At 65.2% G+C, this 57,671-nt stretch carries 45 protein-coding genes (2 of these 45 cut by a window edge); 12 read left to right on the forward strand and 33 right to left on the reverse strand.

Annotated features, from left to right (window positions below; translation table 11 throughout):
• The 11 genes from CLU93_RS16590 to CLU93_RS16640 form a co-directional block, all read right to left on the reverse strand.
• A protein-coding gene (locus CLU93_RS16590; protein ID WP_099762346.1) for an efflux RND transporter permease subunit crosses the window boundary here: on the reverse strand, positions 1-1,956 show its 5' portion. 1,161 nt of this gene lie to the left of the window's left edge; the window shows 1,956 of its 3,117 coding nt (coding positions 1-1,956); it begins with the start codon at positions 1,954-1,956; its stop codon lies off the left edge, out of view.
• A 9-nt stretch (positions 1,957-1,965) separates the two neighbouring features.
• Positions 1,966-3,129 carry an efflux RND transporter periplasmic adaptor subunit gene (locus CLU93_RS16595; RefSeq protein ID WP_099764426.1) on the reverse strand — a complete coding sequence of 388 codons (1,164 nt, stop codon included), beginning with the start codon at positions 3,127-3,129 and terminating at the stop codon, positions 1,966-1,968.
• A gap of 13 nt (positions 3,130-3,142) precedes the next feature.
• Positions 3,143-4,564, reverse strand: a complete 1,422-nt coding sequence (locus tag CLU93_RS16600; RefSeq protein ID WP_257224991.1) for an efflux transporter outer membrane subunit — start codon at positions 4,562-4,564, stop codon at positions 3,143-3,145.
• The gene (locus tag CLU93_RS16605) at positions 4,561-5,289 is read right to left on the reverse strand and encodes a CerR family C-terminal domain-containing protein (RefSeq protein ID WP_099762347.1); all 729 of its coding nucleotides are present in this window, start codon (positions 5,287-5,289) and stop codon (positions 4,561-4,563) included. The genes CLU93_RS16600 and CLU93_RS16605 overlap by 4 nt, the downstream gene beginning before the upstream one ends.
• 262 nt (positions 5,290-5,551) lie before the next feature.
• Positions 5,552-6,913 carry a hybrid sensor histidine kinase/response regulator gene (locus CLU93_RS16610; protein WP_099762348.1) on the reverse strand — a complete coding sequence of 454 codons (1,362 nt, stop codon included), beginning with the start codon at positions 6,911-6,913 and terminating at the stop codon, positions 5,552-5,554.
• A gap of 142 nt (positions 6,914-7,055) precedes the next feature.
• Complete coding sequence (locus CLU93_RS16615; protein ID WP_099762349.1) at positions 7,056-7,790, reverse strand: 2OG-Fe dioxygenase family protein; 735 nt, start codon at positions 7,788-7,790, stop codon at positions 7,056-7,058.
• A gap of 105 nt (positions 7,791-7,895) precedes the next feature.
• Positions 7,896-9,932, reverse strand: coding sequence for a TonB-dependent receptor (locus tag CLU93_RS16620; protein WP_099762350.1), 2,037 nt, complete (start codon positions 9,930-9,932; stop codon positions 7,896-7,898).
• A 22-nt stretch (positions 9,933-9,954) separates the two neighbouring features.
• Positions 9,955-10,443 (reverse strand): DUF6702 family protein, encoded by a 489-nt coding sequence (locus CLU93_RS16625; protein WP_099762351.1) that lies wholly within the window; start codon positions 10,441-10,443, stop codon positions 9,955-9,957.
• Positions 10,440-12,809 carry a M1 family metallopeptidase gene (locus tag CLU93_RS16630; RefSeq protein ID WP_099762352.1) on the reverse strand — a complete coding sequence of 790 codons (2,370 nt, stop codon included), beginning with the start codon at positions 12,807-12,809 and terminating at the stop codon, positions 10,440-10,442. Before CLU93_RS16630 ends, CLU93_RS16625 begins: the two co-directional genes overlap by 4 nt.
• 165 nt (positions 12,810-12,974) lie before the next feature.
• Positions 12,975-13,436, reverse strand: coding sequence for a MarR family winged helix-turn-helix transcriptional regulator (locus CLU93_RS16635; RefSeq protein ID WP_099762353.1), 462 nt, complete (start codon positions 13,434-13,436; stop codon positions 12,975-12,977).
• A 57-nt stretch (positions 13,437-13,493) separates the two neighbouring features.
• Positions 13,494-14,360 carry an aldo/keto reductase family oxidoreductase gene (locus tag CLU93_RS16640; RefSeq protein ID WP_099762354.1) on the reverse strand — a complete coding sequence of 289 codons (867 nt, stop codon included), beginning with the start codon at positions 14,358-14,360 and terminating at the stop codon, positions 13,494-13,496.
• Positions 14,361-14,479: 119 nt separating this feature from the next.
• Here CLU93_RS16640 and CLU93_RS16645 point away from each other — a divergent pair, with 119 nt between their 5' ends.
• Positions 14,480-15,418 (forward strand): LysR family transcriptional regulator, encoded by a 939-nt coding sequence (locus CLU93_RS16645; protein WP_207781039.1) that lies wholly within the window; start codon positions 14,480-14,482, stop codon positions 15,416-15,418.
• Here the strand turns inward: CLU93_RS16645 and CLU93_RS16650 are convergent.
• A complete protein-coding gene (locus CLU93_RS16650; protein ID WP_099762356.1) occupies positions 15,403-16,224 on the reverse strand; it encodes a sugar phosphate isomerase/epimerase family protein in 822 nt (273 codons plus the stop codon). The genes CLU93_RS16645 and CLU93_RS16650 overlap by 16 nt on opposite strands.
• Entirely contained in the window at positions 16,224-17,063 is an 840-nt protein-coding gene (locus CLU93_RS16655; RefSeq protein WP_099762357.1) for a phytanoyl-CoA dioxygenase family protein, read from the reverse strand. The genes CLU93_RS16650 and CLU93_RS16655 overlap by 1 nt, the downstream gene beginning before the upstream one ends.
• Positions 17,064-17,173: 110 nt before the next feature.
• On the opposite strand from CLU93_RS16655, the gene CLU93_RS16660 reads away from it, so the two are divergent.
• Positions 17,174-18,133 (forward strand): LysR family transcriptional regulator, encoded by a 960-nt coding sequence (locus tag CLU93_RS16660; protein ID WP_257224992.1) that lies wholly within the window; start codon positions 17,174-17,176, stop codon positions 18,131-18,133.
• Here the strand turns inward: CLU93_RS16660 and CLU93_RS16665 are convergent.
• Positions 18,126-19,196, reverse strand: a complete 1,071-nt coding sequence (locus tag CLU93_RS16665) for a hypothetical protein (RefSeq protein ID WP_099762359.1) — start codon at positions 19,194-19,196, stop codon at positions 18,126-18,128. The two genes, CLU93_RS16660 and CLU93_RS16665, sit on opposite strands and share 8 nt — an antisense overlap.
• Positions 19,197-19,501: 305 nt before the next feature.
• Here CLU93_RS16665 and CLU93_RS16670 point away from each other — a divergent pair, with 305 nt between their 5' ends.
• Entirely contained in the window at positions 19,502-19,921 is a 420-nt protein-coding gene (locus CLU93_RS16670) for a hypothetical protein (RefSeq protein ID WP_099762360.1), read from the forward strand.
• A gap of 104 nt (positions 19,922-20,025) precedes the next feature.
• Here the strand turns inward: CLU93_RS16670 and CLU93_RS16675 are convergent, their stop codons facing one another.
• On the reverse strand, positions 20,026-21,540 hold the full coding sequence (locus CLU93_RS16675; RefSeq protein ID WP_099762361.1) for a hypothetical protein: 1,515 nt from the start codon (positions 21,538-21,540) through the stop codon (positions 20,026-20,028).
• Positions 21,537-22,418 carry a hypothetical protein gene (locus CLU93_RS16680; RefSeq protein ID WP_099762362.1) on the reverse strand — a complete coding sequence of 294 codons (882 nt, stop codon included), beginning with the start codon at positions 22,416-22,418 and terminating at the stop codon, positions 21,537-21,539. Before CLU93_RS16680 ends, CLU93_RS16675 begins: the two co-directional genes overlap by 4 nt.
• Before the next feature lie 167 nt (positions 22,419-22,585).
• Here CLU93_RS16680 and CLU93_RS16685 point away from each other — a divergent pair, with 167 nt between their 5' ends.
• Positions 22,586-23,515, forward strand: a complete 930-nt coding sequence (locus tag CLU93_RS16685) for a hypothetical protein (RefSeq protein ID WP_143451755.1) — start codon at positions 22,586-22,588, stop codon at positions 23,513-23,515.
• A 176-nt stretch (positions 23,516-23,691) separates the two neighbouring features.
• Positions 23,692-24,021 (forward strand): hypothetical protein, encoded by a 330-nt coding sequence (locus CLU93_RS16690; protein WP_099762364.1) that lies wholly within the window; start codon positions 23,692-23,694, stop codon positions 24,019-24,021.
• Positions 24,022-24,055: 34 nt separating this feature from the next.
• Here CLU93_RS16690 and CLU93_RS16695 read toward each other — a convergent pair whose 3' ends face one another.
• From CLU93_RS16695 to CLU93_RS16715, 5 genes are all read right to left on the reverse strand, one after another.
• Positions 24,056-26,176: a sensor domain-containing diguanylate cyclase gene (locus tag CLU93_RS16695; RefSeq protein WP_257224993.1), complete on the reverse strand. Its 2,121-nt coding sequence runs from the start codon at positions 26,174-26,176 to the stop codon at positions 24,056-24,058.
• Positions 26,177-26,287: 111 nt separating this feature from the next.
• The gene (locus tag CLU93_RS16700; protein ID WP_099762365.1) at positions 26,288-27,988 is read right to left on the reverse strand and encodes a methyl-accepting chemotaxis protein; all 1,701 of its coding nucleotides are present in this window, start codon (positions 27,986-27,988) and stop codon (positions 26,288-26,290) included.
• Between the two features lie 125 nt (positions 27,989-28,113).
• On the reverse strand, positions 28,114-29,922 hold the full coding sequence (locus CLU93_RS16705) for an ABC transporter ATP-binding protein (RefSeq protein WP_099762366.1): 1,809 nt from the start codon (positions 29,920-29,922) through the stop codon (positions 28,114-28,116).
• Complete coding sequence (locus tag CLU93_RS16710; protein ID WP_099762367.1) at positions 29,912-31,663, reverse strand: ATP-binding cassette domain-containing protein; 1,752 nt, start codon at positions 31,661-31,663, stop codon at positions 29,912-29,914. The genes CLU93_RS16705 and CLU93_RS16710 overlap by 11 nt, the downstream gene beginning before the upstream one ends.
• Positions 31,664-31,953: 290 nt before the next feature.
• Positions 31,954-32,859, reverse strand: a complete 906-nt coding sequence (locus tag CLU93_RS16715) for a phasin family protein (RefSeq protein ID WP_099762368.1) — start codon at positions 32,857-32,859, stop codon at positions 31,954-31,956.
• A 380-nt stretch (positions 32,860-33,239) separates the two neighbouring features.
• Between CLU93_RS16715 and CLU93_RS16720 the strand changes: the two genes are divergently transcribed.
• The 6 genes from CLU93_RS16720 (at position 33,240) to CLU93_RS16745 (ending at position 41,044) form a co-directional block, all read left to right on the forward strand.
• Positions 33,240-34,514, forward strand: a complete 1,275-nt coding sequence (locus CLU93_RS16720) for an amidohydrolase family protein (protein ID WP_099762369.1) — start codon at positions 33,240-33,242, stop codon at positions 34,512-34,514.
• A 36-nt stretch (positions 34,515-34,550) separates the two neighbouring features.
• Positions 34,551-35,069 (forward strand): GNAT family N-acetyltransferase, encoded by a 519-nt coding sequence (locus CLU93_RS16725; RefSeq protein WP_099762370.1) that lies wholly within the window; start codon positions 34,551-34,553, stop codon positions 35,067-35,069.
• Positions 35,066-35,611 (forward strand): GNAT family N-acetyltransferase, encoded by a 546-nt coding sequence (locus CLU93_RS16730; protein ID WP_257224994.1) that lies wholly within the window; start codon positions 35,066-35,068, stop codon positions 35,609-35,611. Before CLU93_RS16725 ends, CLU93_RS16730 begins: the two co-directional genes overlap by 4 nt.
• A gap of 134 nt (positions 35,612-35,745) precedes the next feature.
• Positions 35,746-37,221 (forward strand): xylulokinase, encoded by a 1,476-nt coding sequence (gene xylB / locus CLU93_RS16735; protein WP_099762371.1) that lies wholly within the window; start codon positions 35,746-35,748, stop codon positions 37,219-37,221.
• A gap of 226 nt (positions 37,222-37,447) precedes the next feature.
• On the forward strand, positions 37,448-39,061 hold the full coding sequence (locus tag CLU93_RS16740) for a methyl-accepting chemotaxis protein (protein WP_099762372.1): 1,614 nt from the start codon (positions 37,448-37,450) through the stop codon (positions 39,059-39,061).
• Between the two features lie 168 nt (positions 39,062-39,229).
• On the forward strand, positions 39,230-41,044 hold the full coding sequence (locus tag CLU93_RS16745; protein ID WP_099762373.1) for a putative bifunctional diguanylate cyclase/phosphodiesterase: 1,815 nt from the start codon (positions 39,230-39,232) through the stop codon (positions 41,042-41,044).
• On the opposite strand, the gene CLU93_RS16750 is transcribed toward CLU93_RS16745, so the two are convergent.
• From CLU93_RS16750 to CLU93_RS16800, 11 genes are all read right to left on the reverse strand, one after another.
• The gene (locus tag CLU93_RS16750; protein WP_099762374.1) at positions 41,035-43,485 is read right to left on the reverse strand and encodes a TonB-dependent siderophore receptor; all 2,451 of its coding nucleotides are present in this window, start codon (positions 43,483-43,485) and stop codon (positions 41,035-41,037) included. The two genes, CLU93_RS16745 and CLU93_RS16750, sit on opposite strands and share 10 nt — an antisense overlap.
• Before the next feature lie 79 nt (positions 43,486-43,564).
• On the reverse strand, positions 43,565-44,548 hold the full coding sequence (locus CLU93_RS16755; protein ID WP_099762375.1) for a FecR domain-containing protein: 984 nt from the start codon (positions 44,546-44,548) through the stop codon (positions 43,565-43,567).
• Positions 44,515-45,042: a sigma-70 family RNA polymerase sigma factor gene (locus CLU93_RS16760; RefSeq protein ID WP_306594791.1), complete on the reverse strand. Its 528-nt coding sequence runs from the start codon at positions 45,040-45,042 to the stop codon at positions 44,515-44,517. The genes CLU93_RS16755 and CLU93_RS16760 overlap by 34 nt, the downstream gene beginning before the upstream one ends.
• Before the next feature lie 5 nt (positions 45,043-45,047).
• Positions 45,048-45,401, reverse strand: coding sequence for a DUF3325 domain-containing protein (locus CLU93_RS16765; protein ID WP_099762376.1), 354 nt, complete (start codon positions 45,399-45,401; stop codon positions 45,048-45,050).
• A complete protein-coding gene (locus CLU93_RS16770; protein WP_099762377.1) occupies positions 45,401-47,023 on the reverse strand; it encodes a PepSY-associated TM helix domain-containing protein in 1,623 nt (540 codons plus the stop codon). The genes CLU93_RS16765 and CLU93_RS16770 overlap by 1 nt, the downstream gene beginning before the upstream one ends.
• Positions 47,020-47,355, reverse strand: a complete 336-nt coding sequence (locus tag CLU93_RS16775; RefSeq protein ID WP_099762378.1) for a DUF3649 domain-containing protein — start codon at positions 47,353-47,355, stop codon at positions 47,020-47,022. Before CLU93_RS16775 ends, CLU93_RS16770 begins: the two co-directional genes overlap by 4 nt.
• A 2-nt stretch (positions 47,356-47,357) precedes the next feature.
• Positions 47,358-48,104 carry a DUF4198 domain-containing protein gene (locus CLU93_RS16780; RefSeq protein ID WP_257224995.1) on the reverse strand — a complete coding sequence of 249 codons (747 nt, stop codon included), beginning with the start codon at positions 48,102-48,104 and terminating at the stop codon, positions 47,358-47,360.
• A gap of 74 nt (positions 48,105-48,178) precedes the next feature.
• Complete coding sequence (locus CLU93_RS16785; RefSeq protein ID WP_099762379.1) at positions 48,179-50,440, reverse strand: TonB-dependent siderophore receptor; 2,262 nt, start codon at positions 50,438-50,440, stop codon at positions 48,179-48,181.
• A gap of 272 nt (positions 50,441-50,712) precedes the next feature.
• Positions 50,713-53,109, reverse strand: coding sequence for a TonB-dependent siderophore receptor (locus CLU93_RS16790; protein WP_099762380.1), 2,397 nt, complete (start codon positions 53,107-53,109; stop codon positions 50,713-50,715).
• A 91-nt stretch (positions 53,110-53,200) separates the two neighbouring features.
• On the reverse strand, positions 53,201-54,280 hold the full coding sequence (locus tag CLU93_RS16795) for a FecR family protein (protein ID WP_257224996.1): 1,080 nt from the start codon (positions 54,278-54,280) through the stop codon (positions 53,201-53,203).
• 8 nt (positions 54,281-54,288) lie between these two features.
• The gene (locus CLU93_RS16800) at positions 54,289-54,774 is read right to left on the reverse strand and encodes a sigma-70 family RNA polymerase sigma factor (protein WP_180287870.1); all 486 of its coding nucleotides are present in this window, start codon (positions 54,772-54,774) and stop codon (positions 54,289-54,291) included.
• Positions 54,775-54,942: 168 nt separating this feature from the next.
• On the opposite strand from CLU93_RS16800, the gene CLU93_RS16805 reads away from it, so the two are divergent.
• Positions 54,943-56,574, forward strand: a complete 1,632-nt coding sequence (locus CLU93_RS16805; RefSeq protein WP_099762382.1) for an alpha-D-glucose phosphate-specific phosphoglucomutase — start codon at positions 54,943-54,945, stop codon at positions 56,572-56,574.
• Positions 56,575-56,625: 51 nt separating this feature from the next.
• Here the strand turns inward: CLU93_RS16805 and CLU93_RS16810 are convergent, their stop codons facing one another.
• Positions 56,626-57,671: the 3' portion of a POT-type proton-dependent oligopeptide transporter gene (locus CLU93_RS16810; protein WP_165829528.1), read on the reverse strand. 493 nt of this gene lie beyond the right edge of the window; the window shows 1,046 of its 1,539 coding nt (coding positions 494-1,539); the start codon falls outside the window, past its right edge — the gene reads right to left on this strand; its stop codon occupies positions 56,626-56,628.

Here is a 57,671-nt window from a genome sequence, read left to right on the forward strand (position 1 = left end):
CCCCACCGTGAAGCGGGCGCCGGGGATCGTATCGAGCTTGTGGCGCAACTGCGTTTCCAGGCCCGCCATCGATTCCTTGCGTTCGGTGCGGTGCACGGTGGTCAGGGTCAGCACGGCGCGGCGCGCCTCGGCCGCCGCGCCGGGGGCGAAGGCGTCGCCGCTGGAGCCGCCGCCAATCGAACTGAAGACGCCCTTGATGCCAGGCGTCTGCATGGCCGCGTCGCGCGCCATGGCTGCCACGGCCTGCGTTTCGGCCAGGGTGGAACCGGGCGGCAGTTCCAGGTTGATCTGCGTCTGTGCGCGGTCGGCGGCCGGCACGAAGCCCGTCGGCAGCAGCGGTACCAGCAGGATGGCGCCGACAAAGAACAGGGCCGCAGCGATGGCCGTGACGCCGCGGTGGTTCAGGCACCAGCGCATCACGTGCAGGTAGCGCGTCATCAGCCAGCCATCCTGTTCTTCCTTGTGCGGCAGCGGTTTCAATATGTAGGCGGCCATCATCGGCGTGAGCAGGCGCGCCACCACCAGGGAAGCCAGCACGGCCAGCACGGCTGTCCAGCCGAACTGCTTGAAGAACAGGCCGGGAATGCCGCTCATGAAGGCCGTCGGCAGGAATACGGCCACCAGCGCGAAGGTAGTGGCGATCACCGCCATGCCGATTTCGTCGGCCGCTTCCATGGCCGCTTGCATGGGCGACTTGCCCATGCGCAGATGGCGCTCGATGTTCTCGATTTCCACGATGGCGTCGTCGACCAGCACGCCGACGACCAGCGCCAGCGACAGCAGGGTGACGGTATTGAGCGTGTAGCCGAACCAGTAGATGCCGAGGAAAGCCGGCATCACCGACAGGGGCAGGGCGGCCGCGGCCACCAGCGTGGCGCGCCAGTCGCGCAGGAACCACCACACCACCAGCACGGCCAGCAGCGCGCCTTCGTACAGCAGTTCCATCGAGCCTTCGAAGTTTTCCTCGACGGGGAAGGCATTGTCGATCGACTGCTGCAGCACCACGTTGGGGTTTTCCTTCTGCAGGTCGGCGATGGCGTCGCGTGCGCCCTTGGCGACGGCCACTTCGCTGGCGCCCTTGGTGCGGAACACCTCGAAAGCGACGACCGTCTTGCCATCCTGCTCGGCCAGCGCGCGCGGTTCGGCGATGGTGTCGCGCACCGTGGCCACCTGGTCCAGGCGCACATGGCGTCCATCCGGCAGCGGCACTTCCACGCGCGACAGTTCATCGGCCGTCTTGACGGTGGCGATGGTGCGCACCGACTGCTCGGCGCCGCTGATGTCGCCCCGGCCACCTGGCGCTTCGCGCTGCACCAGACGCAGCTGGCGCGAGACGTCGAGGGCCGACACTTTCAATGCGGCCATGCGTGCCTCGTCGAGCTCCACCTGGATCTCGCGGTAGACGCCGCCCACGCGGGTAACAGCGCCCACGCCGGGCACTGTCAATAGGCGCTTGGCCACCGTGTTGTCGACGAACCAGGACAGGTCGGGTGAGTCGAGCGGATTATCGACACCGGGTTTCGCCGTGGCGATAAAGGTCAGCACCACGCGTCCGGCGGTGGACGCCTTGGTGACGGTGGGGTCGCGCAGCTCGGCCGGCATGTCCGCCTTGACGCGGGCGACGGCGTCGCGCACATCGTTGACGGCTTCGGCGATCTGCTTTTCCAGGATGAATTCGACGGTCACCGTAACGACGCCATCGAGCACCTTGGTGTAGATGTTTTTCACGCCTTGCAAGGTGGCGACGGAGTCTTCGATCTTGCGCGCCACTTCCGTTTCCAGCTGGGCCGGCGCGGCGCCGGGCAGCACCGCGCTGACGGTGACGATAGGCAGTTCGATGTCAGGGAAATCCTGCACCGGATTGGCTTTGTAGGCCAGCAGGCCGGCCAGGGTCAGCAGCGCGAACAGCATGATGGCCGGGATCGGGTTCTTGATCGAGAGGGAGGAAAAGTTCATGGCCTCTCCTTACTTTTTCGCTGCCGGTGCAGCCACCGGCGTCTGAGCCGGGGTTTTTACATTACGCACCAAATCGCCGTCATTGAGGAAGCCGGCGCCGCTGACGACAATCGTCGTGTCGGCCGTGATGCCGCCTACAATCTCGATGCGGTCGCTCAGGCGCCGTCCGGCCTGCACCTTGATCTGGCTGACCCGCTGGTCGGCATTCAGACGGAAGACATAGCTGAAGCCATCGCGCACGGCAATGGCCTGCTGCGGCACCGTCAGCGCGCCCGAGGTACCCAGTTCAAATTCGCCGCTGGCGTACATGCCGGCCTTGAACGGCGCATTGTTGCCGCTGCTGGCCGGCAGGTCCACATACACGAGGGCGGAACGCGTCTGCGGATCGACGGTAGGGGCGATCATGCGCACCTTGCCCGTCAAAACGCTGCCATTGGCTGCCTTCACTTGCGCCAGGGTGCCCGGTTTCAGGTTCAGCAGCTCGGTAGCCGTCACTTCGGCGCGCCATTCGAGGCGGCCCTGGCGGATCATGCGGAACAGCTCCGTACCGGCACCCACCACCGACCCGACGGTGGCCGAGCGCGAAGAGATGATGCCGCTGTCCGGCGCCACCACCTGCGTGTATTTCAGGCGCAGCTGCTGCGACGCCAGCTGCGCCTTGGCGGACGCAATGCGCGCGTTGGCCGTCTGTTCGGCCGTCAGGTACTGGCTGATCTGCTGCGCGCTGATGGCGCCCGTGCTTTGCAGCGAGCGGGCGCGCTGGGCGTTGGCGGCGGCTTCCGCCGCATTCGCTTCCGCTTCCAGCACGGCAGCCTTCGCCTGCGCCACGTCGGCATTGACCGTGTCGTTCGAGAACACGGCCAGCACCTGGCCGGCGCGCACCACGTCGCCGACATTCACGCGTACGTCGGTGAGGCGCAAGCCGTTCGATTCGCTGCCGATGACGGCTTCCTGCCAGGCGGCTACGTTGCCGTTGGCCTTCAGCTTGATGGGCAGGCTGGCCGTTTGCGGCCTGGCCGTGGTGACGGTCAGCGCAGGCTTTGGTGCCGCGTTCTTGTCCTTGGCATCGTCGGCCGCCGTGGAGGAAGGGGAGTACAGGGCCACGCCGGCGCCCAGCACCACGCAAAGGGCGGCCAGCGCGAGCGCCATCGGTTTCAAGGTCATTTTTTTCATGTTGTCGTATCCGTCAGGGGGCATTGTTGGCGATGGCGTTGGCGCTGCTGCTGTTCCAGCCGCCACCGGCGGCGCGGTACAGCGCTACCCAGGCGGCACTGCGTTCGCGCTCCAGGTTGACCACCGTGTTTTCGGCGGCCAGGCGCGTGCGGCGCGCGTCTTCCAGTTCGATCAGGCTGGCCAGGCCATTCTTGTAACGGTCTTCGGTGGCGACGAACGACACGCGGTAGCCTTCCAGGGCCGTTTTCGCGTGGCCGCTGCGCTCGTCCGTGCTGGCCAGGTTGACCAATGCTTCTTCCACTTCGCGCACGGCCTGGCGCACGCCGGCGCGGTACTTCACCACCGCTTCGTCATAGCGCGCCGTGGCCGCATCGACCTGGGCGCGGCGGGTGCCGCCGTCGAAGATGGGCAGGCTGACGGCCAGCGGACCGATGCTCCAGGTGCTGGCCGTGATGCTGGTGCCGCCAGCGCGGATATTGCCCTTGCCGATGGAGCCGGCCAGGCTCAGACGCGGGTAGCGCTGCGCCTGGGCGCCGCGTACTTCGAAGCTGGCGGCCGCCACTTCGCGTTCGGCGCTGTAAATGTCGGGACGCTGGCCCAGGGTTTGCGCCGGCAGTTGCGCAATCGCCACGGGCGAGGGCGCAACAAAGGGGCTGGCCGCCAGCTTCTGGCGCAGCGTCTCTTCCGGCAGGGCCGACAGGGCCACCAGCGCCTTGATGTTCACGTCGCAGGCGGCGCGCTGTTCGATGGCGCGGCTGGCGCCTTCGGCGGCGCTGGCGCGGGCCAGGGCGGCGTTGGCGGGCGGCTGGAAGCCGGCGCCGGCGCTCAGTTCCGTCAGGCGTGCCGAGTCGCGGCGCGAGACGGCATCCTGTTCGGCCACGGCCTGCAGTTGCTGGCAGGTGCGCAAGGCGTAGTACTGGTTCGCCACTTCGGCGGCGACCGAGACGCGGGCCTCATGCCAACCGGCCCGGGCGCTGTCGTAGCGCTCCTGCGCCGCATCGCGCGTGGCACGATTGGCGCCAAACACATCGATTTCCCACGACGCTTGCAAGGCCGCCTGCGAGGTGGTGCCGCCGGGCTGCGCCGATTGCTGGCTGGTGCGCACCACGCTGCCCGTCGCATCGAGCTTGGGCGCCAGCGCGGCGCCGCTGGCGATGCTGTCCGCGCGCGCCTGCACGATGCGCGTGCCGGCGGCGGCGATGGTCGGGCTGACCTGCTGCGCATCGGTGATCAATTCCACCAGCAGGCGATCGCCCTGGCCCTGCCACCAGCTGGCCAGGTCCGTCAGTTTGCCGTTATGCGGCAGCGGCGCCTGCCATTGCGCGGGTGCGCTGGCGGCCACGGCTGCGGGCGGCCCCTGCAGGGCGCAGCCGCCCAGCGCCAGCACGATGCTGGCGGCCAGGGCGCGTTGAACGGTGCATCGAATAGTCGTCATGCTGGTCCTTCTGCTTGTCGTTGAGCGGTGGGGGGAGAGGGAGGCGTGGCCAGGCGCCGGCGCTCCACGTCGGCCATGGCCAGCGCGTAGTCGGTCATGCGCGCCAGCCAGGTGTCGATGGCGTGCGGCGATTCCAGCAATTGCGGACGCAAGGTTTGCAGCACTTCGGTGCCCACCATGTGCTGCAGGGCCAGCGAAGCGATGGAAAACGCCAGGCGGTGCATGTCGTCGCTGTTGTCGGGCGCGCCCAGGTGGCGTGCCAGCACGCGCGTCAGTGCCTCGTGCTCGGGGCGGATGTTCTGGTCGATCTCGCGTGCCCACAGACCCGTCGGTTCGAGCATTTCGCGGCACCACAGGCGCATGCAGTCGCGCGCGATCTCGCCCTGCTGCATGGGCGCGAGCAATTGCGCATAAAAGCCTTCCAGGCTTTGGCGCAGGGTGAAATGGGGCTGCTCGTACAGGGCGATATTGTCTTGCGGGTCCGACGATTGCTGCGCGAAGGCGGCGCGGTACAGGCCCGCCTTGTCGCCAAAATAGTAGCGGATGGCGGCTGCGTTGGTGCCGGCCGCCTGCGCCAGTTCGCGCGTGGAGGTCTTGGCGTAGCCTTGTTCGGCAAACAGGCGGATGGCGCTATGCAGCAGCCGCTCGCGCGACTGTTCGCCATCGGAACGGGGCTTGCGTCCGTCGTCGGCAGCTGATGTAGGGGAAATGTATTTTTCAATCATGCCGGAGATTTAATCATATATCTCAAGCGATTGATATAACTAAGCCGGTTGATTTAGTTAAGGAATGATGAAGATGCGTGGAAAACGCAGGCAAAAAAAAGCCCGCGTACTAGCGCGGGCTGAATCCAATGTTCAGGGAACGAATTGGAGGAGACAGTTCCACTATAGCGCTGAAAATGGTGCGGTGCAATACCGTAGAACTACGGTATCGATCTACGTTAGATGGCAAAGTATCCAGAATCTATGCTGCGGCGCACCCGAATCAGGGCTTGCTGCGCAGGGCCAGCGTAAACGTGCTGCCGGAGCCGTAGTCGCTATTGAAGAACAGCGCTCCGCCGATGGCGTTGGCCAGGTTCTGGCACAGGTACAGGCCCAGTCCCGCGCCTTCCACGTGGCGCGTGGAGGTGGAATCGAGCTGCGAGAAGGCCTGGAACAGCTTGGCCTGGTCTTCTTCCTTGATGCCGGCGCCACTGTCGGCGATGCTCATTTCCGTCACCAGTCCGCCGTCTTCTTCGCGCTGGGACAGGCTGATGCGCACCGTGCCCTGTTCCGTGAATTTGATGGCGTTGTTGAGCAGATTGATGAGGATTTGCGTCAGCGCGCGGCGGTCCGTGTCGATGATGGCGGGCGGCTGGCCCGCTTCGCCCAGTGCCATTTCCAGCGCCAGGCCCTTTTGCTGGGCCAGGGGGCGCAAGGTGTCGGCCACTTCGGCCATCAGCTCCTGGCAGTGCACGGGCTCGATCGACAGGGTCAGCTTGCCCGCTTCGATCTTGGCCACGTCGAGGATGTCGTTGATCAAGGAGAGCAGGTGGCGCGCGCTGGCGCGGATGGTATTGAGTTGTTTGTCCTGGTCGGACGTCAGGGGGCCGGGCAGTTTCATCAGCAGTGCGCCGGTAAAGCCGATGATGGCGTTGAGCGGCGTGCGCAGTTCATGCGACATATTCGCGATGAAGGCGGACTTCATGCGGCTCGCCTCGGCCAGTTCCAGGTTTTTCAGGGCGATTTCGCGGTTGATGGTTTCCAGTTCGGCCGCATGGTGCGCCAGGCGCATGTTCAATTCGATCACCTGGCGTTCACGCGCCTGCAGTTCGCCGTTGACCTGCACTGCCTGTTCATACGTGGAAATGAGCAAATCGAGGATTTGCTGGCGCTCCGCATTGATGAAGTGCTTCTGGTCGCCCAGGTACAGGGCGATGCCGATTTCCACATTCTGGTTCTTGCGCAGCTTCTGGTTCATCAGCATGTGGCTGATGCGGTTGAGCAGGTAGTCTTCCGCATACGGCTTGCGGATGAAATTGTCGGCGCCGCATTCGATGCCGCGGATGATGTCCTTCGGGTCGTTGAGCGAGGTGACGAGGATCACGGGAATGTCGCGCAGGGTCGGATCGGACTTGATGGCGCGGCACAGGTCGTAGCCATTCATTTCAGGCATGACGATATCGGACAGCACCAGGTGCGGCTTGCGCTCGCGGATGGCGGCCAGGGCCAGCTGGCCATTCGCCGCCACGCGCGCGTTGTAGTGCAGCGACTGGATCAGGCGGCGCAATCGCTCCGCCTGGGTCGGGCTGTCCTCGACGATCAGGATCTCGATTTCGTCAGGCTTGATTTGGTTGTTGGAGTCCACAGACCTCTCCTAGAATTTCAGTGTGGTGATGCTGGGCGCGGTGAGCGCGCAATATCGACATCGTACGACTATATCGGATTTAGGTCTGCAAAAGTAACTTCCAGGTAACTATTTTGGCCACAGGGAATGCTGTGGCCGCCTGTCAGTTTTCGCCCTGGAACTGGCCTGCGCGATACGTCAGCACCAGCGTATCGCGGTGGCCATGCTCGCCAATGGGCTGGATCGGTGTCGATTCGTGGATCACCGCCGCATCGTCGAGCAGCAGCAGCGACCATGGCTCGGTCAAGGTAAAACGCTTGCCGTTGGGACCATTGGCTTCGAAGATGCGCGTCTCGCCGCCCTTCACCTGTTCCCGCCCGATCAACAGGACGGCGACGAAATCGACGCCGTCGCGGTGCGCGCCTTCCGGCGTGGGGCGGCCGATGCCATCGGTCGTATCGATGCGGAACTGGTGCGCCTCGATGAACCACGGCTGGCTGCCCTTCACCTGCGAGCAGGCGTCACCCAGCGCGCGGATCAGCTGTTGCCAGGCTGGCTGCGCGACGATGGCCGGCTCGACCGGCTCGAACAGGCGGTGCATGCCGCCATGCAGGGCGTTGTATTCCACCGGTTGCCAGTGCGGTCGGTGCGCCGTCTGCGTCAGGCGCGCTCCATCCTGCACGAAGCACGAGTGGCGCCGGCGGCGATAGCGGCCGCCATCCTTCAGGTAATTGTCCAGCGCCAGGGTATTCCAGCTCGGTTCGAGCGCGCGCAGCGCGGCCAGCGGGCAGCCGGCCAGCGCGGCCACATCCTGCGGGCGCAGGACGGCATAGCCGTCATCGCGCAAGGCGTCCTTGACGTGGGACGGGTCGGTAAAGATCGGTGCGGAAGTGCTCATGGCGGTGCGGGCCGGAACGCGGCCTGTCTCAGTTTATCCAGCCTGGCATTCTACGACTTCGCGGCGACTCGTGTGTTACGTCCGCCAGGAATTATGCTTGCCGAGTTAAAAATTCTTTACCAGGGTCAGGCGCAGCGAGCGCGATTCCACCGGATGGAAGTGGATATCGTCGACCGGCTGCGCCTCGCCGGGCAGGCGCGAGGCATAGTAGTAATCGATGGCCGAGTCGCGCCGGTTGGCCAGGTTGTAGCCTTCGAGCTCCACGCGCAAGGTCTTGTCGATCTGGTAGGCGAGGCGCCCGTTCAAGCCCACGCTGGCCGCGGAGCGCACGCTGTTGTCTTCCGTCAGGGGGCGCGGGCCGAAGTAGCGCAGGCGCAAAGAGCCTGACCATGGCCCGCGCGGCGTCAGCGTCATGGCCAGCTGGGCCACGCCTTCGATGGCGCCGGGAATGAAGTCGCCGGCCGGGTCGCTGCCGCGCGAGCGCGCCCGCGCATACGCCAGGTCCAGGTCCAGCGACAGCCAGCTGGCCGCCTTGTAGTAGCTGGAAAACTCGATGCCGTAGCGGCGGCTGGGGCGGCCCGCCTCGGTGGCGCCGGCGTCGCCGATGAACAGCAGCTCGGAATCGAAGTCCAGGCGGTACAGCGACAGCGAAGTTTGCAGGCCGGCGATGGCGGCGCTGCGCAGGCCCAGTTCCAGGGCGCGCGAGCGCACCAGGGGCGTGACCTTGTCGGCCGCCTCGCCCGTCTTCGGGTCGAGCGTGATCGTCGTGCCGCGCGCGTCGTTGCTGTGAAAGCCATTTCCGATGTTGATATACGCTTCCGTGTCGCGCCATGGCCCTGCGATCACGCTCAGGCTGGGGCTGAACAAATGGTCGCTGGCCGTGCCCGAATTGGCGGCGCGGTCGCTGCGCACGTCGAAGCGGTAGGCGTCCGCGCGCAGGCCGGCCACTGTGCGCAGCGACCGCGACCAGCGCGTGCTGTTTTCGCCATACACGCCGATACTGGTTTCGACGATATGGTCTTGCCGCGTGGTCGACACGATCTGGCGCTGGCGCGTGTGGTACAGGCCATTGTGGATATTGTCGTTCTGTAGCTGCACGCCGATGGTGGTGTCGCTGCTGCCCCTGTCCGTGTGGCGGTGCCAGGTGTGGCTGGCATCGAGGCCGGCCGTCACGCGCCGGTCGGGCTGGGCGAACTGGTCGCCGTTGACCGGATCTTCCATCGCATACGTGAAATTCGAGAACAGGGCCAGGCGGTTGGCGATCACATACGCGCTGACCCTGGACGATATGTCGTCCGTCGTCTGGCGCCAGGCGCCCGACAGGCTGTAGCGCTGCGCCTTGCCGCCGTCGCTGGCATCGATGGCGTCGAAGCGGCCCAAGGTACCGTCCTGCACGGCGCGCAGCGGAATCTGGTCGGTGGCATGCCAGCTGGCGTCGTACGCCATGGCCGTGACGTTGAAGCCATTGTTGGCATAGCCTTGACTGTAGCGCAGCACGCCATTGAGTTTGCGGTAGCGGTCCGGCTGCGTGAACGGGCCATCGTTATGCTGCGCTTCGAGCGCGTACAGCAGGCTGCCGTCGCCCGCATCAAACGAATCGGCCAGCAGGGCGCGGCGAAAGCCGTTTTGTCCGATCCCCGCGCTGGCGATGCCCTGCGTCAGGCGGTTCGCATAGATGATGGAGGCCGCTCCCGCCGAGGAAAAATCTCCTTGCGCCGCCGCATACGGGCCCTTTTTGTAATCGAGGCGCATGGCCAGTTCGGGGATCAGGAAGTTCAGGTCCGTCCAGCCCTGGCCGTGGCCATGGCTGCGCTGGTTGACGGGCATCTCGTCGACGCTGGTGCGCAAGTCCGTGCCGTGATCGAGGTTGAAGCCGCGCAGGTAGAACTGGTTGGCCTTGCCCTCGCCGCTATGCTGGCTGACGATCAGCCCCGGCACGGCTTCGAGCAATTCGCCGGGCCGGTAGCTGGTGCGCGCGTCGAGCTGTTGTTGCGTGACGCTGCCCGCGTTGGCCGAATCGGCCACGCCCAGCTGGTTCAGGCGCGAACCGTCGACCAGCACGCGCTGGAAGATGTCGTCGGCGTGGGCGGCGGTGGCGGAAAACAGGGCGGCGAGGAAGAGGGGAAGAGAGCGTGGCGTCATGGGTGTATGGGGGAAGCGGGGATTAGCGGATCGGCAGTTCCGTGTTCTGGTGGTCGAATATCAGCGTCTGGATGGTGCCGCTATCCTGCACGTTGAGGGTATTGCGCTGGCTGGGCAGGAAGTCGGTCAGCAACTGGTTATGGATGCGCGTGGCCGGCGCCAGGCGCGTGTGCTCGATCTCCTGGAAGATCACCACGTTGTCGGCATTGACCTTCATGCCGACCCAGTTCAGGCGCAATCGCTTGCCGTCCGGCGCCACGAGATAAAACTGTTTTTCCACATAGCGGCGCAGGGCCGCTTCGCTGTCTTCCTGGCCCAGGTCGAAGCGGCGCTGGTACAGATTTGTCAGCAGCGCCTCGACGTCATGGCCCGTGTAGGTGTGCACCACTTCCGTGCTGCCGCTGGCCGCGTTGTAGCTGATGTCGGCGATCCCCATGTGGAAATTGTGGGCGCCGGCGGCCATGCTGGCGCAGGCCAGCATGGCGGCAACCAGTGCGCGCCAGCGCGTCACGCCTCGTCGCCCTTCGCCGAGCCGCTGCCTTTCAATGGTGTATGAAAGTCGCGCATCAGGTTATCCTTGGGCGATTTTTCGCTCTTGAACAGTTCCAGGCGCGATGGCGTGATCTTTCTCGGCCAGGCATTGTTGCTGGTGTCGATGTCGGCCGTTTCCCAGTACGGGTCCTGCACCAGGCCCACCATCGGTTCATCGGTGATGACGACCTTGGTGATTTTTTTCGGCGAGTAGCGCCACACTTCGGCCGGCACGCGCTCGACGTATTTTTTGCCGCTTTTCAGTTCGATTTCCAGGATCAGGGGCATGACCATGCCGCCCAGGTTCGACAGGTCGACCAGGTACAAGTGCTTGCCCTGTTTCAGCAAGTCCTTTTCCCACGGTTCCAGAGCGGCCAGCGCTTCGGCGTAGGCGTTGCGGTCCTTGTTGGTCACCGTGAAGTCGTCGTGCTGGTTGTAGAAATCCTTCAGTTCCGGATGCGCATCGACGCGGCGCGGCATGCCCTTGTTGGCGCGGCTCGTGACCGATTCCGGCTGGGCGTCCTTCTGCGCCTTTTTCCAGGCTTTTTCCGTTTCCGGATTTTTGGAACTCACGCCGTATTCGCTGATGCCGTCGATGCTGATGTCGACCGGATCGGTGGTATAAAACCAGCCGCGCCAGAACCAGTCCAGGTCCGTGCCGGAGGCGTCTTCCATGGTGCGGAAAAAATCGGCCGGCGTGGGGCGCTTGAATTTCCAGCGCTGCGCATATTCCTTGAACGCGTAGTCGAACAGTTCGCGTCCGAGGATGGTTTCGCGCAGGATGTTCAGGCCCGCCGCCGGCTTGGCGTAGGCGTTGTTACCGAACTGCAGCAAGGATTCTGAATTGGTCATGATGGGTACCTGGTCGCGGCTACGCATGTAGTCGACGATTTCACGCGGTTCGCCGCGTGAGGCCGGGTAGTTCTCTTCCCACGCCTGCTGCGCCAGGTACTGCACGAAGGTGTTGAGGCCTTCGTCCATCCAGGTCCATTGGCGCTCGTCCGAGTTGATGATCATCGGATAGTAGTTGTGGCCCACTTCGTGGATGATGACGCCGATCAGCCCATATTTCGTGCGCTTCGAATAGGTCAGCTCGCCCGTCTTTTTGTCTTTCACCGGACGGGGACCGTTGAACGAGATCATCGGATACTCCATGCCGCCCACGGGGCCGTTGACGGAAATGGCCGTCGGGTACGGGTAGTCGATGCTGTACTTGTTGTACTGTTCGATCGTGTGCACGATGGCTTGCGTGCTGTATTTTTCCCACAGCGGATTGCCCTCTTTCGGATAGTAGGACATGGCCATCACATCGCTGCCGCCCTTCTTGTAGCCTTGCGCATCCCAGATGAACTTGCGGCTCGATGCCCAGGCGAAGTCGCGCACGTTGGCCGCCTTGAAGTGCCAGGTCTTTTGCGCGCGGCTCAGCGTTTTCTCGGCCGCTTCCGCCTCTTTTTGCGTGACGATGACGACGGGCTTGTCGCTGCCGCGGGCCTGTTCCAAACGCTCGCGCTGCGCGGAAGACAGCACGTCCTGCGGGTTTTGCAGCGCGCCCGTGGCGGCGACGATATGGTCGGCAGGCACCGTCAGCTGCACGTCGTAGTCGCCAAATTCCAGCGTGAATTCTCCCGAGCCGAGGAACTGCTTGTGCTGCCAGCCAGCCGCGTCGTAATAGGCCGCCATGCGCGGGAACCACTGCGCCACTTCGAACAGGGCGTTCTTGTCGTCGAAGACTTCATAGCCGGCGCGCCCGCCCAGCACCTTCTGTTCATTGATGCGGTAATCCCAGTCGATCTGGAAGACAAAGTCCTGGCCCGGTTTCAAGGGCTGTGGCAGGTCGATGCGCATCATGGTGCGGTTGATAACGTACTTCAGCGGCTGGCCGTCCGCGCCTTTTAACGCGCGGATATGGAAGCCGCCCTGGAAGTCGCCGCGCGCGAGGATGCCGCGCAAGCCTTCGAACTTCATCGTCTCGTCGCCCGCCGTTTTGGCCCACGCCTGGCGCGACGGTGCCGTGGCCATGCGGCGCGCGTCGGAATCGGGCTTGTAGATATTCTGGTCCAGCTGCAGCCACAGGTAGCCGAGCGTGTCGGGCGACTGGTTATGGTAGGTGATGCTGCCGCTGCCGGCGATCTCGCGCTTGGCTTCATCGAGGGTGGCGCGGATGGTGTAGTCGGCGCGCTGCTGCCAGTAAGCGTGGCCCGGCGCGCCGGAGGCGGTGCGGTAGGTATTCGGGGTGGGCAGCACTTCTTCGAGCTGGCGGAACTTGTCGTCGAATGGTTCGGCGGCGAAAGCCGACACGGTAAAGCACAGAGCCAACGAGGCTACGGAGCCGAAAGGTATGCGCATGGTCACCCTGATGTTGTTGTAAGGAAATAGTGGCAACTATTCTATACGCAGGGTGGGGCCATCCTTGTATCGATTTGTAATAAAGAAAGGCAGATTTTGCGCCAGCTTTTGCCTGGCGCTGCCAGGGCGATGCTTTACCTTATTTTGCTCGGAAAAGCAGCGTTTTTACTCACTTTTCATCAGGCTGTCGCGCAACTGGTTCAGTTGTTGTTTCATGTCCACAACCTGCTCCACGCTGCAGTGGCTGGCCGTCAGGATGGCTTCGGGCAGCAGGGCCGCTTCATGGCGCAACTGGTCGCCCTGTGCGGTCAGGGAAATGATGACCTGGCGCTCGTCGCTGGCGGCGCGCGTGCGCGTCAACAGGCCCGACTGCTCCATGCGTTTGAGCAAGGGCGTCAGAGTGGCCGAATCGAGGAACAGGCGCTCGCCCACTTCCGACACCGTCAAGCCGTCGCGCTCCCACAGCACCATCATCACCAGGTATTGCGAATAGGTGAGGCCGAGTTTACGCAGCAGCTTGCGGTACAGCTTGTTCATGGCGAGTGAGGTCGAGTACAGCGCAAAGCACAGCTGGCTGTCCAGGCGCGGCACCTGGTGCAGCGGGTTGGGGGAAGTGGTGGTATCCATGGGCACAGTATATATAGTGCACTACTTAGTTGCAAGCGACCTCACCGCCTGGCGCTGCTACATGGTGTTCAAAGCTGCCAGTGCCTGCGCGTCGAGCCTGAGCGCGCCCGCCGCGACGTTCTCGCGCAGATGCGCCACCGACGAGGTGCCGGGAATGACCAGCATATTCGGCGCGCGCTGCAGCAGCCAGGCCAGCGCCACCTGCATCGGCGTCGCTTGCATGGCGGCCGCCACCTGGTTCAGGGTATCGGACTGCAGCGGCGAAAAGCCGCCCAGGGGGAAGAAGGGCACATAGGCGATGCCTTGCGCGGCCAAGGTGTCGATCAGCGCATCGTCCGCGCGGTGCGCCAGGTTGTAGTGGTTCTGCACGCAGGCGATGGGGCTGAGCCGCTGTGCCTCGGCCACCTGGCCGGCATCGACATTGGACAGGCCGATATGGCGCACCAGGCCTTCGCGCTGCAACTGCACCAATGCGGCCAGCGGCTCGGCAAGCGACGAGCCGTCCGGGCCGGCCATGCCCGGTGCGCGCAGGTTGACCACGTCGAGCACGTCCAGGCCCAGGTTGCGCAGGTTGTCGTGCACGGCGTCGCGCAATTGTTGTGGCGATGCGGCCGGCAGCCAGGACTGGTCGGCGCCGCGCACGAAGCCGATCTTGGTGACGATGCTCAAGCCGTCGCGGTAGGGATGCAGCGCTTCGCGGATGATCTGGTTGGTGACGTGCGGACCGTAAAAATCCGACGTGTCGATATGGTTGACGCCCAGTTCGATGGCCTCGCGCAGCACGGCGACGGCGGCGGCGCGGTCCTTCGGCGGCCCCCAGACGTGCGGGCCGGCCAGTTGCATGGCGCCGTAGCCGAGGCGGTTGAATGCGATGTCGCAGCGGGCGGGCGTGAATTGGTCGCTGGCGGGGGAATATGCGTGCATGGTAGCTCCTGTGTGGTGGTCGAGTAGGGAGCAGCCATCGTAAGGCCGATTGCGCTGTATGATAATCGGGTCAATCCGGCACAGGCTGTACTCATTTACGCACAATAAAAGCTTTCCTCATGCATGCAGACATCCCTTCCATGGCCGACTTGTCCGCCTTTGCCCTGGTGGCCCGGCACCAGGGTTTTCGCCAGGCCGCGCGCGCCAGCGGACAATCCGCGTCCGCCTTGAGCGAGGCGCTGCGGCGGCTGGAGCAGCAACTGGGCATCCGCCTGCTGGAACGCACGACGCGCAGCGTCACGCCAACGGCAGCCGGTGCGCTGCTGCTGACGCGCTTGCGCCCGGCGCTCGATGAAGTGAGTAGTGCGCTCGATGTGCTGAACGACTTGCGCGACAGCCCGCGCGGCACCTTGCGCCTGAACGTGCCGGTCAACGCGGCGCGCTTCTTCCTGCAGCCTATGGTCGACCAGTTCCTGCGCGCCTATCCACAGATCAGGGTCGAGCTGGTGGTCGATAATAATTTTGTCGATGTCGTCGCCAGCGGCTGCGACGCGGGCATCCGTTATGGCGAAAGGCTGGAGCAGGACATGATCGCCATCCCGATCGGGCCGCGCACGCAGCGCTTCGCGGTGGCGGGCGCGCCGTCCTATCTGGCGCAGCGCGGCGTACCCGTGCATCCGCGCGACCTGTTGCAGCACGCCTGCCTGCTGGGAAAATTCCTCAGTGGCGCGATTCCGCCGTGGGAGTTCGAGCGCGACGGGCAAAAAGTGAGCGTCGAGCCGGACGGCCCCATGATCGTCACGCCGACGGCGGCCGATTTCGCGGTCAGCATGGCCATTGCCGGCCATGGACTGGTCTATCTGTTTGAAGAATGGCTGCAGCCGCATATCGATGCAGGCCAGCTGCAGCCCGTGCTGGAAGACTGGGCGATGCCCTTTCCTGGTCCGTTTTTATACTATGCGGGCCGGCGCCACCTGCCCGCGCCGCTGCGCGTCTTCATCGATTTCGTGCAGGCCAATTTTGCGCAGCTTCCGCCGCTTGCTCAATCCGCCGGATAGCGCTGGCGTAAAAGCTGCAGCATGGCGACGTTCTGTTCCCATGCGTCGCTCACCGGCTGTTGCGTCCAGGGCAGCGTTTGCGTGTACGGCGCGGGGCCGAATTCCGGCGTGAACGTCATGCGCTCGGCGCCGGCCGCGCGGCGCAGGGTGACGATGGCATCCCACCACGCCAGGTGGGCGTCGAGCGCCGCCTTCGCTTCCGGCGCGCGGAAGTCGGCCACCTGCGGCCCCTGCGCGTGGCCCACGCGCGCGTGCACATGGCGCACCAGCGGCAGCACCTGCGCCAGGGTCTGCGGCTGGTCTTCCAGCAAGGACTCGCAGGCGCAGCACCAGTGCGACAGGTCGGCCGTCAAGGGCAAATCCGGATACTGCTGCAGATACGGCAGCAGCAGCATCGGGTGGCCGCTGAAACGGCTGCGGTGAATTTCATGCACGATGGGCACGCCGTGCCTGGCCGAGATGGCGGCGGCCAGGTCGAGCAACTGCGCGTTTTGCGCCTGGCTGTAGTAATCCTTGCCCGTGTGCGTGTTGACCAGCACGGGGCGCGCCAGGCAGGCATTCTCCAGCAGCTCGGCCAGGGCGGCGCGGTGCAGATCGAAGTCGCTGTGGAACACGGTTTCCCACTGCGCTGCGATCAGTTGCAGTCCCGCCTTGGCGATGCGGTCCGTCCATTCCTCGCGCAGGGCCGCGTCCAGCGGCAGCGACATCTCGATGCCGTCAAAGCCGGCTGCCAGAACCTTGTCGATGAAGACCTCGGGCGCCAGGTCGTTATTGCCCCAGTGGGCGGCGAAGACGTCGATGCGCATCAGACGAAGCCCCGCACGGGGAACGCCGCGTCGCGCTGGATCCAGTTGTGCGCCGCGTATTGCGTCTGGCCATCGGTGGCGTGCAAGGTGTAGGCGTGGCGCGAGACGGGCGAGCGGTTCGGCGCGCTGTAATGGGGCAGCAAGCCGTGGAAGCAGACGAGCGCGCCCGCCTTCACTTCGAGTGGCACGGCCGTGCTGTCGTCGGGCCAGGGCATGGCGTCGAGCTTTTCCACGCGCACGGCGTCGCCGTTGCGGATGAAGCGTTCGCGCAGGGGGCCGCGGTGGCCGCCCGGTTCGGCCCACAGGCAGCCGTTGTCCAGGGTCGCGTCTTCCAGCGCGAACCAGAACGTGGTCACGCTGATCGGCGTGGTTTCGAAGTAGGTGGCGTCCTGGTGCCAGCGCACTTCGCCGCCGATGCCGGGCTGTTTAAATATGTACATCGATTGCCAGACCTGAGCGTCCGCCAGGCCCAGGTCGCGCGCCACCTCGGCCAGTTTCGGGTCGGCCGAAAAAGCGCGGAAGACGGGGTCCAGGTCATGCATGGCATGGCCGATCTTGTTGATCGACAGGGATTTCGCCTGCTTTAATTGACCGTCCGCGCCGAACGCCTCTTCCTCGAAGAAGCAGCGGATCGTGTTGTCGGAGGCGAGAAAATAATCGTTGGTGTTCTTCGCCTGGTCGCGCGTGGTGAAGATGGACTGGCTGACGCTGGGATCGAATTCGTTGACAATCTGCTCGGCGCGCGCGCGCAAGGCGGCGATGTCGTCCGCTCCCTTGAAATCGGGCAGGATGAGGTAGCCGTCGCGTTGGTATTGTTCTTGTTGTGAGATTGTCAGCATGGCGGCGGCTCCGGAAGGTCTATGGAAAGCGCCATTGTAGGATGGGCGAGGGCGGCAAACAATCGCCCAGCGGTTGACAGATTGTCGTCAAAACGCAGACAATCTTTGACATGGATCAACTAAAAGCGATGGAAATCTTTGTCGAAGTGGCGCGCCAGCGCAGCTTCACCGTGGCCGGGCAGCGCCTGGGCCTGACGCGGGCCATGGTCAGCAAGACCATCATGCAGCTGGAAGAACGCCTGCATGCGCGCCTGCTGCACCGTTCCACGCGCGAAGTGAGTCTGACGGATGCGGGGCGCGCCTACCTGGCGCCGTGCATGGCCACCGTCAGTCAGGCGCAGGAAGCGGCGCGCATGGTGGCGCACGTGGCGCAGACGGGAGCGGGGGCGGAGCTGGCCGGACCGCTGCGCATCCAGGCGCCGTCGAGTTTCGGCAGCGCGTGGCTGGCCGATGCCGTCGCCCGTTTCAGCCTGCTGCACCCGCAGGTGCGGGCCGAGTTGTTTGTCGACGATGCCCTGCTCGACCCGATACGCCACGGTTTTGATTTGACGATACGCGTGGGCGGCATCCCGGACAGCAGCGCGCTGGCCATGCGCCCGCTGGCGCCGTGCCGCGCCGTGCTGTGCGCCAGTCCCGCCTATCTGGCGCAATGGGGCGTGCCGCAGACGCCACAAGATTTATTGCAGCACCAGTGCCTGCATTTCAGCCACCTGACCGATGGCACGCATTGGCGTTTCCAGCGGGGAGAGGGAGAACAGCGCGAGGAAGTGGGCGTGCGCGTGCAGGCGGGCTTCACGGCGAACAATGGCCTTGTGCTGCACCAGGCGGCGCTGCGGGGACTGGGCATCGTCTACAGCACCACCTTCCTCGCCTGGCGCAATCTGCTCGATGGCAGCCTGCTGCCCGTGCTGCCCGGCTGGGAGCTGCCGCTGAATCATTTGAGCGCGCTGTATCCGGCCAGCCGGCAAATGTCGCCGAAGGTGCGCGCGCTGATCGATTTCCTGGTGGCCGAATACCAGCCCGTGCCGCCATGGGACCGCGAGCTGGCAGCGGCCGGATTTTTTAGTTGAAGGTGACGGGTTCCAGCGTCCATGCGCCATCGGCGTACACGCGCTCGTCGTCGAGGTAAACGGCCTCGGTGACGGCGAAGATATCGACGTGGTAGCGCGCATCCTTGCGCTTGAACTGCGGCTTGGTGTAGACGCCGTGCTTGGCGCCCAGCGACAAATGGATGCCGCACATGCGTTCATACGTGCCGATATCGTTGACCAGCTGCTCGCGCGAAAAGGCGCGGTTCATGCCGAAGCCCAGTTCGCGCACCCACACCTCGCCTTCATGCGCGCGGATGATCTCCAGCATGGCGGTAAATTCTGGCGTGGCGTTTTCCGTGCCCGTCACGCGGCCCTTGTCGATGATCAGGGTGATCGGCGTGTCGGGGCGGTTGACCATGAACTGCGTGTCGCCAAAGACGAAGATGCGCACGCGCCCGTTCACCGCTTCCAGGTCCTGCGCTTCCGTAAACACTTCGCCCAGGGGGAACTGGCCGCCGATATTGTTCATCCCCGCATAATCGCCGATATTGAGTTTGGCCGATTCGAACGGCGAGGCGAAGACCAGCTGCTCGCCGCCGCTGTCGATCATGCCATGATGGGCGCGATCGATGCGCGCTTTCAGTGCATGGCCCACGCCGCGATAATAGGCGGGATCGTAGGCCAGCGAAGCGATGTAGTGCAATCCCTGCACGCCGGGCATGCGCGACAGATGCACGTGTTCGATCACTTTCAGGCCCCGCTTGAACAGCTCGATGCGGATGCGGAACGCTTCCAGGCGGAAGCTGGTCGACTGGATCAGCACGACGAGACTGCCGGCGGGCAGTTCGGCAAACGCGGCCAGCACGGCGTCCGGCGTGACCTCGTCGAAATCGATGAAGCTCGCGTCCGGCAAGGCCTGGCGATATGCTTGCGTCAGTACCACGTTGAGCCAGCTGCGCTTGTCGCAGACGATCAGGGCCGGTTCGTCCGGGCGGTGACAGATGGCCATGGCCAGCAGGTCGGCCACGTTTTGCGCGGCCACTTCGGTGGCGGCGGCGCTGATGGCGTCGAGCCGGCTGGTGTCATTCTCGGGAAGCGTCATGGTGCGGAGGTGTCTGGCGTGAAGGAATCGCAGCATTATAAGGCGATTGCGGCTGGGCATACCATTCCCCGTCCGGCGGAGGACCTGTGGTTGCCGCGCCCTGATTATCTTGTGTAGTGCTTTATGGCAATGTATTATTTGATAAATGGTATGAAAAGGTATGGCAGCGAGCCTGGACGCGCATCGGCGCAGCGGCAAAGCCGCGCATGCGTACGGTGACACGCTTTCAGTGATGCAGGGACAACAAGCCAACAGGCGATGACTAAGAGTGTGATGTGATGAGCATAATCGGACAAGATATTCCCATGGAGCGGCCAGATACGGATGGGCGCGCTGCCGTATTCGTTCCCGTTACGGGCGTCAAGGAAGATGTCTTGCTGACCATACGCAAGGGGGCGGCGATCGTCGGCTTTGCCAATCACGACCGCACGATCACCGTGTATTTTGAAAGCAACCGCTTTGACGACCCCGTGCTGGCCAAGTGGGAGCACAAGGCGCGCAAGGCCTACGACCGCCTGGTCGACAATGCGCCCACCGTGTCGAAGCTGACCACCAGCCCCGTCAATTTCGAGCAGATTGGCTATATCAATGGCAAGGGCATCACCATTCGCCGCATGGAAAGCTTGCAGCGCTGGCTCGCGTATTCGGACGCGATGGAGACTTGCCCGGTAACGGATATCATTCCGCGCACGCTTCTCGCGAAGTCTGAAAGCGTCAAGGTGTAGGTGTGCATACGGGAGCCAACAATGGCGCCAACAATGTGTCGGATTACGCGCGGCTTTGCCGCGCTAATCCGACCTACGCGACCTACGCCTGACCTTGCTTATTCCTACACCACGACGATATTTGCCTGCGCCTTGAGCGGGCAGGGCAGGGTGTCGTCGAAGGTGATTTCGATGGCGCTGGCGACGAACATGCCGCCGATGTGCTGGGCGGCGATTTCCGGCGGCGTGCCCGGCTTGGTCAGGTTGACGTCTTGCGCGAAGACGAAGACTCTCCAGGTGCCGTAGACTTTTTGATCATATTGCAGCAAGGTGCGGTAAGCCCGTTTCAAGTCCAGGCTGCCTGCGTACACGCCGTCGTTGGCGCCCGGGTCGAAGCCCAGGCCATCGTCGGTCAGCGATGCGACGAAATACAGGCCCTGCGGCGCCTGGAACAGCACGAAGGCATACAGCTCCGTGCCGCGGAACACATTGCCATTGTCTCGCTGGAAGCTGGCGCGTATCCACAGCGGTTCGTACGCTTGCACGACGGCGGGCGTATCCGTTTCCACGGGCCCCGCCACGTGGATGTTGACTTGCGTTTCGGTCACCGCATGCTGGTAGGTGGCGCCCGTGGTGAAACGTTGATACTCCCAGCTGATGTCGGCCGTGTAGGGCAGGCCCGCGTTCGGCGCTTCCGGCAGCACCCATTTCGCCACGACGCGCTCGGCCAGGGTCAGTTCGCCGACGGCCGGTGGTGTTGCTTCCTGGCCACGCCAGAACGGGTCCGCGATATCGGAGCAGGCGACGGCGATGGCGCCCGAGGCGATGGCCGAGGCCACGCCCGCCACCGTGAATTCGGGCTGGCCCGAGCCGGCCCCTTCGAGCGAACAGCAATCGACGCTGGGATCGGTTTCCTCGAAGCTGCCGCCCACGCTGAAACTGGCCTTGCCGGAACCGAGTGCGGCGGCAATGATGGCGACCAGCGCGGCGATGATGGCGATGATGATGGCGAGTATCTTCCACCACGGGTCGGAAAACGGCAGCTCGCCATGCGTGCCCGCATAGGCGGGGTTCGGCGTCCAGACGAGGGTCATGCCGGTCGGCACGATGGGGCCCAGGCCGGGCGGGCAGCGGCACGCATTTGCCCCACCTTTGCCATCCGTGCCCGTGCTGCCCCAGCGCTTGCCGGGCATGTGGCCTTGTGGTTTTGACAGTTCCAGCGTGCCTTCCTCGACCGTGCAGGTATAGGTATTGGTGGCGCTGTCGAAGCGCGTCTGCGAGACGAAGATTTGCTGGATCGAGCGGCGCGGCGCATAGCCGTCCGCCTTGGCGACAAAGCTGACGAGTCTCTTGCCGGGCGCCGCATGCTGGAAGTCGGCGTCCCACATCACCAGCATGGCCGCGCCGGCCGGAATGCTGGCAAAGAAAAAGGTGCGCGCCACGGGCACGATGCCGGGGTCGCCCACGCTTTCCAGGTATACGGTGACATTCGTCAGCGCGCTGCTGGACATGTTGGTGACGTGGGCGGCGATGCGCAAGCCATAGATGGCATTGTCAAAGATGCCATCGGGCAGCATGATGTTGGTGACGGGCTCGATCGCGAACGGCCGCGTCAGCACCTGCATGGGGGTGTCGCTCATGATGCTTGCTCCTCGGGGCTGTGCTGCGCCTGCTCGTGCGCTTGTTCTTGCTCCGGAGTGGTGACGAGATACGTGACGCCGCCCAGTACCTTGCCATCCTGACTCTCCAGCACGCGCAGCAGCGCATACTGGCGTGGCGGCAAGGCTTCGGCGCGCAGGCTCAGGTACGCGGCCTGCGCCTGGCCACGCGGCACTTCCAGCGCCAGTTTTTGCTCGCCGGGCACATCGCCATTGCAGTGGGGCGTGCGTGCCAGGCCCGCGATCAGGCGCGCTTCCCTGGCCGGCTGCCATTTTTCCAGGCCCAGGGTGGCCAGCAGGCGCGGCGGCAGTTCGCCGCCCTGTTCAATGTGCAATGCCACTTTCCTGGCTGCACGGGGCAGGGCCGCCACCGTGATGGTCAGCAATTGCGCGCGCCGCGCCGCCAGCACCACGGTGACGTTGCGCTGGGCGATCTGCTCGTGCTGTTTGGGCTGGAAGGGGAAACCGTTGGGCAGCGGGTCGGGCAGCGGGTTGATGTCGCCCGCGCCGTGGGCCACGGCCAGCAGGCATTCGTGGCCACCATTGACGATGACGGGCACCCAGGGCACGAGGCACAGCACTTCCTGCGTGGCGCCGGGCGGCAAGTCGGCAAACGCGGAACCGATCTGCGTGGCGGCGCCGACGGCGATCTGGCCGGACGGGTCGGCCCAGTAAAAGTCCACGCGCACGCCGTTCGAGGCGCTGTTGCCCGTGTTGTGCACGCGGCCCCACAGGTAATTGCTGGTGCCGGCAATGGGCGCGCCGGGCGGGCCATTCGGATCATTGCCCGGCACGACCCAGATATCGGCGCTGTCCCACCACCAGGGCTGGCCGTCTTCGATGATCAGGTGGGCTGGCATGGCGTTCTCCTTGTCCTGGGCCTTGTCTGTAGCTTAGGCCGCGGTGGCGCTGGCCACTTGATCGGTATCAAGGCCATGGAACACGGCGCCGGTGCGCCGTTGGCGTGCTTGCGTGGGGTAATATTGCGGCAGAATGCAGCTGAGTAAATCCAGGAAAAGGTTGGAACGTGTCTGAAACAGTGAATGAAGTTTGCATCAACGCCGCTTGCGGCCGAACCTTGCCGCTGCGCGTGGCGCATTGCCCGTTTTGCGGCGCGCGCCAGGTGGCTGCAGCGCCGGTTCTGGAGAAACTGCCAGCGCCGCCCCCGCTGCCGCGCATGCCGCCGCCGGTGCCCGTCGCCCCGTCCGTTCCTGCACCGCAAGCCGCGCCTCAGCCCGCTCCTGCTCCCCAGCCCGTCCTGCCACCGGCTGCCGCACCTGCACCCGCAGCTGCAACTGCGCCGGCCAAGGCGCCGCCCGCCAAGCCTGCCATCAAGGGGTCGGTGCCGCCGCCACGCCCACCCGTGCGCTTGCGCACCTGGATCGCGGCGGCCGTGGTGCTGACCGGTATCTGGTTCTTCAACAAGCCGGCCGACAAGCCGGCCAGCGTGGCGGAACAGGTCGAAGCCGCCACTGCGCTGGCGGCGCAGTGCGACCTGGACGGGGCGCGCAGTGCGCTGGCCGTGCTGAAAAGCGCCAGGGCGCCCGCCGTGCAGGTCAAACGCTTGCAGGCGAACATCACCAAATCCGCCGCTACTTGCGACCGGCAACAGCAGCGGGCGCAGGCGTGGACGGCGCTGCAGGACAGCGTCAACCAGGCCCTCGATGCGGGCAAGCCGGACGTGGCCGCATCGCGCCTGGCCATCTACGTGAAACGCTGGGGCGATGATCCCGACACGCTGGAACTCGATGCCAAGGTCAAAGTGGCGCAAGCGAGCGCCCAGCTCGACCTGGCCGACGCTTGCCTGGCGAAAAGCGACCGCGTCTGCCTGGAAAACAGCCTGATCGCCGCCGAGCGCTACAAGCGGCCGGAACTGGCGGCGCGCACGCAGGCGCTGCGCACGGCGTTGTCGCAATTGCTCGAACGTTCGCTGCTGGACGCTGCGCCGGGCCAGTAGCGCACAGCTACATGGTGCCCATCGGAAAAGGCACCGTAAAAAATATCAAGATACCATTGCTTACAACTACGCCACAAAAGCCTGTTTTTATGTGCGTTAGCGCACGCTAGAAAATTTTAGGCAGGTGTATATTGCGAACTGATCTGTGTCTTTTGATAATAATGAAAGGGAATATCATGAAAGTAAGCAAAAATTGGATGACCGTGTGCGCCGCCGGAATGATGGTTGTGGCACTGGCTGCCTGCCAGAAGAAGGATGATGTCGCTGCCGGTCCTGCAGAACAAGCTGGCCAGAAGATCGATGCGGCCGCTGCCAAGGCTGAAGCCGACATCAAGGCCGCCGCTAGCAAAGCCGATGCCGCCGTGAGCCAGGCCGCTTCCGAGACGGGCGCCAAGATGGACCAGGTCGCCGCTGACGCCGACAAGAAAATGAGCGAAGCGGCCGATGCCGTCGGCAAGAAAGTGGAAAAAGCCGGCGAAAAGATGCAGGACGCCGCGCACAAGTAATACTTGCAATAAGCGCGCCAGCCCGCGGCAGCCGTCAGGTGATGGCAGCTGCCGCGACGCCATCGCTGGCGCCTGCCTGCTTGCCATGCGCCGCTGTCCCTGTATTGCTACTATCCATTCCGTCCGTTCCCCCCAGCACCACGCTCAAATCGACAAAGCCGTCGCGCCACGCGCGTTCCAGGTCTTGCTCCACCGCTTCCAGGGTCGTTCTTTCCACCTGCTGAAAACCGCGCAAGCCATACGCCCGGTTGCGCCCGTGCGCCTTGGCCAGGTATAGCGCCATGTCGATCAGGTTGACGCTGCGTTCCCACGTGAGCGGCCGTCCCAGCGGCGTCAGCGGGTAGGGCGCAAAGCCCACGGACACGTGTACCTGGATGGCCTGTCCCTGGTAGCGGATGACTTGCGCCGCCATGCCGTTGAGGATGCGCCGCGCGATATCGTCGAGTCCGTCCCGCGCGACGGCGGGCAGGAAGGCGAGGAATTCCTCGCCGCCCCAGCGCACGATCATGTCCGTTTCGCGCAGCACGTCGTGCAAGGTTTCGGCGATCGTCGTCAGCACCAGGTCACCCGCCGCGTGGCCGTAACGGTCGTTGATGTGCTTGAAATGGTCGACATCGAGCAGGAACATTGCCCCCACGACATCGCCGCCGCAGGACGGCTGCGGCTTGCCCGCATGGCTGCGCATGAATTCCTGGAAGTGGCGGCGGTTGTACAGGGCCGTCAGCGGGTCGCGCGAGCTCTGGCGCTTGAGTTCCTGGTTCTTCACCTTCAGCTGCACGTTCGCGTGGCGCACCTTGCGGTACAGCAAGCTGACGATGACGGACGCCATGGCCAGCACCAGCGCCAGCAGCCACCACACGCGCTGCTGCAGGCGGCGGTTGTCGATCTCCGTGCTCTTCAGCTGATTTTCGCGGCTGAGCAGCTCGATCTGGCGCTGCTTCTTTTCCGCCTCATATTTTTCTTGTAATTCATACACGGCCTTTTGCCGCTGCTTTTCGAACAGCTGGTTGGAAATGCTCCGCTCGCGGTGGTAGGCCGTGACGGCGCCGCGCATGTCGCCCGCCTTTTCCAGCGCCATGCCGTACTCCAGCAGCACGGCCTGCATGTCCGGCTGGTTGGCCGTGCGCTCGTAGTAGGCCAGGCCCGTGGCCACGCTTTGCTTGCCTTCCTGCAAGCGTCCCTGGCCGATCAGCGCCTGGCCGATGTTCAGGCGTGCCGTCGCCTCCACCTGTTCATCGTTGACCAGGCGCGCCGCCGTGATGGCTTCGTTCGCAAAGCGCAGGGCGCGCGCATAATCGCTTTCTTTCAGATAGCTGTCCGACAGATTGACGAGGGTCACGGCCACCATGCCGCTGGCGCCCAGCTGGCGTTCCAGCGCCAGAGCCGCCAGCAGGGCGCGCTGGCCCCGTTGCGGCTGCTGCGCGTCGAGCGCCAGCCCGTATTCCGTATTCTTCGCCTGCGCCATGCGGCCCGGCGATGCCAGGGTGGCGCAGACGGCGAGCAGCTCGTCGAGCACTTCGAAGCCCTTGTCGTATTCGCGCATCTGCGTGTGCAGCAGGGTGAGGGCATTCAGGGCGGCGGCCAGGCTGGAGGGGGAATTGCTCTGGCGCGCCAGGTCGACGGCCGCTTGCAGCTTGGCCAGCGCAAACGGGAAATTGCCTTCCTCGGCCCACGACTGGCCCGCGCTGATGGTGGCCTGCACGCGCACGGGCAGGTCGTCCGTGCGGTTGGCGATCTTTTCCGCTTCGAAGGCCAGCAGATGCGAAGCGCGGCCTTCGTTCCTGGCAAACGTGATGTAGGCCTTGCTGAGCATGCCTTTCGCCAGCGCCACGTCGCTCTTGTTCATGCGGGCGTAGGCGATCAGCTCTTCGGCCAGCTGCATGGCGATATCGTTCTGCCCCAGGCGCATGCGGGCGTTGCTCAGCTGGGCAAGGAATTCCGCACGCACGGGCATGGGCGCGCTGCGCGCCTGCGTTTCCACCTCTTGCAGGCGCTGCAGGGCGCGCGCGGGCACGAAACGGCCATCTTCGCGCACGGCGGCGATATGCTGCTCAAGGTTGTCGATCTGTGCCTGGACGGCAGGCGGCAGCAGGCAGGCCAGTACCAGCAGCCAATGCGCCCTTCGCCACGATGCCCGTGTGTGTCTGCCTGCCAACTTCCCGCCCCCGCAATGACCATGCCTGTTTGCAACGATTATATGATGTTGCAATCAAGAAATATCATGCTGTGTGCAGATTTTTGCGAAAGTGCACACTTTGGCTGCACGTCAGCGCAGGGCCAGGGCGGCCGTGGCCGGCGGGCTGCCCTTCAGGCGGAAGATGGCGACGGCCTCGATCAGGGCTTGCGCCTGTTCCTGCAGGCTTTCGGCAGCGGCCGCCGCCTGCTCGACCAGGGCCGCGTTCTGTTGCGTGATGTTGTCCATCTGCGTGACCGCTTGGTTGACCTCGCTGATCCCCGCGCTTTGCTCGTGGCTGGCGCTGGTGATCTCGCTCATGATGGCGGCCACCTTCTGGATCGATTCCACTACCAGCGCCATGGTGCGCCCCGCCTCGTCGACCAGTTTGCTGCCGGCGTCGACCCGTTCCACGGAGGCGCCGATCAGGGTCTTGATTTCCTGGGCGGCGGCAGCGCTGCGGTGGGCCAGGCTGCGCACCTCGCCGGCGACGACGGCGAAGCCGCGTCCCTGTTCGCCCGCCCGCGCCGCCTCGACGGCGGCGTTCAAGGCCAGGATGTTGGTCTGGAAGGCGATGCCGTCGATGACGCCGATGATGTCGGCGATCTGGCTCGAACTTTCCTTGATGGCGCCCATCGTGTTGACCACCTGGGCGACGACGGCGCCGCCCTGCACGGCGACGGCCGAGGCGGTGGCGGCCAGCTGGTTTGCCTCGCCGGCGTTGCTGGCGTTTTGCCGCACCGTCGCCGTCAGCGTTTCCATCGAACTGGCCGTTTCTTCGAGGGAACTGGCTTGCGCTTCAGTACGCGCCGACAGGTCGGCATTGCCCAGCGCGATTTCGTGCGTGGCGACCGACATTTCGCCGGTGCTGCTGCGGATGTCGCCGATCAGCCCCGTCAGGTTGGCGTTGATGGTGTTCATCGCGTGTAGCAGCACGCCGATTTCGTCGGCCCGTTCGATGACGGCATCGATGCTCAGGTCGCCGCCGGCGATCAATTGCGCCGTGGCGATCGCCTGGTCCAGGTTGCGCTTGATGTGGCGGTACACGAGGAACAGGCACAGCAGCGAAACCATGACCGACACCAGCAGCACGCCGACGGTGACGGAATAGGCCGCCATGGTGCCGCCCGTCGCCGTCTGCACGGCCGCGCTCGTGCGCTGGTCTAGCAGCGTGAGAAATTCATTCACCGGCTGCATGATCTTGCCCTTGTTGCGGTGGTATTGGGCATCGTGCATGATGGTGCGGGCCATTTCCAGGTCGGGCGGACCCTTCTTGGTAAAGTTGCCGCTGCCGTCGTCGAACAAGCCCTTGACGGCGTTCATGGCGATCACCTCGGTCTTCACCAGGCCGTCGGAATTGGTCTGGGCCTCTTGCAGTTTGGCGAATTCCTGCTCGCTGAAGCCGGCTTTGCGCATCAGCTCGGCCAGTGGCACGCTGGGGCCCGTCGACGCCGGCACCGGCATGCCCGCCGCCACGAAGTCCCAGTAGATGCGCTCGTAGTGGGCGGGGCGCGGCTTCTTGCCGTTGCGGATGTCGAGGATATCCATGTATTGCTGCTCGTAGCTGGCGTCGCCCGTGACGACGTAGGTACGGGCCAGCCGGGTCAGGTCGTCCGAGCTTTGCCGCAATTCATCGGCCAGCAGATAGGATTGGAAGCGCGTTTCAGTGACCTGGTTCGCTTCGGCCTGTTTGGTGGCGACGCGGAACAGGGCCAGCAGGCTGACGATGGAGAGCGCCAGGCTAAGCAGGAAGATGGCGGCAAAGATATTCCTGATCGACAGTTTGCTGCGCATGGCGTCCCCCGGAAGTATGGTTGGGGCCGTCGGTGCTGCCCGCCAGATGAATATACTCCCGTCTGTACGGCATTTTTAATGCCGTACAGAAAAAAAGTAGCGCCGCGCAACGGCGCCCGTGCCTATCACACTGCCAGTTGCTGCAGCAGGTACAGGCGCTGGTACAAACCGCCCTCGATCTGCATCAGTTCCTCGTGCGGTCCCGCTTCCGTGATGCGGCCGTGATTGAGCACGATGATACGGTCGGCTTCGCGGATGGTCGACAGGCGGTGGGCGATGGCGATGATGGTGACCTTGCCGCGCAATTCATTGAGGGCCAGCTGCACGATCTGTTCGGTCTGGCTATCGATGCGCGAGGTTGCCTCGTCCAGCAGCAAGATGCGCGGCTGGCCGGCCAGCGCGCGGGCAATCGCGATCAGCTGCTTCTGTCCCGACGACAGGCGCGAGCCGCCTTCGCCCAGCGGCGTATCGTAGCCGTGTTCCAGCGCGGCGATGAAGTCGTGCGCATGCGCGGCGCGCGCGGCCGTCTCGATCTGCGCCTGCGTGTAGCCGCGGCCCATGTCGATGTTTTCGCGCGCCGAGGCGGCCAGCAGGAAGGGGTCTTGCGGCACCAGGCCCACGTCGGCGCGGAAGTGCTCGTTGTCGATGCTGTCGAGGGCGACGCCATTGATGGCGATGCTGCCCTGCGTGACGGGGTAAAAGCGCAGCAGCAGCGAGAGCAAAGTCGACTTGCCGCTGCCCGTGTGGCCGACGATGCCAAAAAACGCGCCCTGCGGAATGCTCAGCGACAGGTCGTGCAGCACGGGCTGGTTTTCCACGTAGGCGAAGGTCAGGCGCGCGATATCCACGGCGGGCACGTCGCTGTCCGCTGTCGCCTGCCGCAGGGCCGGTGTTTGTCTTCCCTGCGCGTGTTCCAGCGCCTGCGCTTCGTCCAGCAGGGCCGAGACGCGCGCCGTCGCCACCACCGATTGCTGCAGCTGGCTGAATTGCATCGTGATCTGGATCAGCGGCTCGATCACGCGCGCGATATAGCTGATGAATGCATACAGCACGCCCACTTCCAGGGCGCCCATCTCGCGCTGGCCGAAGCTGAAGATGACGACGGCCAGCAGCACGATGTTGAGCATGTCGAGCGCGGGGCGCAGCAGCCAGGCGTTGGCGCGCAATTCCTGCATGCGCGCCGTGTAGTGGTCCTGGTTGATGCCCGTGAAGCGCGCGCCGAAGCGCTTTTCCGCGTTATTCGCCTGCAGCACGCTCATGCCGCCGATCGATTCGGCGATCTGCCCGTTGATCTCGCTGCGCAGCGCGCGCGCGCGCGTGACGGCCGGCGCGCTCCAGCGCTGGTACAAAAAGACGATCACCAGCACGGCCGGCAGCAGGGCCAGCACGATCAGCATCAGCCGCCAGTCGAGGAAGGCCATGGCGGCCATGGTGCCGACCAGCACGATGGAGCTGTCGAGGATGACGAACAGCACCTGCACGTACAGCGATTTCACCGCTTCCGTATCGTTGGTGACGCGGCTGACCAGCTGGCCCGTGATGGCGCGGTCGAAAAAGGCCATGGGCAGGCGCAGCACGTGTTGATACACGGTTTCGCGCAGGCGCTGCACCGAGCGCATGGCCAGGCCGGACAGGCGCACCAGCTGCAAATAGCGCAGGCCGGAAGCGACCCAGCCCGTCAGCAGGCAGCCACCCAGCAGCAGCGACATGCGCGTCCAGTCCAGGTGGCGCGGCAGCAGATGCTGGTCGATCAGGGCCTTGCCCAGAATCGGCCCCGTCACTTCCAGCGCGGCGGCGAGGATCAGCCAGAAGGTGGCCCAATATAAATGGCGCAGATCGGGCGCGGCGGCGCGGCGCAGCAGGCCGATGGCTTGCGCGGCCTGGCGGCGCACGGATGGCGTGGCGGTGCTGGCTTGGTCGGTCTTAGATGGCATCGAGGCTGGCTTCCAGTTGTTGATAGCGCCACTGGCTGGCATACCAGCCGTCGCGCTGCATCAGCGTGTCGTGGCTGCCCGTTTCCGTCACATGGCCATCGCGCAGCACCAGAATCAGGTCGGCGTTGACGACGGCGCTCAGGCGGTGGCTGGCGATGATGGCGCTGCGCTCGGGGCGCTTGCGGCGCAGTTCTTCCAGGTGTTGCAGGATGCGCGTCTCCGTGCCCGTGTCGACGGCGGATAAGGCATCGTCGAGCAGCAGCAAGTCGTTGTCGGCCAGGAGGGCGCGGGCAATCGCCACGCGCTGGCGCTGGCCACCGGACAGGGTGATGCCCTTTTCGCCCACGTGGGTGGCATAGCCTTCGGGGAATTGCAGGATATCGTCGTGGATGTCGGCCAGCTGCGCCGCCCGTTCCACGTCCTCGCGCGTGGCGCCGGGACGGGCCAGGGCGATATTGTCGGCGATGCTGGCGGAGAACAGGAACGATTCCTGCGGCACCCAGCTGATGGCCGCGCGCAGCGCATGCAGCGTGTACGCATCGAGCGGCTGGCCGCTCCAGGTGGCCGTGCCTGATTGCGGCGTGACCTGGCGCAGCAGCACGCGCAGCAGGGTCGACTTGCCGCTGCCGGTAGGGCCCACTAAACCCAGAGTCTGGCCCGGCTGCAACAGCAGCGAAATGCCGGACAGGGCCGGCGCCGTCTGGCCTGCGTAGGCGAAGCCGATGTCCGTCAGTTGCAATGGGCCGGGCGTCAGCGTATCGATCGTTCCGTGGTCGTCGATGGCCAGCGGCGCATCCAACATGGGTTGCAATCGCTGCCAGGCGGCGCGGCCACGTTCGATCAACGAGAGCACCCAGCCGGCGGCGAACATGGGCCAGATCAGCTGTCCCAGGTACATGGAAAAGCTCGTCAGAGCGCCGATGGTCAGCTGGTCTTGCCACACGAGGTAGCCGCCCAGGCCCAGGGTCAGCGCGGTGGCGGCCGTCAGGGTCAGGCCGACGGCCGGTTCATACGCCGCTTCCCAGCGCTGCGCCGTCAGGCTGGCGTTGGCTGCATGGCCGGCCAGGGTGGAGAACTGCTTGCTGCTGCGCTCTTCCAGACCCAGCGCGCGCAGGGTGCGCACGCCCGACAGCGATTCCTGCACATGGTCGTTCAGCGCGGAAAAGCGTTGCAGCGAATCGGTCGACGCCGTGTGGATATGGCTGGAAATGCGCCAGAAGGCCAGTCCCATCAGCGGGAAGGGCAGCAAGGCGATGCAGGCCAGGCGCCAGTCCACGCCCAGCAGCATGATGCCCAGCACCATCAGCAAGGTCAAGGTGCCGTCGAAGCCGGCCAGCATGGCTTCGCCGGCGGCCATTTCGATGGCGTCGATGTCGTTCGTCGCCAGCGCCATCAGGTCGCCCGTGCGCTGGTTCTGGTAAAAGGATGCGCCCTGCTGCGACATGCGCGTATAGAAGCGCGTGCGCAGCATCACGCCTAGCTGGTAGGCGGCCTTGAACAGGGTGATGCGCCAGCCCACGCGCAGAAAGTAAATGACGACGCCGACGGCGAGCAGGGTCAGCAGCTCCAGCCACAGTTCGGCAGCCGTCATGCGGTGCGCGGCCAGCGCGTCGATGATGGCGCCCACGCGGCGCGGGATCCAGACGGTCAGTGTCGCCACGCCAGTCAGCATGACGGCGGCGGCGGCATACGCCGGCCAATGCTGACGCACGAAGCCGGCGATGAGCCTCGATAAACTCATGGTTACCTTTTGTTTTGAGTAATGGGGTGTCGCGGGGCGGAAGGACGGGCACGCGGACGGAAAGTACGCGTAGGATACAACAAGGCGGAAAAGCGCGCTGTGGACGGGCACGCAAAAAACGGGCCGTAGCCCGTTGTTTTGCTGCGTCAGTGGCGTGCGCGGAGCTTGCAACGCGTAACAAAACCGTAGCGAGCGGAAGGAAGTTGTGGCCGAGAAGCGCAACTGTACGAAGGTACAGTGAGCATCGCAGGCCGCAAATTACGACGCGCAGTAGGTTTTGATAGGCGTTCTTATTTGCGGCCGCTGCCTTTGCCGTTGCCCAGCATGTCGAGCTGTTTCGATGGCGCGCCCTTGGGGGCTGCCTTGGCCACCGGCTTGGCGGCCGGCGCAGGAGCGTGCTTCACGGCAACCTTGGCCACGGTCTTGCCGGCGGCGCTGGCCGGCTTGGCGACTTGTTTGCTGGAAGGAAATGGTTTCGCGGCAGGCTTGACTGGCGCTGGCGCGGCGGTTTTTACTGGCGCGGCGGCGGCGGCGGCGGGTACAGGTGCGGGTGCGGGCTTGGCCACTGGCTTGGCTTCGACGGTTTTCACGGCGGGCTTGTCGGCGGCCTTCTCGGCAACCTTGGCCGGTGCTGCCGCTGGCTTGGCTGCCGGCGCTGCAACAGGGGCGGGTGCTGCCTTGGCGACAGGCTTGGCCACTTCGACCGGCTTGGCTGGCGCAGGCTTGGCGGCGGGCGCAGGTGCTGCTGCCACTGGCGACGGTGCTGGTGCGGCGGCCGGCTTGGGCGCAGGCGCCGCAGTAGCCGGTACAGCGGCCAGCGCCGGCTTGGCCGCTGCCGGGGCAGGGACGGCAGCAGGTGCGGCGGCATCGAGGCGGGCCTTGGCCGAGGCCAGCAATTCCGCCTGGGTGCTCGAGGCGATGCCGAACAGCTGGCGGCTATACGCCAGCACGCTTTCGATATTCGGTTGCGCCTGGCTGGTGCTGTAGCTGAAGAAGTCGCGCGGGTCTTGCGTTGCCAGCAGGTGCTGCGCCGTCTCTGCCGTGTGCGACAGGGCGGCCTTGCCTGCGTTCAGGTTCAGGGCGATGATTTTCTCGGCGCTTTCGAAGACTTTGCTGGTCAGGGTGCTGAAGATTTGCAGCTGGCTTTCCAGTTGCGACTTGGCGGCGCTGGAAATGTGTTCTGGAAGCGGAAACATATTTACTCCTTTGTACGGATTAAAATGCTGGCAAAACGCTCTGCAAAATCCCGAAAACCAGAGTTGGCCGCGTTTTGTAAAGTGGGTAGCGTGCTGAACAGCTAGTCATGGACTTTTTATGATGCAACGCAATATGAATATTCTAGCGGTGATTCGAGTTAGTTGAAAGTTATTTTATTCAGGCCGTGTGGCGTGTCTTTGCCCCAATTTACGTGCCTGGCAGCATTTGTGGGAAGTTTGCGCACGCGCAAGGTGTTGTCAGCGAATCTATGGCCAGGTTTTTGCCAGCGAGTATATTCGTGCACTGCAACATCCTTGAGCGAGAAGATGGCAATGCACTGGAAGCAACAGATACCGTAGTCAACCGAAGGAGTGTCCGCATGGACTTAGTCATCCGCAATGCCAGCCTGCCCGACGGGCGCCGCGCCATCGATATCGCCATCGAGGACGGCCGCATCGCCGCCGTCGGCCCCGCCTTGCCCGTGCAGGGCGCGCAGGAGATCGACGCCGCTGGCGACCTGGTCACGCCGCCGTTCGTCGACGCCCACTTCCACATGGACGCCACGCTCAGCTACGGCTTGCCGCGCGTGAATGCCTCCGGCACCCTGCTCGAAGGCATCGCCCTGTGGGGCGAGCTGAAACCGCAGCTGACGCAGGACGCCCTGGTGCAACGCGCCTTGCAGTATTGCGACTGGGCCGTGGCGCGCGGCTTGCTGGCCATCCGCTCGCACGTCGATATCTGCGACCCGCGCCTGCTGGCCGTGGAAGCGCTGCTCGACGTCAAGCGGCAAGTGGCGCCGTATCTCGACCTGCAACTGGTGGCGTTCCCGCAGGACGGCATCTTGCGCAGTCCCGGCGCCTTCGACAATTTAAAGCGGTCGATTGCCATGGGCGTCGACGTGGTGGGCGGCATTCCGCATTTCGAGCGCAGCATGGCCGACGGCGCCGAATCGGTGCGCCTGCTGTGCGAATTCGCCTGCGAGCGGGGGCTGATGGTGGACATGCACTGCGACGAGTCGGACGACCCGCTGTCGCGCCACATCGAAACCCTGGCCTTCCATAGCCAGCGCCTTGGCATGCAGGGCAGGGTGACGGGCTCGCACCTGACGTCCATGCATTCGATGGACAATTATTATGTGAGCAAACTGCTGCCGCTGATCCGCGAGGCGGGCGTGGCGGCGATTGCCAACCCCCTCATCAACATCACCCTGCAGGCGCGCCAAGATACGTATCCGAAGCGGCGTGGCATGACGCGCGTGCCCGAGATGCTGGCCGCCGGCATTCCCGTCGCCTTTGGCCACGACTGCGTGATGGACCCGTGGTACAGCCTCGGCTCGGGCGACATGCTGGAAGTGGCGCACATGGGACTGCACGTGGCGCAGATGACGGGCCAGCAAGCGATGCACGACTGCTTTTTGGCCGTGACCGAGACGCCGGCGCGCATCCTGGGCCTGGACGGCTATGGCATCGCGCCCGGCTGCCATGCGGACTTGCTGATCCTCGATTGCGGCTCCACGGTCGAAGCGCTGCGGCTGCGCGCGGCACGGCGCCTGGTACTGCGGCGCGGGAAAATTGTCAGCGAGGCGCCGCGCGCGCAATCGCGTCTGCACCTGCCGGGGCGGCCCGATAGTGTGAACTTCCGCCTGGGGCGCTGATACAATCGGCCATCACTTGTTATCGGGAGCAGCGCCTTGAAAGAAATTGATATCCGCCCGGCCCAGGAAGCCGACTTCGACGCCATGTGGCCGATTTTCCAGACCCTGGTGGCCGCTGGCGACACCTATACCTTCCCGGCCGATACCACGCGTGAAGCGTGCCACGCCTACTGGTTCGGCCCCGGCGTGCAAAGCTATGTGGCCGTGATGGGCAGCGAGCGCTTGCTGGGCATGTACAAGCTGGTGGCGAACCAGCCGGGTCATGGATCGCACGTGGCCAATGCCTCGTTCATGGTCGACCCGGCCGCGCAGGGCGTGGGCGTGGGGCGCATGATGGGCGTGCACTGCATGGAAGAAGCGCGCCGCGCGGGCTACCTGGCGATGCAGTTCAACTTCGTCGTCAGCACCAACCTGGGCGCCGTCACCCTGTGGAAAAAGCTGGGCTTTTCCATCGTCGCTACCCTGCCGCTGGCCTACCGCCACGCGCACCTGGGTTATGTCGACGCCTACGTGATGTACCAGCTGCTGACCGATCCGATGCAGTGGCCGGCATGAGCGGCGCCGTGACAGAATCGGTGATCGTCATCGAGACGCCCCGCCTGCGCCTGCGCACCTTCACGCCCGAAGACGCGCCGTTCTACCTGGCACTGATCAATGAGCCGTCGTGGATCGCCAATATCGGCGACCGCAACATCCATACCGTGGATGCGGCGCGCGCGGCGCTGGAAGCCGGTCCGATCGCGCAGTTCCGCGAGCATGGCTATTGCTTTTACATTATCGAACGCCGCAGCGACGGCGTGGCCATCGGCATGGGTGGCATGATACGCCGCGACAGCCTGCCCGGTCCCGACATCGGCTACGCCATGCTGCCCGCCTACTGGGGCCAGGGTTATGCCTGGGAGGCGACGGCGGCCATCGTGCGGCATGCCCGGTACACGCTGCGCATCCCCACCCTGTACGGCATCACCTCGCCGCGGAACCAGGCGTCGATCAATCTGCTCAATAAACTGGGGCTGCGCTTCGAGCGGTTTACGCGCATGCCGCCATCGGGCAAGGATACGAATGTCTACCGCAAGGATTTTCGCCAGCATGGTTGAACGCGCTGGCTGGCGCGTATCGGCAAAGTGTGAAAAAGTATGCGGAAAGGCGTGCTGCTGGCGCCGCCGGGCGATTACCATAACGTGAAATCGCCGCCGTGCGCGGGCGCCCATCCACTTTTCATGGAACCATCGTGACCTATCTCGGTATCGATATCGGCACTTCCGAAGTCAAGGCCATCCTGACCGACGACGCGCAAACCATCCTCGCCAGCAGCGGCGTGACCCTGCGCGTGTCGAGCCCCCATCCCGGCTGGTCGGAGCAGAACCCGGAGGACTGGTGGCACGCCACGCTGGACGTGATCGCGGCCATCCGCAGCGCCCAGCCGGTGGCGTTTTCCGGCTTGCGCGGCATCGCGCTGTCGGGCCAGATGCATGGCGCCACGCTGCTCGACAAGCAGCAGCACGTGCTGCGCGCGGCCATGTTGTGGAACGATACGCGCGCCTTTGCCGAGTGCGTGGAACTCGAAGCGCTGGTGCCCGAGTCGCGCGCCATCACGGGCAACCAGGCCATGCCCGGCTTCACGGCGCCCAAGCTGCTGTGGCTGCAAAAGTACGAGCCGTCGCTGTTTCGCGCCATCAGTAAAGTCCTGCTGCCCAAGGATTACGTGGCGCTGCGCCTGACGGGCGACTGCATCTCCGACATGTCCGACGCCTCCGGCACCCTGTGGCTGGACGTGGCCAAACGCGACTGGTCCGAGCGCATGCTGGCGGCCACCGGTTTGACGCGCGAGCACATGCCGCGCCTGGTCGAAGGCAGCCATGCCGCCGCGCAGGTGCGCCCGGCGCTGTGCCAGGAATGGGGCATCGCGCATGCGGTGGTGCTGGCCGGCGGCGCGGGCGACAATGCTGCCGCCGCCGTGGGCCTGGGCGTGGTGGAGCCGGGCGCCGGCCTGCTGTCGCTGGGCACCTCGGGCGTGCTGTTCGCCGGCAGCGATGGCTACGCACCCAATCCTGGCCAGGGCGTACACGCGTTCTGCCATTGCCTGCCCGGGCGCTGGCACCAGATGAGCGTGATCCTCAGCGCCGCGTCCAGCCTGAATTGGGTGGCGCGGCTGACGCAGTCGTCCGCCATCGGAGAGTTGGTGACGCTGGCCGAAGGCGTGGAAGCGCGCACGGCGCCGATCTTTTTGCCCTACCTGAGCGGCGAGCGCACGCCGCACAACGACGCCACGGCGCGCGGCGTGTTTTTTGGCCTGTCGACGGAACATGGGCGCGCCGAACTGGCCTACAGCGTGATGGAAGGCGTGGCCTTTGCCATGGCCGACGGCAATGCGGCCCTGCGCAGCGCCGGCACGCAGCTGGAAGAAGCGTCGTTCGTCGGTGGCGGTTCGCGCAGCCGCTTCTGGGCCCAGCTATGCGCGAATGCCTCGGGCCTGAACGTGCTGCGGCACGACCATGGCGTGGCTGGCGGCACCCTCGGTGCGGCGCGCCTGGCGCAGATGGCGGTGACGGGCTTGTCGCCCGCGCAGGTGTGCACGCGTCCGCCCGTGCAGGAGACGATCGCGCCGCAAGCGTGCGCCATGCTGGAAGAGCGGCTGGCGCGCTACCGGCGTTTGTATCCGCTGCTGCGCGAAGAGTTTGCGGGCGCGGCCGCGGCGGCGCGCTGAGGCGACCGGCAAGATTGCCGGCCCGACCATGCTGCGATCCCGGCAATATGGCCAGACAGTCAACCTTCCCGTGTAATTTGTTGTTTCTGTGTTGAAAGTGTTTCTCTAGCGAAAGCACCGCTTGGTTTTTCACGGGGTGCGCGGCATGATTTCCTCATTTGGTGGGAATTGGATAGTTTTGGTGGCGCCTTTGTTGCCATCCTGTTCTTACTGCCGGGAGAAATACATGCAACTCGCGAATCTGAAAATCTCCATCCGCCTGGGTCTGTTGGGCGCCTTCTTCTTTCTTGCGCTGGTGTTCGTTGGCGTGCGCGGCTGGAGTGCGCTCGATGCGGCCAGCGCACGCAGCGCCGAGGCCATGCAGCGCTCCGTGGCCCTGACGGAAGCGGTCGACGCGGCGCGCAGCGCGCAGGTGGAATTCAAGATCCAGGTGCAGGAATGGAAAAACATCCTGCTGCGCGGCGGCGATGCGGCCGCCTTCCGGCGCTACCGCGAAGCGTTTGTCGCCAGCGGCGCGCAGACGCGCAAGGAGTTGGCCGGCTTGCAGGCCATGATGGCCGCGTTGAAACTCGATACGGCGCCCGTGGCGCAAGCGCTGCAGGCGCACGACGCGCTGGGCGTGAGCTACCTGGCGGCGCTGCAGCAGTACGACGGCGCGCGCCCCGACAGCGCCCACACGGTCGATGCGCTGGTCAAGGGCATGGACCGCGAACCGACGCGCCAGATCGACGCCATCGTCGCCACTATCGGCAAGCAGTCGCACAGCCTGATGGCGCAGATGAAGGAGCAGGACGCCACCGCGCACCGCAGCGCCAGCATCGCCATGCTGGCCACCGTGCTGGTGACCCTGGTCGTCGGGTCTATCACCGTGTGGTGGCTGATCCGCAGTATCACGGTGCCGCTGGGTGCGGCCGTCGGCATCGCCCAGCAAGTGGCGGCCGGCGACTTGCGCGCCGTGGTGGCCGACAGCAGCCGCGATGAAATCGGCGACCTGCTGCGCGCCTTGAAGGCGATGAGCGGCAACCTGGCCGACATCGTGGGACGGGTGCGCGCCGGCACGGACGCCATCGCCACGGCGTCGGGCGAAATTGCCAACGGCAACATGGATCTGTCTTCGCGCACGGAGGAGCAGGCCAGCTCGCTGGAAGAAACGGCTGCAGCGATGACCGAGCTGACCTCCACCGTACGGCAGAATAACGACAACGCGGACCAGGCGCGCCAGCTGGCCGGCGGCGCGTCCGACGTGGCGCAGCGCGGTGGCGAGGCAGTGGCGCAGGTGGTGCAGACCATGAGCCATATCAATGCTTCGTCGAAGCGTATCGTCGACATCATCGCCGTCATCGACGGCATCGCCTTCCAGACGAATATCCTGGCCCTGAACGCGGCCGTGGAAGCGGCGCGCGCGGGCGAGCAGGGACGCGGCTTTGCCGTCGTGGCCACCGAAGTGCGCAGCCTGGCGCACAGGTCGGCCGCGGCGGCCATGGAAATCAAGCAGCTGATCGGCGAATCCGTGCGCACGGTGGAAGAGGGCAGCGTGCTGGCGGGCCAGGCGGGGCGCACGATGGACGATGTGGTCAGCAGCGTGCAGCGCGTGAACGCCATCATCGGCGAGATCGCCGTGGCCAGCGTGGAGCAGCGCGATGGCATCGAGCAGATCAGCATCGCCATCAGCCAGATGGATGGCGTGACGCAGCAGAATGCGGCCCTGGTGGAGCAGGCCGCCGCCGCCGCGGACGCGCTGCAGCAGCAGGCGGCCAGCCTGGCCGACGCCGTCAGCATCTTCAAACTGCACGCCGTTCCCGGCGTGGCCGCGCCGTCCCGGAGACTGTCGCTGACCTGACGCAGGCCCGCCCCGCGCCGCTTGATGCCAGTCAAGCGGCGTCCGATCAGGCAAATATCGCGCCGAAATTCTTATACTATTTCCTTTCCGCATGGATCTGCGCCCGGCCGCATGGCGCGCGTTGCAAAGGAAAACCATGTTCTTCACTTTCCGCCTGCCGGGTGATGCATGACGGCGCTGCTGCTGGCGCTGTGCCTGTCCCTGGCCGTGGTGCTCGCCGTGCTGCTGGCCTGCCAGTGGCAGGCGGCGCGCATGTGGCGCATGCGCCATGCGACGGGCGTGGTGCTGCAGGCGGCGCAGGCGCAGCGCATGGCAGATGCGCTGGCGCTGCTGCACGCGCTGCCGGCAGCCGTCGTCGGCACCGACCACGATGGCGTGGTGCAGTACATGAATCCCCGCGCCAGCAGCATGGGTGGCTTGCTGGGCGACGATGGCCTGGGCCAGCCTGTGACCGAGCTGCTGCCGCTGTTCCATGACGGCGCGCCCGTCGATGCGGCGCGCCAGGTGCGCGACTGCGTGGCGCGGCAAGAAGTGCTGGAAGTGGCGCGCGGCGCCGTGCTGCTGCGCCATCTCGATGGCAAGCGCATCGACGTGCAGTACAGCTGCGCGCCGCTGGCGCAGGGCGGTGCGGTGCTGCTGCTGCACGATGTATCGGCCCGCCGGCGCGCCGAGCAGCAGCTGGAATTCATCGCCCATCACGATGGCTTGACGGGGCTGCCGAACCGCCTGCATTTCCAGATCCGCTTCGAGCACGGCATCGCCTACGCGCGCCGCCACCAGGCTTTGCTGGCCGTGCTGTTCGTCGATATCGACCGCTTCAAGTCGATCAACGACAGCCTGGGACACGACGTGGGCGACCAGGTGCTGACGGAGTTCGCGCGCAGGGTGCAGCAGTGCGTGCGCAAGGTCGACACGGTGGCGCGCCAGGGCGGCGATGAATTCATCATCCTGCTGACGGAACTGCGCACGGCGCACGATGCCGAGCGGGTGGCCGAAAAAATCGTCGCCGCCATCGCCGCGCCCTTCGTCATCGGCGAATACAGCCTGTCGGTGGCGGCCAGCGTGGGCGTGGCCCTGTACCCGGACGATGACGACGACGTCAATGCACTGATCGAAAAGGCCGACCTGGCCATGTATGCGGCCAAGCGCCACGCGCCGGGCACTTGTTTGCGTTACGCCGCGCGCATGCAGACGCAGTCGTATTCGCGCACCATCCTCGAGACGGCCCTGCGCCATGCGCTCGAACGCAACGAATTCGCCCTGTTCTACCAGCCGCGCATGGACCTGAAGACGCGCACGATCACGGGCGTGAAGGCGCTGCTGCGCTGGAAGCACCCGGAACTGGGACTGATGATGCCGCTCGACTTTTTACCGGTGCTGGAAGAAAGCGCCTTGATCCTGCCGGTGGGCGCCTGGGTGCTGGCCACGGCGGTGGAACAGGCACGCAGCTGGATCGCGCAGGGGCAGAGGCTGACGGTGTCCGTCAGCCTGTCGGCGCGCCAGTTCTACCAGCGCGATATCGCGCGCAATTTCGCCGCCGCGCTGGAGGCGGCCGGCGTGCCGGGGCATTGCATCGAGCTGGAAATCGCCGCCGGCATCCTGATCGACCACAACCAGAACTGCGAACTGATACTGCGCCAGTTCCGCCAGCTGGGCATGGCGATTGCCATCAGCGATTTCGGCACGGGCGACGCCTCGCTCACATACCTGAAACGCTTTCCCACGGATGCCGTGAAGATCGAAAAGTGCTTCGTCGACGACCTGGGCAAGCCCGGTGGCGACGGCGCCATGGTGCGCGCCATCGTGGCAATGGCGCGCACGCTCGGACTGCGCACCATTGCCGGCGGCGTGGAAAGCGGCGCGCAGCTGGAACTGCTCGCCGAGATGGGCTGCGACGAGGCGTTTGGCTACTACCTGGGCCGCGCCATGGCACCCGAGGGCATCGAGGTGCTGCTCAAAAGTAGTGCAGTTCTTCAGAACTGATAGCGCAGCGACAGCATGGCGTTGCGCGGATCGCCGTAGTAGCCGCCCATGCCCGTCGAGTAGTAGCGTTTGTCGAAGACGTTGTTGACGTTCAGGGTCGCCAGCAACTGCTTGCTGACCTGATACTGCGCCATCAGTCCCGCCACCGCATACGCTTTCTGCGTGAAGCGTTCGCCGTTCGGCCCGCGGTCATCCATGTAGATATTGCTCTGCCAGTTCACGCCGCCGCCCAGCACCAGGCCCGGCACGCCCTGCGCCAGGCGCCAGGTGCTCCACAGCTTGGCCATGGCTTGCGGCTGGTTGGTCTGGATGCGTGCGCCAGCCGCGTTGCGGATGCGGCTGTAGGCATAGCTGGCCGTCAGTTGCCAGTCGGGGCGCAGCTGGCCCGAGACTTCCGCCTCGACGCCGCGCGTGGTGGCGCCCTTGACCGTGTGATAGGCGTAGGAACCGCCGCCCGTGCCGATGATCCAGACATTGCCCGGATCGGCTTCGGCCAGGTTTTCCTGCTTCAGCTGGAAGACGGCGGCGCTGGTGGTGAGCTTGCCGCCGAAGAATTCGCCCTTGGCGCCCACTTCATAGTTCTTGCCTTCGAGCGGCGCCAGGAAGCGGCTGTTGACGTCGCGCTGGCTTTGCGGCGTGAATATGCTGGTGTAGCTGGCGTAGGCCGACCAGTGCCGGCCCAGGTCGTAGACGAGGCCCGCATACGGCGTGATCTTGCCGTTTTCTCGCATCGCGTCGTACAGGTCCGTGTCATTGGCATAGTCGCTGCGGATGTCGCGCTTCCAGTACGACAGGCGCGCGCCAATAATCACCGACAGCGCATCCGTCGGGCGCAGGCGCAGGGTCGAATACAGGCCGCTTTCCCGTTCCTTGTCGTACGAACTGCCCAGGCGCGTGCCGCTGTAGTCGGGCACCGGCATAGCGCCATTCCAGGCGTGGATATTTGGTACCGTGTAGTCATAGCCATCGAGGCGCCAGCCCGGATAGATGGGGCTGTTCGTCTTGAGTTCCGAGGCGCTCACGCCCAGCACCAGTTCATGCTGGCGGCCAAAGGCCTGGAACGGGCCGCTGACATAGGCGTCGAGCGAGGTCTGTTGCGGCTTGCTGTGCCAGTTGGCCAGCCACAGCCGCATGCCGCCGCCCGTCACGCGGTCAGGGTAGCCATTGCCGGAAAAGCCCTGCAAGGCGTCGTACTGGTTGCTGCTGCGGCTGACGGCCAGCTTGGCGATCCAGTCGTTGTCGAAATAGTGGTCGAGCGTGGCGAACAGCATGCTCTGTTCGCGCTCGTACGTGCTCCACGCGGCCGTGCCGTTCATCGAGCGTGGGAAGCGCGTCTGCGAGCCGTCGGCATAAAACATGGGGAAGTCGCGTCCTGCACCCTTGAGCTTTTCCTTCTGGTAGTTGATGCCGGCGCTGAGCACCGTCGATGGCGTCAGGTCCGCTTCGACGATGGCGTACAGCACGTCCTTTTTTTGCTGGTAGCGGTCGATGAACGAGCGCTGGTCTTCATGCGTGGCGACGACGCGCGCGCGCACCTTGCCGTCCGCCGTCAAGGGCGTCGAGACGTCGCCTTCGATGCGGTAGCGGTCCCATGATCCCAGTTGCGCGCCGGCCGTGGCGGCAAAGCTGCGACCCGGGCGCTTGCGCACCAGGTTGACGGCCGCCGACGGGCTGCCCGTGCCGCTGATCAGACCCGTCGCGCCGCGGATGATTTCGACCCTGTCGTAGATGGCCATGTCGTAGGTGCGCGCTTCCAGGTTCTTGCTGGTCGGGATGCCGTCGAACATGTACGACGTCACTTCAAATCCCCGTGAAAATACCTGGTCGTATTCGCGCGTGCTCGACGAATGGTCGACCGTGATGCCGGGCGCCTGGACCAGCACGTCTTGCAAGGTACGCAAACCCTGGTCGTCGATCTGCTGGCGCGTGATGACGCTGACCGCCTGCGGCGTTTCCCGCAGCGACAGGTTCAAACGCGTGGCGCTGGTCAGGCCTGCGTAGCCGCGCTTGCCCTCCGTGGTGCCGTCGCGCAGGGCGCTGGAGCTGACGGCGACTTCACCCAGCGTGGCGGCGATCGGCGCGCCGGGCGATGCAGTGCCAGCCTTGCGCAGCACGTAGCTGCGCTCTCCGCTGGGCTGCGCTTCCAGGCCCGTGCCGGCCAGCAGGCGGGCCAGTGCCTGCGGCACCGAGTAGCTGCCGCTCAAGCCTGGCGTGCGCACGCCTTGCAGCAGTTCGGCAGCCGCGCCCACGCTCACTTTTGCTTCGATGGCAAAGCTGGCGATGGCGGCCGATAGCTCGCCCGGCGGCACGCTGAAACTGATTTGCGTGCTGGCTGGGGCGGTGGCGGAAGCTGCCGCCAGGGCCGGCGCTTGCGCCAGCGACAGCAGGATCACGGCGCTGCCGATGGCGCGCGCGAGGGGAGTCAAACGGGGTGGGTGCATGGTGTGGCCTTTCTGGTGGAGTGTCGTTGTCGTACTTACAGGACAGGCCATGCCGAAAAAAGGGGCCAACTTTTCACGATTATTTTTTGCGGGCCACGAGAGTGACCCAGTATTGGGTGCGGTACAGCACGTCGACGGGCAGCATGCGCGCCAGGCTGTCCAGCACGGCGTCCGTGTCGTCGAGCTGGAAGGCGCCCGTCAGGCGCAAGCCCGCCACCTGCGGTTCCACGCGCAGCAGGCCGGGGCGGTAGCGTGACAGCTCCAAGGCGAAGGCGTCGAGGCGCATGTCCTGCGCCACCAGCATGCCGCGCGCCCAGGCATCGGCTTGCAGCGGCGCCGGCGCGGGCAGGCCAGCGTGGCTGGCGTCGAAGCGGCTTTGTTGTCCCGCCATGAGCGTGCGCACGGTGGCCGAGGGCGCGCGCGGCGTGATTTCCACCGCGTGTTCGAGCACTGTCACGCGGCTGCTATCGTCGTCGACGCGCACGGTAAAGCGCGTGCCCAGCGCGCGGATGCGGCCATGGCCGGTGGCGACGATGAAGGGGCGGCTGCCTGCGTGGTCGGGGTGCGTCTGTATCAGTACCTCGCCGCGGCGCAGCGTCAGCAAACGTTCATCGGCGCCATACGCCAGGTCGACGGCGCTGTCCGTGTTGAGCACCAGGGTGCCGCCATCGGGCAAGGACACCTCGCGCCGTTCGCCCACGCCGCTGCGGTAGTCGGCCAGCAGTTCGTGGCGCACCAGCAGCCAGGCGGCGGGCGCCGCCATCAGCGCCAGCAGTACCTGCACTGCCACGCGGCGCTGCGGCCGGCGCAGCACGGGCGCGGCCAGCTCCGGCGGCAGCCGGCTGGCCGTTTGGCCAACCTGCTGCACCCTGCTCCAGGCGCGTGCATGTTCCGGGTCGCGCGCGCGCCATTGCGCCGACGCCGCCAAATCATCCTGTGTGGCCTGGCCCGATTGCTCCAGCAAATACCATTCGACGGCCTGGCGCGCCACCTTGCGCGACAGCGGGGGAGACAGGGGAGCGGCGCTGCTCATGGCGCCCAGTCCGGCGCCTGCAGCACGCATTCGGTCAGCGCCTCGGCCATGTAGCGTTTCACGGAGCGTTCGCCGATGCCCAGCTGCGTGGCGATTTCCGCATACGTATAGCCTTCGATCTGCGCCAGGATGAAGACGGCGCGCACCTTCGGTTTCAAGCCATCAAGCATGGCATCGACCGCTTGCAGCGCCTGCAGGATTTGCGCGCGCTGCTCGACGGAGGGCTGGTACTGCTCTGGCTGCGCGGCCAGCGCATCGGCCCACGCGCGTTCCAGCGACTGGCGGCGTAAATGATTGATCAGCAAATGCTTGGCGACGGTGGCCAGGTAAGCCTTCGGCGCGCGCAGGGCCGGCGTTTGCGGCTGTGCGGGGACACTGACCAGCAGGCGGATGAAAGTGTCCTGCATCAGGTCGGCGGCATCAAAAGCATTGCCCAGGCGCCGCTGCAGCCAGTGCACCAGCCAGCCGTGGTGCGCGCGGTAGTGGCTTTCCAGCTGCGTGTGCAGCAGGGGTGGCATGGCCATGATCGTTACAGCACTGCCAGCGCGACGGCGGCCAGCATGGCCGCGCCGCCGATGACGCGCGCCAGGCGCATGGCCTGGTGCGGTGCATAGGGCAGCAGCCAGATCAGCAGCAAGCCGCAGCCCGTCAGGCTGCCGACCCAGTAGACGAGGCCATAGCCGCCGCCGGCAATGTGCATGGCCCAGGCCAGTCCGGCTGCCAGCGCCAGCCAGCCGGCCCACTGCAAACGACGGCGCAGCGGCGCCGGCGGTTCGGCGCCACGTCCGTGCAGGTCGGCGTAGTGGCGGTCCATGGCCAGGCACAGCGAAGACAGGCCCGCATAGCACAGGGCGAAGACGAGGAAATTGGCCAGCAGCTCCATTACGCGGCCTCCATCGTCGTTGCCGGCTTGGCTGCGGGTGTGGTTTTGGCCGCCTTCACGGGCAGCGGTTTTAACTTGTACGCCGCATACGCGAGGCTCAGGCCCAGCACCAGCACCACCAGGTCGAAGGCGGCCACCGCCACGGGGCCGCGGCCCAGGAACAGGGTCACGCCCAGGTGCGAATTGGTGGTGAAGACGTTCAGCACGGGCAATGACGCCAGCAGGAAGGCGCCCACGGCCAGCTGCATGCGCCACATGGCGCGCGAGGGGCGCAGCTGGGCGATGATGGCGGCCAGGGCCCAGGCGCCGAAGAAGCAGGCGATTTCTTCCTTCGAGCGCTCTTCCATCGTCACCGGCAGCAGGCGGTTGGCCCAGAAGTAGGCGCCGAAGGCGATCGGGATGCCGGCGATGGCGCCGATGTTGAGCGCTTCGACCAGGCGCAGGCCGAAGCTGGCGCGCTTGCCGGCGGCCAGTGCCTTGGCTTGCTTCTGGCGCGTCTTGACGGCCCACAGCAGGGCGCCCGTGGCGACCATGGCGCAGCCGGCCAGGCCGGAGAGGAAGAACAGCGCGCGCAGCAGCGGTCCGCCGAAATGCGCGACGTGCAGTCCGACCATCACGCCTTGCGTGGCGGCGGCGCCGGGTTGCGCGTCGCCATCGGTCGACAGCAGCTTGCCGCTGACGCCATCGAATTCCATCGACGGCTGCTTCGACGACATGTCGCGTCCGCCGGCGCGCGTGAGCGAAATGGTGGCGTTGACGTCGCCCGGGTGATTCACGGAGATGCGTTCGACCTTGCCGCCCCAGTGTTGTTCCGCCTGGCGCACGAGCGGTGCGATCGGCGTCAGCGGCGCGGCCACGCCGGCCGGCTTGCTGTCGCCCGAGCGGCCGGGAAACGCCTCGGCGAAGAAGGCATCCTGGTCGCCCTTGTAGGCGGCCGTGGCGCCGGACGGCATGTACAGGAACATCAGGGTGACCAGCCCCGTGTAGGTGATCATGATGTGGTAGGGCAGTGCCAGCACGGCCGTCACGTTGTGCGCGTCGAGCCACGAGCGCTGGCCCTTCTTCGGACGGAAAGTAAACAGGTCCTTGAAGATGCGCTTGTGCGTGACGATGCCGCTGATGATGGAGATGAACATGAACATGGCGCAGAAACCCACGATCCAGCGGCCCCAGATGGCCGACATGTAGTGCAGGTCGAAATGCAGGCGGTAGAGAAATTCGCCGCCGCGCGTCTCGCGCGGCTTCGACAGTACCTCGCCCGTGGCCGGGTCGGCTTTTTCGCTATGAAAATTGCCGCGCCGTCCGCGTTTCTTTTCGCCGGGCTTCGACGGTTTGCTCCAGCCCAGTTGCGTGGCAGGATTGCGCTCGCCGGGCAGGCTGATGAACCAGCGCGTGGCACCCGTGGCGCGCTCCTGCATCGCTTGTTGCGCGACCTTGGCCGCTTCCTCGGTGCTTACCTGGCTGGCGGCGGCGCCGTGCAATTCGGGCTGCATCCACAGGGTGATTTCATTGCGGTAGTAGCTGGCCGTGCCGGCGCAAAACACCAGCAGCAAAATCCAGCAGACGAGCAGGCCGGACCAGGTGTGCAGCCATGCCATCGACTGGCGGAAACCTTCTTTCATGCGAGACTCCAGGATAGGGCGTCCATCCATTGCAGGATGGCGGCGATGACGGCGGCGGGAATCAACAGGCCCAGCCAGGCGCGCAGGGCGCTGTGCGTGGCGAAGACCCACAGCACGGCGCAGGTGTAGATGGCAAACGACAGCAGGGTGGCCGTCATGACGGCTTCGGAACGGGCCATGGGCAGGCTGACCGATAGCAGCATGGTGACCAGCGCTGCCAGCACGTAGCCGCCAACGATGGCGGCCACGCTGCGCGAGGCCACGCCGAGGCGGTAGACGGCGCCAGCGGAGAGCCGCAGGCGCGCGATTTTAATGATGGCTGGCGCTTGCATGGTCAGTCGTGATCCTTGCTCGGTGGCTGGGCCGGGCCGGCCGGCAGCGGCGTCACGCCGTGCGGCTGCAGCAGGCTCAGGGTGGTCACGAACATGGCCTTGTCATAGGCTTGCGCACCGCGCTGGCCGGCCGTCTTGTCCGTGTGCTGCACTTCCAGTACATAGCTGCCCTTCCATGGCAGCGGGAAGCTGACCAGGCCTTGCGCATCGCTCCACGCTTCCTTGCCCCAGCCCGATTGCACCACGGCGTTGACCTTGGCTTGCGCCAGCGGCTTGCCCTGGTAGCTGACCTGGAACTGGCCTGGTTGGCCGGTCGGCACCAGGTCCAGGGTCAGCGCGGGCGCTTGCGCCTTGCCGTCGGCGACCAGGCGCGCGGCGGGAATCCACACGGTGCGCGTGCTCTTGCCATCCTTTTTCTCTTCCCACGACGGGTAGTTGTCTTCCTCGACGATGATGCTTTCGCCGGCGCCCACCTTGCCATTCAGGATGAACGCGCCGGCCGTCTTGCTCGCCTGCAGCGGCTGCGCGCCCTTGGCCGACACCCATGTCACGTTCTTGATGCTGAACTTGTCCAGCAGGCCGGGCGACGCTTCGCGCAGGTTGTCGCCAAATTCACCGAAGTACACGCTGGCTGCCTTGCCGTTCTGCTGCAGCCAGATCTGGTGCGCGCTGGCCGTGCCGGAAGCGAGGGCCGCGCCCAGCAGGGCGGTGGCGAGGACGCCGAGGCGCGCGATGGAAGTGAGGTGCATGGTGTATCCCTTATCTTCTTATGTGAAATGGAAAAAGCGGCCGCGCTCCCGGGGGGACAGCGGCCTGCGATGCATCAGTACTGGTAGCGCAGGTTCAGCGCCACGTTGCGCGGTTCGCCGTAATAGCCGCCGTTATAGAAACCCACGCGGCGGAAATACGTCTTGTCGAACAGGTTGTTGACATTCAGGCTGGCCGAGAGTTTCGGGCTGATCTGGTAGCGCGCCATCAGGTTGGCCAGCACGTAGCTGCCCTGGCTGACCCGGATTTTGCTTTTGTTCGGCAGGGTGGCCATCGTCCAGATTTCGTTCTGCCAGTTCAAGCCGCCGCCGATGGTGAGATTTTGCAGCTCGCCCGGCAGGCGGTAGGTGGTCGAGACGCGCAGCATGTTGGTCGGCTGGATGGTGTTGGTCACCACGCCCTTGCCCGTCTTGGATTTGCTGTGCGTGTAGCCGGCGAACAGCTGCCAGCCGCTCAAGGGACTGCCCGACACTTCCGCCTCGTAGCCGCGGCTTTTCGTGCCCTTGCCCGTCGAGACATAGGGGCGGCTGCCGTCCGGCAGCACAAAGGTCAGCGGCACCGATCTGTCTTCCTCGCCCAGGTTGTCCTGCTTGGCTTCATACACGGCGAACGAGGCATTCACGGCGCCGTCGAAGAAGTCGCTCTTCACGCCCGCTTCCACGTTGCTGCCCGTGATCGGGTCGAGGAAGGCGTTGTTCTTGTCCTTCAGGTTTTGCGGCTTGAACAGGTCCGTATAGCTGGCGTACAGCGACGTGCTCTTGCTCACATCGAGCACCATGCCCGCATATGGCGTGACGACATCGTCGGTCTTGTAGGCGGAACTGCGTTTCACAAAACGGCCCTGGGTATCGTAGCGGTCGTTATAGGTTTCCCACCTGGAAACGCGCGCGCCGGCCAGCACCTTGAAGTTGTCCGTGACATTGATGCGCGTGGCGATGAAGGCACCCGACTGTTTGGTGGTGGCGACGTCGCGCGCACCCGTGCGCGTGAGCGCCGGCTCGGGTACGTCGCCCGTCCAGTTGCGGAAGTCGGGGATGGTGGTGGCAAATGGCAGCGGATCGGGCAGCAAGGTTTCATTCGTCGTGCCGACGCGCTTCCAGCCGTTCACGCCCAGCACCAGGTCGTGCTGGCGGCCGAACAGGGGGAAGGTGCCGTTGGCCGACAGGTCGAAGTTGTCCTGCTTTTCATCGTAGGGGAAGGCGCCGCTCCAGACTTCCAGGCCGCTGCCATCGCGTTTCGGATAGCCGCTGCCGCCGTAAAACAGTTTGCCGTTCGAGGAGCTGTCCAGGCGCCCGTAGGCGGCCTTGATCTTCCAGTCGTTGGCGAAGCGGTGTTCGAGATAGACATAGCTGTTCTGGAACTCGCGCTCCCAGCTGCTCCACTTGGCCGCCATGTTGAACGAGCGGGGCATGTTGGCGGGCGTGCCATCAGAGAAGAACAGGGGCGTGGTGCCCCAGCTCGTGCCTTTCGGTGTGTTTTTCTGGTAGTCGATGCCGGCCGTCAGCAACGTTGCAGGCGTCAGGTCCGCCTCGACGATGACGGCGCCCACCAGCTTGCGTTCCTTGTACAGGTCCATGTAGGAATGGCGGTTCTGGCCTGCCACCACGACGCGCCCGCGGATGCTGCCGTCCGCATTCAATGGCGAGCTGATGTCGCCTTCCAGACGGACCTTGTTCCAGGAACCCACGGTCAGGCCGGCCGAGGCGGCGAACTCCTTGCCAGGGCGTTTGTGCAGCATGTTGATGGTAGCCGACGGATCGCCATTGCCGCTGACCAGGCCCGTGGCGCCGCGCACGATTTCGATGCGGTCATAGATGGCCGTGTCGAACAGCGCATTGGAGCCGGAATTGACGGCCACGCCATCGATCTGGTAATTGCCGATGGAAAAGCCGCGCGCCGAAAAGTTCGTGCGTTCGCTGTCGTTTTCCTGGACCGTCACGCCCGTCGACTGCACCAGCACCTCGGCCAGGCTGTTCAAGCCCATGTCGTCCATGCGCTGGCGCGTCACCACCGAGATCGATTGCGGCGTTTCGCGGATCGACAGGCCCATGCGCGTGGCCGTGGCCATCTGCTTTGTCGTGTAGGAACCCGTGTGCTCGGTCGATGCCTGGTCTTGCTGGCCCACTACCTTGATCTCGCTCAAGGTGGCTTCATCGGGCTTGGCCGGCGCCTCGGCAGCCAGGGCCGCGCCGGCGCCCAGCGCTGCCGTCAGCAAGGCGGAATGCACGGCGACGGCCAGCGGACGCAGGGCGATGTGGCCAACGGGTGGGGAAAACGGGCCGGTAGCGATACCGGCCAGCGAACGTGCTCGCGCCATGAAACATCCTTCTTCTCGTGTGCCACCGTCGAGCGGCTGGCGTTGTTGGTATGGGAGGCTTGCTTGGCGGTGGTGCCTGGCTGGCGCAGTCTGTCATCCAGCCGCGCATCAGTCAGGCGACTGTGTGCAGGCTCCGGTGGGAGTCGTAAATGTGAATGAGAACTATTCTTATTATAGTGTGGGGTTGCGAGACATGCAAGAGTACGATGTTGTAAACGAGCACGGCCGCCCCATTGCTGGCGGCGGCCGTGTATGCGCAGGAGCGCGGGCGTTTACAGCTGGCCGCGCAGGGTCAGCATGGCATTGCGTGGTTCGCCGTAGAAGTTGGAACCGTAGGCGGCCCACACGCGCGTGTAGTATTTTTTGTCGAACAGGTTGTTCACCGTCAGCGACAGCTCCAGCTTGGGACTGAGGCGGTAGCCAGCCTGCAAGCCCACCGTGGTGACGGGCCCCTGCGCAAATTTCACAGGGCCGTTCAGGCGGTACATGCTGCTGACGCTGCGCAAGCCGCCGCCCACGCTGATCTTGTCGAGCGCGCCGGCCAGCCGGTAGTTGGTCCACAGATTGACATTGTGGCGCGGCGCGATGAAGGTGTACAGCTGCGCCTTCTGGTCGTCGCTGCCTTCGAGGGTGCGCGTGCTGGTGTAGGAATAGCCGCTCGTGATGTTCCAGCCCGGCAGGGGGCTGCCGCTCAGTTCGGCTTCCATGCCCTGGCTGCGCATCTTGCCGGCGCCGATGGAAAACAGCGGGTTGGCCGGATCGGGCATGACGCGGTTTTCATCTTCCATGCGGAACAGGGCCGCATGCGCATTGACGTTCTTGTCGAACAGCTCCGCCTTCAGTCCCAGTTCGAATTGCTGGCCCGTGCGCGGTTTCAGGGTCTGGCCGGCAGCGTCCGTGGTGCTCTGGGGCGAGAAGATGCGCGTGTAGCTGGCGTAGGCCGAGACCTGCTTGTCGAGTTCATAGACCAGGCCCGCGTATGGCGTGAATTTCGCCTTGATGGTGTTGCTGACATCGGTGAACTGGTTGAAATAGGCATTGCGGTTGACGGTATGGTTGTCCCAGTGCGTCAGGCGCCCGCCCAGGTTGACGGCCAGACGCTCGGTGGCTTGCAGGCGGGTGCGCGCGTACAGGCCGAACTGCTTCGTGCGGTTGTCATTGCCGTTGGAAAAGGTGTAGCTGGGCCGGGCGATATTATTGTCAGGATGGAAGATATTGATCGGTGCATTGTCGCCGCCGCCATACTGGAAATGCTTGTGCACCTGACGGTAGTCGGCGCCCACGATCAGGTCATGGCTGCGGCCAAAGGCCTGGAACGGCGTGGCCAGGTAAGCGTCCAGGCCCTGCGTCTTCCAGTGGCTGCGGTAGTTCCAGCTGATCAGGCAGCTGTCGCCCGTGACGGGGTCGGCCGAACAGTCGGACCAGCCGAAATTGCGCGACGGTTCATCCTGCTCACGGTACAGGGCGGTGACCTTGAACTGGCCGCCGTTGTCCAGTTTATGGTCGAGTTCGGCAAAATACTCGGTGACCTTTTCCGTGATGTGGTTCCAGGCGGGGTCCAGGTAGGTGGAGCGGGGCACGTCGAGCAGGCGCCCGTCTTCATACGCGGGCAAGCCGAAGGCGGGACGGCCCTTGTATTCCTGCCAGGTGACGCCGCCCGTCAGCACGGTGCCCGGCGCCACGTCGATGGCAACGGTGCCGTACAGCAGCGGTTTTTCCGCATACACGTGGTCGACGAAGGAGCGCCGGTGTTCATACGCGGCCACCAGGCGGCCGCGCACCTTGCCATCCGCGCTCAGGGGACCCGTGACGTCCGCTTCCGCATAGTAACGGTCCCAGGAACCGGCGCTGAGCACGCCGCTGGCGGCAAAGGTGTCGCGCGCCCGCTTGCGCACCAGGTTGATGGTGCCGCCCGGGTCGCCCGCGCCCTGGAACAGGCCGGCCGGGCCGCGCAGCACTTCCACGCGGTCATAGATGGCCAGGCCGAAGCCGGCCGACAGGTCATTGCCCGTGCTGGCCGGCGTCATCACGCCATCGACCTGCACCGCATCGAGCGCATAGCCACGTGAGTAAAAATTGCCGTGGTTGCCGCCCGTGCTGCTCGCTTCGACGGTGATGCCCGTCACGCCGCGCATGGCGTCGTCCAGGCTCAGCAAATTCTGGTCGTTCAATTGCTGGCGCGTCAGCACGGAGACGGACTGGGGAATTTCGCGCAGGCTTTGCCGGCCCTTGCCGATGCTCACCGCCTGCGCCGCATACGACTTGGTCAGCTCGGTATCCGTCGTCGCCTCCTGGCGCGCGCTGACGGTGATTTCCGCCAGGGTCGCCACCTTGCCCGTGGCGGCGGGCACCGGACGGATGATGACGCTGTTGCCGTCGATGCTGGCGGCCAGGCCGCTGCCGGCCAGCAGGCGTTCCAGGCTGTCGGCCACGCTCAGCGTGCCGCTGACGGCGGGCGCCGTCTTGCCGGCCACCAGTTCGGGCGCGAACAGCAGTTGCAGATTGGCTTGCCGCGCCAGTTCATTCAGTGCCTGGCCCAGCGGCTGGGCGGCGATGGCCAGCTTGACGGTGGGCGCCGTTTGCGCCTGTGCCAGGGGGATGCTGCCCAGGGCCAGCATGGCGGCCAGGGCGAGGGGAGCGGGTGTCAGATTGAGGCGGGGGGACCACATGTTGCATTTCTCCAGGTTAATTTGTTGTCGATTAACTTGGTAGACGCGGCAGTGCGCCAAATCCTCACCTGCGAATGCGAACTATTTGCATTTATTTTTCAGGCCGCCGCATCGCAGGGGCTTGCGCCGGCATTTTTGCCGCCATGCGGATCTCGCTGACGGCACCATCGCGTACGACGTGGACGGGCAGCAGCTGCGGCAAGGCAGCGGCGAAGCGGTCGAGCTGGGCCAGGCTGAAACTGCCGCCGATGCGCAGCCTGGCCACAGCGGGATCGCGCACGACCAGGCCCGTGTCGCCATAGCGCTCGAATTCGGCCAGCGCCGCGCCCAGCGGCACGTTGTCGAAGGTGATTCTGCCGCTGCGCCAGGGCGCCACGCTGCCTGGGGCCAGGCTGGCGATGGCCGACAGGCGACCACCGGCATCGCTGCTGACGCCCTGGCCGGCCCGCAGGTCGACCAGGTCTTGCCGCGCGCCCGCCACGCGCACCTGGCCATGTTGCACGGCCACGCGCAGCTGGCCGTCGTGTTCGAGCGTGTTACGCACGGAAAACTGCGTGCCCACCACCGTCACTGTCAAGGGGCCGCTGAGCACGTTGAACGGTTGTCCTTGCTTCGCTTGCACCTGGAACAGCGCTTCGCCGTGTGCCAGACGCACTTCGCGGCGCTTGCGGTACACGGTGACGTGCAACTGCGTGGCCGTATCGAGCTGCATGCTGCTGCCGTCGGGCAGGGCAACGGCCAGGTGCTGGCCGCGCGCGGTGGCATACGCCTGGCTGAACGTGGGTTGCTGTTGCCACCACTGGTAGCCGCCCGCGCCCACGCTGAGCAGCAGCATGGCGGCGGCCGCATACGGCAGCACGCGCAGGGAGCGCAGAAGCGGGCGGCGGGGGGATGGCGCTGGCACGGTCCAGCGGGCGGCCATGTGCGCGGGAACCCGGCGCGCCGCGCGATAGCTGTCTTGCAACTGGGCATACGCGTGCGCGTGCTGCGCATCGGCCGCCAGCCAGGCGGCAAACTCGGCCTGCGCATCAAGGCTGCCGCGCCGGCTGAACCAGGTGGCGGCCGCCAGCGCCACGCCATCTTGTGTGGCGGCAAAGTCGGCGTACTCGCGCAAGTCCGCCTGCTCCTGGGCGGAGGGACCGAAAGCATGGCGGGGCGGGTGGGCGGTCATGGGCGCCATTATGTGGCTTCCCGCAAAGAATGCAACTGCGCCTGGCAACTGAGCATGCCGCGCGCGATATGTTTTTCCACCATGCTCACGGAAATGCCCATGCGCGCGGCGATTTGCGCGTGCGGCAATTGCTCGAAGATGTGCAGCACGAAGGCGTCGCGGCAGCGGGGCGGCAAGGCGTCGATGGCGGCCACGCAGGCTTGCCAGTCCTGGCTGCTTTCCAGCGCCTGCTCCGGCTGCAAATGGCGCGGTGCGGCCGGATGCGCGGTTTCCGGCAGGGCGTCGAGTTCCTCGTGCTGGCGCAAGGCGGCGCGCCTGTGCTGGTCGATCAGCAGGTTGCGCGCCGTGTGGTACAGCAGCGCGCGCGGTTCGCGCACGGCCGCTTCGCCCAGCACGCGCGCATAGCTTTCCTGCACCAGGTCGGCAGCGGCTTCGCGGTTGCGCAAGCTGCGCCAGCAAAAGTTCAACAGTTCTTGGTAATAGCGTGCAACCACGGCGTCCGATGTATGAGTCCGCAGCCAGGAATGCCGCATATGAGAATGATTCTCATTATATTGCATGCCGCGATGTCGCGCTAAGCGGCTTGCCGCACCGTGGCAGGCGTACAACGCTTTGCCCCGCAGCCAGCATCGGTTAACATGGGAAGTTAATAAGGAGGCAAGATGGCTATTCAAATTATCAATACGGCGCCGGTGGCTGGCCAGCGGCCCGGCACCTCGGGTTTGCGCAAGAAGGTGGCGGTCTTCAGCGCACCGCAATACCTGGAAAACTTCGTGCAAAGCGTGTTCGACACGCTCGGCGACTGCCATGGCCAGACGCTGGTGCTGGGCGGCGACGGGCGTTACTACAACCGCGCGGCCATCCAGACGGTGCTGCGCATGGCGGCCGCGCACGGCTATGCGCGCGTGCTGCTGGGGCAGGGCGGCATTTTGTCGACGCCGGCCGTCAGCTGCGTGATCCGCAAGCATGGCGCCAGCGGCGGCCTCATCCTGTCGGCCAGCCATAATCCGGGCGGTCCCGATGGCGATTTCGGCATCAAATACAACATCGCCAATGGCGGCCCGGCACCGGAAAAGGTCACCGAAGCCATGTTTGCGCGCACGCAAACCATCACCGAGTACCGCATCAGCGATGCGGCCGACATCGACCTCGATGCGCCGGGATTGACGCGCATCGAGCAGATGACGGTCGAAGTGATCGACCCGGTTCTCGATTACGCGGAACTGATGCAGCAACTGTTCGACTTCGACGCCATCCGCGCCCTGTTCGCGGGCGGCCTGCGCATCTGCTTTGACGGCATGCACGCCGTTTCCGGCCCGTATGCGACGGCCATCCTGGAGGGCATGCTGGGCGCGCCGAAGGGCAGCGTCATCAATGGCGTGCCTTTGGCCGACTTCGGCGGCGGCCACCCGGACCCGAATCCCGTCAACGCGCAGGAATTGATTGCCATCATGGCATCCGACGATGCCCCCGACTTCGGCGCCGCCTCGGACGGCGACGGCGACCGCAACATGATCGTCGGGCGGCGCTTCGACGTGACGCCCTCGGACAGCCTGGCGATTTTGGCCGCCAACGCCAGCGTGGCGCCCGGCTATCGCGCCGGCTTGAAGGGTATCGCCCGCTCCATGCCCACGTCGGGCGCGGCCGACCGGGTCGCCAGCGCGCTGGGCATTCCGTGCTACGAGACGCCGACGGGCTGGAAATTCTTCGGCACCCTGCTCGACGCCGGCATGGCCACCCTGTGCGGCGAGGAAAGCTATGGCACGGGATCGAACCACGTGCGCGAAAAGGATGGCCTGTGGGCCGTGCTGTTCTGGCTCAACCTGCTGGCAGAGAAAAAACAATCGGTGGAAGACATCGTGCGCGCGCACTGGGCCACGTATGGCCGCAATTACTACTCGCGCCACGATTACGAAGACATCGACAGCGCCGGTGCGCAGCAGCTGATGGACGCCGTGCGCGGCCAGCTGGCCGCCTTGCCGGGCCAGGTGTTCGATGGCTACACGGTGGCGCTGGCCGACGATTTCAGCTACACCGACCCGGTCGACGGCTCGGTGGCGACGCAGCAGGGCATCCGCATCATCATGACGGATGGCGCGCGCATCGTGCTGCGCCTGTCCGGCACGGGCACCGAGGGCGCCACCCTGCGCCTGTACCTGGAGCGCTATGAGGCCGATCCGGCGCAACATGGCATCCCGACGCAGCAAGCGCTGGCGGGGCTGATCGCCGTGGCCGAGCAGCTGGCGCAGATCCGCGCCCGCACGGGGCGCGACGCACCGACGGTGACGACGTAAAAAAAGGGCGCCCTCGGGCGCCCTTCTTGATTGCGGCAAATCAAACCGGCATCATGCTTTCGCCGGCACGGCCGCCTGGCGGTAGTTGTCGACCATCTTGTAGTTGCGTGCATACAGGCCGAAGGCCAGCATGGCCACCGCTGCAAAGGCGGCGAAGAAGAACATCTGGAAGGCCGTCACGCTGATGCCGCTCTCGGCGATCTTGCCGATCACGCCTTCGTTCATGACGCTGCGGTTGACGATCAGCACCCACAGGTTGCCCACCGTGGTCGACAGATTCCAGAAGCTCATGATGGCGCCCTTCATGGAGACGGGTGCCTGGCTGTAGGCAAACTCCAGGCCAGTGGCCGAGACCAGCACTTCGCCGAAGGTCAGTAGGGCGTATGGCAGGATTTGCCACATGATGGAGACGGCGTTGCCGCTGTCGAGGGCCAGCTGCAAGAGGCCAATGACGATCCACGCCAGCGAGGAAAAGCCGATACCGGCCGTCATGCGGCGCAGGGCCGTCGCTTCCAGGCCGAAGCGGTTCAGCATCGGGTACAGCACCAGGTTGTTGAACGGGATCAGCAGCATCACCAGCATCGGGTTCAGCGCCTGCATCTGCGCCGGCAGGAACCAGCTTGGTTTTTCCATGGTGTTCGCCTGCACGATCCACGTCGAAGCCTTCTGGTCGAACAGCGAGAAGAACGGCGTGACGAGGGCGAAGATGACGAGGATGCGCAGCACGGCGCGCACGCCTTCGACGGCTTCGTCGGGGTGGATGCCGCGCGCGCGTTCCAGCTGCATGGCCGTGCCGATGCTGCCGAAGGCCAGCAGCAAGACCAGCGCCGTACATGCGGAAATGACGAAGCCCCATTCTGGAATGCTGTAGAACGCGTACAGGGCGCCGATCACGCCCACGTAGGCGACGTACAGGCCAGGACGCGAACCGCCATCGACGCGCGCCAGCAGGGCCGTGCGGGCCACGCGGGTGAACGAGTCGGGATTCGGCGGCGCCGGCGGCACGTGCACGTATTTCTTGGCGCCCATCCAGAAGACGAGGGTGGCGGCCAGCATCATCAGGCCCGGGATGCCGAAGGCGATCGAGGGACCGAAGT

Source organism: Janthinobacterium sp. 35, from assembly GCF_002754575.1.
Classification (GTDB): Bacteria; Pseudomonadota; Gammaproteobacteria; order Burkholderiales; family Burkholderiaceae_D; genus Janthinobacterium; species Janthinobacterium tructae.

Excerpts from the sequence above, each read along its gene's own strand:
- CLU93_RS16595 (WP_099764426.1), bottom strand. The coding sequence starts at position 3,129 with ATGAAAAAAATGACCTTGAAACCGATGGCGCTCGCGCTGGCCGCCCTT.
- CLU93_RS16600 (WP_257224991.1), bottom strand. The coding sequence starts at position 4,564 with ATGACGACTATTCGATGCACCGTTCAACGCGCCCTGGCCGCCAGCATC.
- CLU93_RS16605 (WP_099762347.1), bottom strand. The coding sequence starts at position 5,289 with ATGATTGAAAAATACATTTCCCCTACATCAGCTGCCGACGACGGACGC.
- CLU93_RS16615 (WP_099762349.1), bottom strand. The coding sequence starts at position 7,790 with ATGAGCACTTCCGCACCGATCTTTACCGACCCGTCCCACGTCAAGGAC.
- CLU93_RS16620 (WP_099762350.1), bottom strand. The coding sequence starts at position 9,932 with ATGACGCCACGCTCTCTTCCCCTCTTCCTCGCCGCCCTGTTTTCCGCC.
- CLU93_RS16630 (WP_099762352.1), bottom strand. The coding sequence starts at position 12,809 with ATGCGCATACCTTTCGGCTCCGTAGCCTCGTTGGCTCTGTGCTTTACC.
- CLU93_RS16635 (WP_099762353.1), bottom strand. The coding sequence starts at position 13,436 with ATGGATACCACCACTTCCCCCAACCCGCTGCACCAGGTGCCGCGCCTG.
- CLU93_RS16640 (WP_099762354.1), bottom strand. The coding sequence starts at position 14,360 with ATGCACGCATATTCCCCCGCCAGCGACCAATTCACGCCCGCCCGCTGC.
- CLU93_RS16645 (WP_207781039.1), top strand. The coding sequence starts at position 14,480 with ATGCATGCAGACATCCCTTCCATGGCCGACTTGTCCGCCTTTGCCCTG.
- CLU93_RS16650 (WP_099762356.1), bottom strand. The coding sequence starts at position 16,224 with ATGCGCATCGACGTCTTCGCCGCCCACTGGGGCAATAACGACCTGGCG.
- CLU93_RS16655 (WP_099762357.1), bottom strand. The coding sequence starts at position 17,063 with ATGCTGACAATCTCACAACAAGAACAATACCAACGCGACGGCTACCTC.
- CLU93_RS16660 (WP_257224992.1), top strand. The coding sequence starts at position 17,174 with ATGGATCAACTAAAAGCGATGGAAATCTTTGTCGAAGTGGCGCGCCAG.
- CLU93_RS16665 (WP_099762359.1), bottom strand. The coding sequence starts at position 19,196 with ATGACGCTTCCCGAGAATGACACCAGCCGGCTCGACGCCATCAGCGCC.
- CLU93_RS16670 (WP_099762360.1), top strand. The coding sequence starts at position 19,502 with ATGGAGCGGCCAGATACGGATGGGCGCGCTGCCGTATTCGTTCCCGTT.
- CLU93_RS16675 (WP_099762361.1), bottom strand. The coding sequence starts at position 21,540 with ATGAGCGACACCCCCATGCAGGTGCTGACGCGGCCGTTCGCGATCGAG.
- CLU93_RS16680 (WP_099762362.1), bottom strand. The coding sequence starts at position 22,418 with ATGCCAGCCCACCTGATCATCGAAGACGGCCAGCCCTGGTGGTGGGAC.
- CLU93_RS16690 (WP_099762364.1), top strand. The coding sequence starts at position 23,692 with ATGAAAGTAAGCAAAAATTGGATGACCGTGTGCGCCGCCGGAATGATG.
- CLU93_RS16700 (WP_099762365.1), bottom strand. The coding sequence starts at position 27,988 with ATGCGCAGCAAACTGTCGATCAGGAATATCTTTGCCGCCATCTTCCTG.
- CLU93_RS16705 (WP_099762366.1), bottom strand. The coding sequence starts at position 29,922 with ATGCCATCTAAGACCGACCAAGCCAGCACCGCCACGCCATCCGTGCGC.
- CLU93_RS16710 (WP_099762367.1), bottom strand. The coding sequence starts at position 31,663 with ATGAGTTTATCGAGGCTCATCGCCGGCTTCGTGCGTCAGCATTGGCCG.
- CLU93_RS16715 (WP_099762368.1), bottom strand. The coding sequence starts at position 32,859 with ATGTTTCCGCTTCCAGAACACATTTCCAGCGCCGCCAAGTCGCAACTG.
- CLU93_RS16720 (WP_099762369.1), top strand. The coding sequence starts at position 33,240 with ATGGACTTAGTCATCCGCAATGCCAGCCTGCCCGACGGGCGCCGCGCC.
- CLU93_RS16730 (WP_257224994.1), top strand. The coding sequence starts at position 35,066 with ATGAGCGGCGCCGTGACAGAATCGGTGATCGTCATCGAGACGCCCCGC.
- CLU93_RS16740 (WP_099762372.1), top strand. The coding sequence starts at position 37,448 with ATGCAACTCGCGAATCTGAAAATCTCCATCCGCCTGGGTCTGTTGGGC.
- CLU93_RS16745 (WP_099762373.1), top strand. The coding sequence starts at position 39,230 with ATGACGGCGCTGCTGCTGGCGCTGTGCCTGTCCCTGGCCGTGGTGCTC.
- CLU93_RS16750 (WP_099762374.1), bottom strand. The coding sequence starts at position 43,485 with ATGCACCCACCCCGTTTGACTCCCCTCGCGCGCGCCATCGGCAGCGCC.
- CLU93_RS16755 (WP_099762375.1), bottom strand. The coding sequence starts at position 44,548 with ATGCGTGCTGCAGGCGCCGGACTGGGCGCCATGAGCAGCGCCGCTCCC.
- CLU93_RS16760 (WP_306594791.1), bottom strand. The coding sequence starts at position 45,042 with ATGGCCATGCCACCCCTGCTGCACACGCAGCTGGAAAGCCACTACCGC.
- CLU93_RS16765 (WP_099762376.1), bottom strand. The coding sequence starts at position 45,401 with ATGGAGCTGCTGGCCAATTTCCTCGTCTTCGCCCTGTGCTATGCGGGC.
- CLU93_RS16770 (WP_099762377.1), bottom strand. The coding sequence starts at position 47,023 with ATGAAAGAAGGTTTCCGCCAGTCGATGGCATGGCTGCACACCTGGTCC.
- CLU93_RS16775 (WP_099762378.1), bottom strand. The coding sequence starts at position 47,355 with ATGCAAGCGCCAGCCATCATTAAAATCGCGCGCCTGCGGCTCTCCGCT.
- CLU93_RS16780 (WP_257224995.1), bottom strand. The coding sequence starts at position 48,104 with ATGCACCTCACTTCCATCGCGCGCCTCGGCGTCCTCGCCACCGCCCTG.
- CLU93_RS16785 (WP_099762379.1), bottom strand. The coding sequence starts at position 50,440 with ATGGCGCGAGCACGTTCGCTGGCCGGTATCGCTACCGGCCCGTTTTCC.
- CLU93_RS16790 (WP_099762380.1), bottom strand. The coding sequence starts at position 53,109 with ATGTGGTCCCCCCGCCTCAATCTGACACCCGCTCCCCTCGCCCTGGCC.
- CLU93_RS16795 (WP_257224996.1), bottom strand. The coding sequence starts at position 54,280 with ATGACCGCCCACCCGCCCCGCCATGCTTTCGGTCCCTCCGCCCAGGAG.
- CLU93_RS16805 (WP_099762382.1), top strand. The coding sequence starts at position 54,943 with ATGGCTATTCAAATTATCAATACGGCGCCGGTGGCTGGCCAGCGGCCC.